Genomic DNA, 57,671 nt, shown 5'->3' on the forward strand with positions numbered 1-57,671 from the left:
CTTATGGTGATCAAGAAAAGGTAAGTCTCGAAACAAAAGAATATGTCAATGAAGCGTGGATTACGATTCAAGGTGACTTTCGCGTATACCATTCGTGGGAAGAATCCATGGATGACCATACTCAACTATTTATTCAAGGTGTTGATTGGAATCCAGCTTTGTACGAAAGAGTGATCACAGCAAACAACTACCAAGAAGCTTCACAAGCACTGCAAGATGCAGGGTATGCAACAGATCCCACATATGCACAAAAGATTATTCAAGTAATTGAAACCTATCACCTTGATCAATACGATCGTAGATAACGCGGAGAGGAAGTGGCAGAATGGCAGAATTTGTTCCTGAAATCATGACAGAATTAAGAAAAGACATTGTTCGTGTGCCAGAAGTCATTTTACAAGCAAGTGGAATTAAAGTTTTTGGTAAAAAAATTCGATCAATTATTTTTACAACGGATATTGCGATTATTAGAAATACAAATGCGAATGCAGTAATCGCCGTTTATCCTTTTACACCGCATCCAGCAATTACAAAAAGTATTATCGAAGCTGCGGACATTCCGGTATTTTCTGGTGTGGGAGGCGGTTTAACTCAGGGAGCTCGTTCTGCTTATATGAGTATGTTTGCTGAAGCGCAAGGATCTTTAGGAGTTGTCTTAAACGGACCAACACCATTAGAAACAGTTCAAGAAGTTTGTCGAATCGTTGATATTCCTGTGGTTAGCACGGTGACTTCTAAATATACAGAGCTTGATGAAAAGCTAGAAGCAGGCATTTCAATCATTAACATTAGTGCTGGTAAGGAAACTGCAGAAACTGTTCGTTATTTCCGAGAAAAGTATCCAGAACTACCAATTATTGCAACTGGTGGTCCAACCGAGGAAAGTATCTTGGAAACAATAGAAGCTGGAGCCAATGCTATCACTTATACACCACCGACTAACGGTGAATTATTCAGTGCGAAAATGGATAAGTATCGTCAACTTGAAAAAGAAAATTATCAAGATTAAAAGAGAACTTGTCTGACGCAAAGCAAACTAATTTTCTTCGCGTCAAACTGTAGACAAATCTTAGACAAAAATGTGGTTTGTCTTTTTTCAATGTAATAATCGACAGATTAGGTTGTTTTTTTAAGAAACCGATTTTTTTGTTTACAGCCTGAAACCGCCCTTATTCCAAAGGGTGGTTTTTTTATTTACTGATGCGAATGCAGTGTATGGGGGTGGTCAACTGTTTCAGTTATCACTCGCAAAAAAAAAACAGATTAAATTATTAGAATAAAATATAGTAAATTCGATATATTTTGATGAGTCGGTGGGCATTCTTGAAACGAATAGTAGTCTTTTAGCTTTAGATGTTAAGAGACTTACGGGCATTTCCAAAAAGAATGTTGAACAAGAAGCTATCATTTTTAAAGGTTACATTTCTGCTTTTGAGCAGAAATGTGATTTAACTTAATTCATATTGATAGTTTTTTTATTATTTTTAATAAAAATCAAGTTAAAAATTCAGTATGGTATAGATAACTATTAAATTACAATATCCTGTTTTATTCGATAAACTGTCTGTCTAGTAACATTGTAATCTTTCGCAATTTTTGAAATAACAATCCTTCATTTAAATCCTTAACGATGTTTTCATAAACTAAATGTCGTTGAGGATTTTTGCGTCTGTACTATAGAGTTTCAGACGTCTCTTGTAGAAACCGTTCGTTTTCACAATCTTAATTCCTTGTGCTTACCGTATTTTAGAAAATTAAGTAGTTAAATACATTTATTCCAATTCGGATGATCTTGATCAATTATTTATATTCTTATTTTAACGAATAAAAAAGACAAAATCTAAAGGATAACACTTTGTTTACAATCTGACACGAAGTAAATAAAATTGCATCTTGTTTTCCTTGTTTTTTAGATGAAAGTGACTAAAAAACCGAACAAACCATGAAAATGATGAAAAAAGATTAGATTTTAGAAAATTTTTATTGAAAGCACATTGTCAGTTTCAGTAAGTAGTGTTAGACTATTTTCAATCTTTAATCAATCAAATTTTGTTTAAATGGAAAACTTTTAGAAAAAATGGTTGATTTATTTGAGGAACCTGTTTAAAAAAACAAATCCTCTGGCTTCAAACATCTTATCAAGCTATTGTATATTACTGACTTGTCAGTTCTACATACCTACTTATATATCGTCATAATATGGATGACAGTTTCTAGCCAATACCGTAAAAATTGGACTATAAGTAAAAGAGTGGACAACACACCCTTTTTTGCTTATTTTAAAAAGTAGAAGGGTGTTTTTCTATATCAGAATTTTATGATAGAAGTGTGGATGAAGAAGCTATTAATTGAACAAAAAATTAAAGAAAAGGGGCAAAAAAAGTGAAAGAATTAGTTGAACGCATCAAAAATGATGGGCGTGTATTGGGTGAAGGTGTGTTAAAAGTTGATAGCTTTGTGACCCACCAAGTAGATCCAGTTTTGATGGAACAAATGGGTCAACGTTTTGCAGAAGTATTTAAAGACCAAGGAATTACTAAGGTGGTAACGATTGAAGCTTCTGGGATTGCTCCTGCTTTATATGCTGCAAAAGAGTTGGGTGTGCCAATGATTTTTGCCAGAAAAGCAAAAAGTTTAACAATGGACGAAGAACTCTTGACAGCTTCTGTCTATTCTTTCACCAAACAAGTAACAAGTACGATTTCAATTTCACGAAAATTTTTATCAGAAAATGATAAAGTTTTGATTATTGATGATTTCTTAGCAAATGGTCAAGCTGCTAAAGGATTGATTGAGTTGTGTCAACAAGCCGGAGCAGAAGTTGAAGGAATCGGAATTGTCATTGAAAAATCTTTCCAAGATGGACGAGAATTACTTGAACAAATGGGCTTGCGTGTGGTTTCCTTAGCGCGAATCGCTTCCTTATCAAATGGTCAAGTTGAGTTTCTTGAGGAGGACGCATAACATTGAAAAAAGAAACGCAAAATGGAAAAGCAGCAGTCTTAGGATTACAACATCTATTAGCAATGTATGCAGGTGCAGTTGCTGTACCGTTACTAATAGGAACTGGTCTTGGTTTTAATCAAGAACAAATGACTTACTTGATTTCAATTGACATTTTTATGTGTGGATTAGCTACTTTACTACAACTGACTGTCAATCGTTTCTTTGGAATTGGTCTACCCGTTGTTTTGGGTTGTGCAATTCAAGCAGTGGCTCCATTGATTTTAATTGGTACGGATAAAGGCGTTGGCGCAATTTATGGTTCGATCATCGCATCAGGAATTTTTGTGGTTTTAGCTGCAGGGTTCTTTTCTAAAATCAAAAAGTTGTTTCCACCGCTTGTAACAGGAACTGTTATTACAGTTATTGGCTTGACTTTGATTCCTGTAGCTATTGAAAAAATGGGTGGCGGTAGCGCTGCTGCCACAAATTTTGGTGATAAAACCAATTTATTGTTGGCCTTTGTGACGATTGGCTTGATCGTTGGTGTCCAAATGCTTGGTAAAGGATTTATTCGTTCTATTGCTGTATTGATTGGCTTAGTTGGCGGGAGCTTATTGGCTGGCTTGATGGGAATGATTGACTTAGATGCAATTGGGCAAGCACCGTTATTTCATGTACCACAACCATTTTATTTTGGAAAACCAACCTTTGATATCTGGTCGATTTTGCTAATGATTATTATCTCAATCGTAAGTATGGTTGAATCAACAGGTGTTTATTTTGCGCTTGGTGATATTACTGGCAAAAAAGTTGGCGAAGAAGAGCTGAAAAAAGGTTATCGTGCTGAAGGACTAGCAGTCATTTTAGGTGGGATCTTCAATACATTTCCTTATACTGGTTTTTCTCAAAATGTTGGGTTAGTTCAATTATCTGGGATCAAGACAAGAAAGCCAATTTACTTTTCAGCTGCATTCTTGATTATCTTAGGTTTGTTTCCAAAAATTGGTGCAATTGCTCAAATCATTCCTGAACCTGTACTTGGTGGTGGGATGTTAGTGATGTTTGGAATGGTAGCAGTGCAAGGAATTCGTATGTTATTAGATGTCGATTTTGCTAATGATAAGAATTTATTGATTGTTGCTGTTTCAATTGGTTTTGGATTAGGCTTCAACATTATGCCGTCTTTATTTGGACAGCTCCCTGAAACGATCCAAATGTTTACTGGTAATGGAATTGTTATGAGTAGCGTTACAGCGATTTTGTTGAATTTGGTTTTTAATGGCATCCAAAAAGATGAAGCAATTATTGAAGAGGCATTCGAAAAATAAAAATAAAAATAAAAGTAGCAAAAAAATATTTTTTGCTGCTTTTATTTTTTGTTCAAAAACAAACACGAACATTTATCCTTTATATGTATATAATATTCGATTTTTGTTTGACGTTAGAAAAGTCACTTGTTAAAATATGAATGTATTGTAGCAGAGAGGGGAAAAAGATCGTGGAAGTGTCAGTCATTATGGGAAGTATTTCAGATTGGGAAACAATGAAATTTGCTTGTGATATGTTAGATGAATTTGGTATTTCATATGAGAAAAAAGTTGTATCAGCCCACCGTACGCCAGATTTAATGTTTCAATTTGCGAAAGAAGCAAGAGGAAGAGGAATCAAAGTGATTATTGCAGGTGCAGGTGGTGCAGCTCATCTACCCGGAATGGTTGCTGCGCAGACAACGTTACCTGTGATTGGTGTTCCTGTTCAATCACGAACATTAAATGGTTTAGATTCATTATTATCTATTGTCCAAATGCCAGGTGGTGTACCAGTAGCAACAACGGCAATTGGAAAAGCTGGTGCAATTAACGCTGGACTACTTGCGATACAGATGCTTTCAATGTATGATTTAGAATTGGAAGCTAAATTGGCTGAAAAACGTTCAATGATGGCTGAAACTGTTATAGAAAGTAGTGATCAACTTGGTTAAACCATTACTGCCTGGATCAACAATTGGGATTGTCGGCGGCGGTCAATTAGGTCGAATGATGACAATTAGTGCAAAAGAAATGGGCTTTAAAGTAGGCGTATTAGATCCTGTGAGTGGTTGCCCAGCAGCTCAAGTGGCTGATTGGCATATTGAAAGTTCCTATGATGATACTTTTGCATTAGAAGAACTTGCTAGACGAACAGATGTCATTACCTATGAATTCGAGAATGTAAGTGTGGAAGCACTTAATGCTATTTTACCAAAATCATTTATTCCTCAAGGCACGGACTTGTTGGCAATTACTCAAGACCGACTATTAGAAAAATCATTTTTAGAAACAAATAATATTGTGATTGCACCTTATGCAACAATTGTGAGCCCAACGGATATCCAAGATGCAATTGATGGAATTGGTTATCCTTGTGTCTTAAAAACAACGCGCGGTGGGTATGATGGAAAAGGTCAATGTGTATTGTATAGTCGTGCTGACTTAGCACCTGCAATGGACCTATTACGTAAAGGAACGTGTGTATTAGAAGCATGGATTCCATTTGAAAAAGAAATTTCTGTCATGGTGGCTGGTAATGGTCAAGGAGAGTATACAACATTCCCTGTGGTGGAAAATGTTCACCGAAATAATATCTTGCATGAAACAATTGCACCAGCTCGTGTACCTGATGAAGTAGTTGAGGAAGCTGAGCGAATCGCAAAGGTAGTTGCAGAAGCAGTGAACTTATCAGGTGTTTTAGGTGTTGAAATGTTTTTGACTAAGACTGGTGGTTTATATGTCAATGAGCTAGCGCCAAGACCACATAATTCCGGACACTATTCAATTGAAGCTTGTTCAATGAGTCAATTTGATGCACACATTCGTGGTATTTGTGGTTGGCCATTAAGTAAGATTCGATTACTAAGCGACGCCGTTATGGTCAATGTGTTGGGCGAACAGTTGTTAGAAAGTTATCGTTTGATTGAGAAAAAACCAGATTGGCAATTTCATTTTTATGGAAAAAGTCAAGCGCAAAAAGGACGGAAAATGGGGCATATCACCATTTTGACTGAAGATACGCATGAAACGCTAGAAGAAATCTATCAAACCAACATTTGGGACTAAAGGAGAAAGTTAAATGTTAGAACGTTATACACGACCTGAGATGGGAAATATCTGGACAGAAACAAATAAATATCAAGCTTGGTTGGAGGTTGAGATTCTAGCAGATGAAGCTTGGGCTGAACTTGGGGATATTCCTAAAGAAGATGTGAAAAAAATTCGGGAACATGCTTCATTTGATATCAATCGAATTTTAGAGATTGAAAAATCAACACGTCATGATGTTGTAGCTTTCACACGAGCGGTATCTGAAACACTTGGTGAAGAACGTAAATGGGTACATTATGGATTAACAAGTACAGATGTTGTCGACACTGCTTATGGTTATTTAATCAAACAGGCAAATGATATTTTACGAGAAGACTTGAAACGTTTTACAGCGATTATTGGTGAAAAAGCAAAAGAACATAAATATACCGTTATGATGGGCCGAACACATGGTGTTCACGCTGAACCAACAACATTTGGCTTAAAACTAGCTACTTGGTATTCTGAAATGAAACGGAATATTGAACGATTTGAACATGCAGCTAAAGGTGTAGAAGCTGGTAAAATCTCTGGTGCAGTAGGAACGTTTGCGAACATCCCACCATTTATTGAAGAGTATGTTTGTGAGAACTTAGGCATTCGCCCACAAGAAATCTCAACGCAAGTTTTACCACGCGATTTACACGCTGAATACTTTGCAACAATGGCATTGATTGCGACAAGTATTGAACGTTTTGCAACAGAAATTCGCGGGTTACAAAAATCAGAAACGCGTGAAGTGGAAGAATTTTTTGCTAAAGGGCAAAAGGGATCTTCTGCCATGCCACACAAACGCAATCCAATTGGGTCAGAAAATATGTCTGGTTTGGCGAGAGTGATTCGTGGTCATATGGTTACTGCGTACGAAAATGTTTCTTTATGGCATGAAAGAGATATTTCTCATTCATCTGCTGAACGAATCATTTTACCTGATACAACGATTCTTTTAGATTACATGTTGAATCGTTTTGGAAACATCGTGAAGAATCTGACGGTCTTCCCAGAAAATATGAAACGTAATATGGATGCTACATTTGGTCTGATTTATAGTCAACGAGTATTGTTGAAATTAATTGATAAAGGAATGACTCGCGAAGAAGCGTACGATCTAGTTCAACCAAAAACTGCGCAAGCATGGGATGAACAAAGAGCATTTCGTCCTTTACTGGAAAATGATGCGAAAATCACTTCTGTTTTATCAGCGGAAGACATTGATGATGCGTTTGACTATCACTACCATTTAAAAAATGTCGACACGATTTTTGAACGTGTTGGTTTAGCGTAAGATGATGAAATGCTGTAGCAAAAAATGCTGCAGCGTTTTTTTGTGCAATAAAAAAAGAGGTTTGCCACTAGTTGGGCAAGCCTCTTTTGTTTTTTTGTTAGTAGAATATATGAAGATCACTTACGCAAGTGCCTGCGTATTTGTAAAGTGAAGTGAGTGAAGCAGGTTGAGTAAATAATCAATGAAATCATAATTGTATTCCTGTGTATTGAAAACAACTTGGATACGATATTGATTTTTGAAAACTTTTTGTTCATGTATTTGATTAATTAACAATTCATGATTGGAATTCGTTTGATAGTGTGCAGTTTTTTTACGACATTCAGCGTGACGTTTTGTTGCACGGCGAATTTTTCGGAAAGTATAAAAGCTTGTATCTTTATTACACAGATAAACGTCTTTGATACCTAATAAATCATTATATAAGCGAGCACGTTCTTCTGGTGTTAGTTCAGTTAGGAATTGTTGTGCAGTATAAGTTGAATCTTCCATATGCTAGTGCCTCCTTGAATAAACATGCGTGATAATTACACATTTACTATACCATTAAGTTTTTTTGATGTAAACGTTTCGATTAACAATGATTTCATCTAGTATTCACTTAAAAACGAACATTAGATGATTCTAATGCTTTTAATGTACAGTATTTTGTTGATTTACATAAAAAGTGTTGTTAAAATCAAAAGTGAAAAAACGAACAAAAATGACTGTTTGTTAATTAAATGTAAGGCTATGAGGAGAGAGACTTGTGAAAAAAGCGGGATTGCTATATGAAGGAAAAGCTAAAAAAATGTTTGCAACAACAGATGAACAAGTGATTTGGGTCGAATATCTTGACCAAGCAACAGCATTGAATGGGATTATGAAAGACAAAATTCAAGGAAAAGGCGAATTAAATAATCAGATCACTAGTCGAATTTTCCAATACTTAACAAGAAAAGGGATTGACAATCATTTTATTGATATTTTGTCAAAAACCGAACAATTAGTAAAAAAAGTTGAAGTAATTCCTTTAGAAGTGGTTGTTAGAAATTTTGCAGCAGGAAGCTTTTCTAAACGATTAGCGGTACCAGAAGGAACTATCTTACCTGAACCAATCATTGAATTTTATTACAAAGATGATTCGTTAGATGATCCGTTTATCAATGAAGCGCATATTGCCTTCCTACAGCTTGCAACACCAGCTGAAATTCAAGAGATCAAATCAATGGCATTACAAGTCAACGATGCTTTACAGGAATTATTTACAGGAATTCACTTGCAATTGATTGATTTTAAACTTGAGTTTGGTCGGTTAGCAGATGGACAAATCTTACTTGCTGATGAGATTTCTCCTGATACTTGTCGTTTATGGGATACCGAATCTCGTGAACACATGGATAAAGATGTGTATCGTCGAAAAATTGGCAATCTGGTTCCAGTTTATCAAGAAGTGTTAAGTCGTTTGAACAATTATTCATTCTAGTAACTATTGCTCGTAAAAAAACTTACTTTTAAAGGAGGAAATCAAATGTATTTTGTAAAAGTTTATGTGACGTATAAAGATTCTGTATTAGATCCACAAGGAGAAGCTGTAAAACATGCAGTGCATCGTATGGGCTATGAAGAAATCGAAGAAATTCGTATAGGGAAATACTTTGAAATTCAAGTTGCACCATCGCAGACACCTGTTGAAGACACGATTGAACAAATTTGTGACAAATTATTAGCAAATGTCAATATGGAAACATATCGTTACGAAATTGAGGAAATGGAGGTAGTTTAGCATGAAGTTTGCAGTGATTGTTTTTCCCGGATCAAACTGTGATGCAGATATGCTGTGGGCTGTGCAAGAAATTATAGGTGTGGAAGCAGCGTATGTTCGTTACGACGAAGACTCCCTTTCAGGATTTGATGGCGTGCTACTCCCTGGTGGTTTTTCTTACGGTGATTATCTTCGTTGTGGCGCAATTGCTCGCTTCTCGACGATTATGAAGGAAGTGATTCGCTTTGCTGAAGAGGGCAAACCAGTATTTGGAACATGTAATGGGTTTCAAATTTTAACTGAAGCTGGGTTACTCCCTGGGGTTTTACGTAGAAATGAATCTTTACAATTTATTTGTAAGACAGTTCCGTTAAGAGTTGTGAATAATCAAACTGCGTTTACCTCAGAATATCATGAGGATGAAGTGATTCAGTTGCCAGTCGCTCATGGTGAAGGAAATTATTTTTGTGATGAAGAAACATTGCGTGAGCTAAAGGAAAATCATCAAATTGTTTTTACGTATGAAGAAGAAAATATCAATGGCAGTGTGGAACGTATCGCAGGAATTACGAATCAAGCTGGAAATGTTCTGGGAATGATGCCCCATCCTGAACGTGCGATGGAACAGTTGTTAGGTTCAGAAGACGGAAAACGTTTCTTTCAATCAATGATCAAAAATTTCGGGAAGGTGACTGTTTAGATGAAAACAATGATGGAGCCAACAGCACAAGAAATCAAAGAGCAGAAAATCTACAGTGAATGGGGTCTATCTGATGAAGAATACCGCATGATTGAAGAAGATATCTTGGGTAGAATGCCTAATTATACTGAAACAGGTCTGTTTTCTGTTATGTGGAGTGAACATTGTTCTTATAAGAATTCTAAACCTGTTCTACGAAAATTCCCAATTACTGGTCCAAAAGTTTTGCAGGGGCCTGGTGAGGGAGCGGGGATTGTGGACATCGGTGATGGGCAAGCAGTTGTTTTTAAAGCAGAAAGTCATAATCATCCTTCTGCTGTCGAACCGTATGAAGGCGCAGCGACTGGAGTTGGCGGGATTATTCGTGATATTTTCAGTATGGGGGCACGACCAATTGCATTGCTGGATTCTTTACGCTTTGGTGAATTGAATAATTCTCGCACAAAATATTTACTTGATGAAGTAGTTGCTGGAATTGGGGGGTATGGTAATTGTATTGGTATCCCAACAGTTGGCGGCGAGATTGCTTTTGATGCTTGTTATGAAGGAAACCCTTTAGTAAATGCGATGTGTGTTGGATTGATTGACCATAAAGATATTCAAAAAGGTCAGGCATCGGGTGTCGGTAATTCCATTATGTATGTTGGAGCTAAAACGGGACGTGACGGTATACATGGTGCAACGTTTGCTTCGGAGGAATTTAGTCAAGAAGAAGAACAACAACGTTCTGCTGTTCAAGTTGGCGATCCTTTCATGGAAAAATTGTTGTTAGAAGCCTGCCTTGAGTTGATCTTGAATCATGCAGAAATTTTAGTAGGTATTCAAGACATGGGGGCTGCGGGATTGGTGTCATCGAGTTCAGAAATGGCTTCTAAAGCAGGATCAGGTCTGATTTTAACACTAGATGATGTGCCTCAACGAGAAACAGGTATGTCTCCTTATGAAATGATGTTATCTGAATCTCAAGAACGCATGTTAATTTGTGTCAAAGCTGGTGCAGAGGAAGAAGTAAAAGCGTTATTCAAAAAATATGATTTGGATGCTGTAACAATTGGTAAGGTAACGGATGATGGCCAATATCGTTTATATCATCATGGAAATGAAGTGGCTAACCTGCCGGTTGATGCTTTGGCAGAGGATGCACCAGTTTACGATAAGCCAAGAAAAGAACCAGCAAGAATGGCAGAGTTTCGAGAAATGCCCGCATATCTACCTGTTATTGGAGAACCAAATGAAACATTTTTAGCGTTACTAGCTCAACCAACGATTGCTTCAAAGAAATCCATTTACGAAACATACGACTCTCAAGTTCAAACAAATACTGTTGTTCGTCCAGGAAGTGATGCAGCTGTTTTACGAATCCGCGGAACGAAAAAATCTTTGGCAATGACAACTGATTGTAATGCAAGATACCTTTATTTAAATCCAGAAATCGGTGGACAGATTGCAGTTGCTGAAGCAGCGCGAAATATTGTTGCCAGCGGTGGAAAACCTTTAGCAATTACCGACTGCTTGAATTATGGTTCTCCAGATAAACCTGAAGTTTTTTGGGAACTTTGGCATTCAGCAGATGGAATAGCAGAAGCTTGTCGTACCTTTGAAACACCAGTGATTTCTGGAAATGTGTCACTTTACAATGAAACAGATGGCAAGGCAATCTATCCAACTCCGATGATTGGTATGGTAGGTTTGATTGAATCCCATGAACAAATTACTACACAGGAATTTAAGCAAGCGGGTGATCGGATATATGTCATTGGTCAAACAGGCAATGACTTTAATGGAAGTGAGCTTCAAAAGCTTTTGACAGGAACAATTCAAGGTCAGCTAACTAATTTTGATTTGGCAGTTGAAAAGAAAAATCAAGACTTAATGCTAGCTGCTATTCGACAAGGTTTGGTAGCAAGCTCTCATGATTGCTCTGAAGGTGGCTTGGCGGTTGCCATTGCAGAGGCTGCTTTTACAAATGAGTTAGGTGTCAACATTCAGACTGAGTTAACTGTTGCAGAACTTTTCTCGGAGACACAATCACGATTTGTGGTCTCAATCAACCCAGAAAAGCAGGTGGCTTTTGAACAACTGGTAGGAGAACATGCCTATTATCTTGGTGAAGTAACAGCTGATTCTCAGTTGAGAATGCAAGCAGTTGATGGCGAAATCAATCTAACAACTCAAAGGGCTAAAGCAAGCTGGGAGGAAGCTATTCCATGTCTTATGAAGTAAAAAGTTTAAATGAAGAGTGTGGAATTTTTGGTGTCTGGGGGCATCAGGATGCAGCAAGTGTTACTTACTTTGGCTTGCATAGCCTGCAACATCGTGGTCAAGAAGGCGCGGGGATTGTTTCAAATGACGAGGGTAAACTAAACGGGCATCGTGATCTTGGGTTATTATCAGAAGTATTCAAAGATCAACGAAAATTGACTCAATTAACAGGAAATGCAGCAATTGGTCATGTGCGTTACGCGACTGCAGGAAATGGAAGTGTCGATAATATTCAGCCGTTCTTATTCAAATTTTATGATGTTTCGGTTGGTTTAGCACACAATGGTAATTTAACCAATGCTCGTTCTTTACGAAGAGAATTAGAGCAAGATGGCGCAATTTTTCATTCAAATTCGGATACAGAAATTTTAATGCATTTGATACGCCGAAGCGACGAGGAAACATTTTTAGCAAAATTAAAAACATCTTTGAACAAAGTAAAAGGTGGCTTTGCTTACTTACTAATGACAGAAGACGCGATGATTGCGGCACTTGATCCGAACGGGTTCCGTCCGCTAGCGATTGGCCAGATGAAAAATGGTGCTTATGTTGTTACTTCTGAAACCTGTGCTTTAGAAGTAGTGGGTGCAGATTTTATTCGTGATGTGCACCCCGGAGAAGTAGTGATAATCAGCGATGAAGGGTTGAAAATCGAAACGTACACACAAGATACACAGCTAGCAATTTGCTCAATGGAGTATATCTACTTTGCACGACCAGACTCGAACATCAATGGGGTCAATGTCCATACTGCTCGAAAAAACATGGGGAAAAATTTAGCTAAAGAGGCGCCTATTGAAGCAGATATGGTGGTAGGAGTTCCTAATTCTTCTTTGTCAGCTGCTAGTGGGTATGCTGAAGCTAGTGGGATTCCTTATGAAATTGGTTTGGTAAAGAATCAATATATTGCGCGGACATTCATTCAACCCACACCAGAGTTACGTGAACAAGGGGTGCGTATGAAATTATCAGCTGTTCGTGGAGTAGTGGAAGGTAAAAAAATTGTGATGGTAGATGACTCCATCGTCCGAGGTACGACAAGTCGGCGAATCGTCCGATTATTAAAAGAAGCTGGTGCCAAAGAAGTACATGTACGGATCGCATCGCCACCCCTAAAATATCCTTGTTTTTACGGAATTGATATTCAAACGAGAAAAGAACTGATTGCTGCTAATCATAGTATCGAAGAAATTCGACAATGTATTGGGGCAGACTCTTTAGAATTCCTTAGTGAGGAAGGTCTGATTACTGCCATTGGATTACAAGAAGAGGCGCCTTATTCAGGACTATGTATGGCTTATTTTAATGGTGACTATCCAACTCCTTTATATGATTATGAGGAGAAATACCAAGCATCTCTAAAAGAAAAAGTTTCGTTTTTCTAATAATAAAGGAGTGAATCATCGCATGAAAAATGCATATGCAAAAGCTGGCGTGGATGTGGAAGCTGGTTATGAAGTTGTTGAACGAATCAAAAAACATGTAAATAAAACGGAACGTCTTGGTGTAATGGGTGCACTAGGAGGTTTTGGTGGTTGTTTTGATCTTTCTTTGCTTGATGTGAAAGAACCTGTTTTAGTTTCGGGAACGGATGGCGTTGGGACAAAATTAGCAGTAGCAATTGAAGCAAATCAACATGATACGATTGGGATTGATTGTGTTGCAATGTGTGTGAACGATATTTTAGCCCAAGGTGCAGAGCCTCTTTATTTCTTAGATTACTTAGCTACAGGAAAGAATGAACCGGAAAAATTGGAACAAGTAGTTGCAGGCGTAGCAAATGGGTGCGTTCAAGCAAATATGGCGCTAATTGGTGGAGAAACTGCTGAAATGCCAGGGATGTATCAAGGTGAGGACTATGACTTAGCCGGATTTGCCGTTGGAATTGCCGAAAAGTCACAACTGATTACTGGAGAGTCGATTGAACCAGGTGATATTTTATTAGGACTACCTTCAAGTGGGATTCATTCAAATGGGTATTCACTAGTAAGAAAAATTTTCTTTGAAGAACATCAACTGACAACGGATAGTCTTTTGCCAGAATTAAATGAAACATTAGCTGATAGTCTATTAGTTCCAACGAGAATTTATGTTGCAAGTCTTTTACCATTGATCAAAAAAAATCAATTGAAAGGCTGTGCACATATCACCGGTGGTGGTTTTGTAGAGAACATTCCTCGCATGCTACCAGCTGGGGTCAGTGCAAATATCCAATTAGGAAGCTGGCCGATTTTACCAATTTTTGATTGTCTACAAAGCTATGGGAAGCTCTCTTTGGCAGAAATGTATGAAATTTTTAATATGGGTATTGGAATGGTCGTTGCTGTTTCACCAGAACAAGTAGCTGAAGTCACGGCTAATTTTGCAGAGCAAGGAGATGCCGTTTACCAAATCGGTGAAATCGTAGCAGAAGACACACAGAAAATTATTTTTACTGGAGAAATGGCATGAGACTAGCTATTTTTGCTTCGGGTAATGGAAGTAACTTCCAAGCTTTGGTAACGAATTTAAGAGAAAAAAAGCTAGCTGTCACAGTTGACTGGCTATTCTGTGACCAGCCAGACGCATACGTGCTACAAAGAGCAGAAACGTTGAAAGTGCCTGCTAGCCAATTTTCACCAAAAGATTTTGCAAATAAAGTAGCGTACGAGCAGGAGATACTCCGACAGTTGCATGAACGGAAAATTGATTTGGTTATTTTGGCAGGCTACATGCGAATTGTAGGACCCACTTTGCTCACCGCATTTGAAAATAAAATAGTGAACATCCATCCATCGTTATTGCCGGATTTTCCGGGATTGCACGGAATTCGTGATGCATATGAAGCAGGAGTAGCAACTACAGGTGTGACTGTTCATTTGATTGATGCAGGTGTCGATACAGGACCAATCATTCGTCAAGAAAAAGTCGAGATTGAACCAACAGATACATTGGAAATTCTTGAACAAAAAATCCATGCAGTTGAGCATCGAATTTATCCAGAAATCGTCGAAGAAATGATCAAAAATGGAGGCTATTTAAAATGACAAGAGCGTTGATTAGTGTATCAGACAAAACAGGAATCGTTGACTTTGCTAAAGGTTTGATTGCTAATAATATCGAAATTATTTCAACAGGTGGAACAAAAAAAGCATTGGATCAAGCAGGTATTAAAACGATTTCTATTGATGAGGTCACTGGTTTTCCAGAAATGATGGATGGCAGAGTGAAAACTTTGCATCCGAAGATTCACGGAGGACTTTTAGGGCGTCGAGATGTCGTTGAACATATGGAAGATATGAAACGCGGTGAGATTTTACCAATCGATTTTGTTTGTGTAAATCTTTATCCATTTAAGGAAACCATTTTAAAACCAGAAGTAACGGAGCAAGAAGCAATTGAAAATATTGATATTGGTGGTCCAAGTATGTTGCGAAGTGGTGCTAAAAATCATGAATTTGTCACAGTGATCGTTGATCCGTCAGATTATTCATTCGTTCTCCAAGAGTTAGAAGCCCATGGAGAAACACAGTTAGCAACTCGGAAACGTCTAGCTGCAAAAGTCTTTCGTCATACGGCTGCTTATGATGCGTTAATTGCTCAATATTTGACAGAGATGGTGGACGAAAAAGAACCAGAAAAATTAACGTTGACTTATGAGCGAAAACAAGATTTACGTTACGGCGAAAATAGCCATCAGGAAGCAGCTTTTTATCAATCTGCTTTGCCGGCAGACTATTCGATTGCTGCGGCAAAACAACTACATGGAAAAGAACTTTCATTCAACAATATTCGTGATGCAGATGCAGCGCTAAGAATTGCCCGTGAGTATGAGGAGCCAACAGTCGTCGCGTTGAAACATATGAATCCATGTGGTATTGGAACGGCACCAACGATTTTTGAAGCTTGGAATTATGCGTTTGAAGCAGATCCAGTTTCAATTTTTGGTGGAATTATCGTTTTGAATCGTGAAGTAGATGTGGCTACTGCTGAAAAAATGCATGAACTATTTTTAGAAATCATTATTGCTCCAGGATTCACTGAAGCTGCATTAGAAGTTTTGAAGAAAAAGAAAAATCTGCGTATTTTAACGATCAGTTTTGAACAAAAAACAGCTAGCATATCGGATGAAACAGTATCTGTTTTAGGTGGGTTATTAGTTCAAAGTCAAGATCTTGCAATGGAACACGAAGAAGACTGGACTGTAGTAACAGAACAGCAACCAACTGCAGAACAAACAGCGGCGTTGGCATTTGCTTGGAAAGCCGTGAAGCATGTTAAATCTAATGCTATTGTTGTTGCGAATGAACACCAAACTGTCGGTGTAGGGGCTGGGCAAATGAATCGTGTGGGATCCGTCAAGATAGCGATTGAACAAGCTGTCGAAAAACTAAAAGGTGCAGTACTGGCAAGTGACGCGTTTTTCCCAATGGATGATTCAGTTGAATACGCTGCTACGCATGGAATCAAGGCAATCATTCAGCCGGGTGGCAGTATCAAAGACCAAGCTTCCATTGATATGGCTAATCGTCATGGTATTGCGATGGTCTTTACGAATGTACGTCATTTTAGACATTAATCTTCAGTGGAAAAGGAGTAACGCATGAAAATTTTGATTATTGGTGCAGGCGGTCGTGAACATGCAATTGGGAAAAAACTGGTGGACAGTCCGTTAGTTGAAACAGTCTACTGCGCACCGGGGAACCCTGGAATGAAAAAAGATGATATTCAACCAGTCGCAATTGCAGAAACAGATCATGATGCGCTCATCTCATTTGCAAAAGAGCAGTGTGTTTCTTGGACATTCGTTGGACCAGAAGTTCCTTTGTTAAATGGAATTGTCGATGATTTTATAGCAGCAGATTTGAAAATTTTTGGACCAACAAAGCGCGCAGCGTTGATTGAGGGATCCAAAAGTTTTGCTAAACAATTGATGAAAGAGTGTCAGATTCCGACAGCTGAATCGCAAACATTTAATGATTATGAAATGGCTATAGCTTATATCAACGAAAAAGGTGCACCAATCGTTGTGAAAGCAGATGGGTTAGCTGCTGGTAAAGGTGTTGTTGTTGCAATGACCATTGAAGAAGCAATACAAGCTGCTAAAGATATGCTAAAGAGTCATCGATTTGGTGAAAGTGGAAATCAAATTGTAGTTGAAGAGTTTTTGGCTGGCGAAGAATTTTCGCTTTTAGCGTTTGTTCGTGGTACAGAAGTTTATCCCATGGTAATTTCGCAAGACCATAAACGAGCATACGACTTGGATAAAGGGCCGAATACCGGGGGAATGGGTGCGTACTCACCAGTTCCACAAATTTCACAAAAGATGGTTGATGAAGCTATTGAAACGATTTTGAAACCAGCGGCGCAAGGGATGGTTGAACAAGACCGTTCCTTCACGGGGATCTTGTATGCTGGGTTGATTGCAACTGTTGACGGCCCAAAAGTGATTGAATTCAATGCTCGATTTGGTGACCCAGAAACACAAGTTGTTTTACCAAGATTGGTGAATGATTTTGCACAAGTGATAGATGATTTACTAGAAAATCGCTCAATCGAATTAGAATGGTCACAAGATGAGTTTCATGTGGGTGTTGTTGTCGCTGCTGAAGGTTACCCAGCAACGTATGAAACAGAGATGAGTTTGCCAGATTTTTCTGATGAATCACATGTTCAGGTGTATTATGCAGGTGTGGCAGAAAAAGAAGGATGTTTAGTTGGAAATGGTGGACGGATCTATTTAGTTGAAGCCAAAGCGAAAACGTTAGAGCAAGCACAAAAAATGATTTATGAAGTTCTTGAAAGAAAAGACACGACTGAAACGTTCTATCGTCATGATATTGGAAACAAGGCGTTGGAAGTAGTCGAAGGAAAATCATTGACTAAAAGATAAAAATATTTTTGATTTGATAAAGCCTTTTCATAAAAGTTGTGCTACACTTTTATTGTGTAAAGAAGGAGGAGTTTTTTAATGAAACAGGTTCAATTTGGAACAGTAAATCACGCAGTTTCCGCAGTCATTCTTGGCTGTATGCGCATCAATAGTGCGAAAGATCCAGTTAAGGCAATCGAAACTGCTTATGACAATGGAATCAATTTCTTTGATCATGCAGATATCTATGGAAATGGTGAGTGCGAATCAATTTTTGCAGATGCTTTGGCAAAGACCTCTTTAAAGCGTGAAGATTTATTTATTCAAACAAAATGTGGAATCGTTCCAGGAGTGATGTTTGATTTTTCAAAAGAACACATCATCGCATCTGTTGAGGGCAGCTTGAAACGTTTAAAAATGGATTATGTAGATGCTTTATTGCTACATCGACCAGATACATTAGTCGAACCTGACGAGGTTGCTGCAGCTTTTGACGAATTAGAAAAAGCGGGGAAAGTCCGCTATTTTGGTGTAAGCAATCAAAAACCGATGCAAATTGAACTATTGAAAAAATCAGTACGTCAACCTTTAGTGGCTAACCAATTGCAGTTTGGCTTAAAGCATTCAGAAATGGTTGATCAAGGAATTCATATAAACATGACAGACCCTGCAAGTATCGATCATGATGGCAGTGTACTAGATTATTCACGAGTGCATGACATGACAATTCAAGCATGGTCTCCTTATCAATATGGATTCTTTGAAGGTGTCTTTATCGGCAATGAAAAATTCCCAGAATTAAATCAAAAACTGAGCGAAATGGCTGAAAAATATAACACGACGCCAACTGGTTTAGCTTCAGCCTGGATCTTACGTCATCCAGCAAATATGCAAGTGATTGCTGGTACCATGAATGTTAGCCGTATTGAAGAAATTGCAAAAGCTTCTGATGTTGTGTTGACAAGAGAAGATTGGTACGATTTGTACATGGCTGCAGGAAATATTTTGCCATAGAATTTGGCGAACGGTATCAGTTATTCGATAGGAAACAAAAAAGGATTGCTACAAAAGTAGCAATCCCTTTTTTTGCTTTTTTCCGAACATTTCTCTTTTTAACGGACTCGTTTATTGAAAAAAGACTAAAAAAACGAATTATTCGTAAAATGTTCATGGTTTTGGCTTGATTTTTTTATTTAGTTGAGTTAAATTACATAGGGCGCTGAAAAAAGCCCGAATAAAACGAAGAATGTTCGTGTTTTACTGAACTGAACATTAGGAGGACAATTTGATGAAAGTATTTGACTACGAAGATATCCAACTAATTCCGAATAAATGTATCGTAAATAGCCGATCAGAGTGTGACACAACAGTGACTTTAGGTAAGCACTCATTTAAAATGCCAGTAGTACCTGCGAACATGCAAACAATTATCGATGAATCAATCGCAGAATTTTTAGCAAAAAATGGTTATTTTTATATTATGCATCGTTTCGATGAAGAAGCACGTATCCCGTTTATTAAAAAGATGAAACAAGAAGGATATATCTCATCAATCAGCGTAGGCGTAAAAGAAAACGAATATGCTTTCGTTGAAGAATTAGCACAAAAAAATCTAGTACCAGATTACATCACAATTGATATTGCTCACGGGCATTCCAATTCAGTAATTAACATGATTCAACATATAAAAAAACATCTTCCCGAAACATTTGTGATTGCAGGAAATGTGGGAACGCCTGAAGCTGTTCGTGAATTAGAAAATGCTGGGGCTGATGCAACCAAAGTTGGCATCGGACCAGGAAAAGTTTGTATCACGAAAATCAAAACAGGTTTCGGAACAGGTGGCTGGCAGTTAGCCGCATTAAGATGGTGTGCAAAAGCTGCTCGTAAACCAATTATCGCAGATGGAGGGATTCGGACACACGGCGATGTGGCAAAATCAGTTCGTTTTGGTGCAACGATGGTTATGATTGGTTCATTATTTGCTGGACATGAAGAATCACCAGGCGAAACGAAAGTCGAAAACGGAGTTGTTTATAAAGAATATTTTGGCTCCGCTTCGGAATTCCAAAAAGGTGAAAAGAAAAATGTTGAAGGAAAGAAAATCTGGATTCAACATAAAGGTTCACTAAAAGATACATTAGTTGAAATGCAACAGGATTTACAATCTTCAATTTCTTATGCAGGCGGTCGTGACTTAGAAGCGATTCGTAAAGTCGATTATGTAATTGTGAAAAACTCTATTTTTAATGGAGATACAATTTAAAGTAGCAAAGTGTTTTTAATCTCAAATAATAGTAGGAAGAGTGTCAGATGAATCTTTGTCTGGCGCTCTTTTTTATTGGTTAGAAAAGAGGCTACGAAAAAATTCGTTATTTTTATTTCTTTTTTGTCAAAAATTCAGCTACAATAGAAGATGGAATGAAAAGGAGACTTGAAATTATGAAAAAAATAAAAGTATTATCTGTTTTTGGTACTAGACCAGAAGCAATTAAAATGGCACCGTTAGTTAAAGCTCTTGCGAAAGATGAACGCTTTATAGGAAAAGTTGCTGTTACGGCACAACATCGTGAAATGCTTGACCAGGTATTAGAAGTATTTGAGATTGATCCTGATTATGATTTGAATTTGATGAAAGGTGGACAAACATTAGCTGGGATTACTTCGAGAATTCTTGATGACTTAACACCTGTTTTATTGGAAGAACAACCTGACATTGTTTTGGTGCATGGAGATACTACAACGACTTATGCGAGTGCAACCGCAGCTTTCTATCAACAAATCAAAGTCGGTCACGTGGAAGCAGGTTTGCGAACTTGGAATAAGTGGTCACCATTTCCTGAAGAGATGAATCGTCAATTGACAGATGTCTTAAGTGATATTTATTTTGCACCAACAAGTCAAAGTAAAGAAAACTTAGAAAAAGAAAATCATCCAACAGACGCTATTTTTGTAACTGGGAATACTGCAATTGATGCAATGAAATACACGGTTGATGAAGAGTATCAGAGCGAACATCTATCGGTATCCAAAGAGGACAAACAAGTCTTAGTGACGATGCACCGCCGCGAAAATATTGGACAACCAATGCGTCAAGTGTTCCAAGCGATTGCCCGCGTTGCCAATGAACATCCAGAAGTGAAGTTTATTTTTCCAATGCATCGTAATCCGAAAGTACGTGAAGAAGCAATGGATATTCTAGGGGCTTTGGGTAATGTATCATTGATTGAGCCTTTAGATGTTGTCGATTTTCATAATTTCGCAGCTCGAAGTTATTTGATTTTGACGGATTCTGGTGGTGTCCAAGAAGAAGCGCCGTCACTTGGAGTACCGGTACTTGTCTTGCGTGATACAACAGAACGTCCAGAAGGTGTTAAGGCGGGGACTTTGAAAATGGTTGGAACAGATGAAACAACTGTTTACGAAGAAACAACTCGTTTACTTGAAAACAAAGAAGCCCATCAAGAAATGGCACATGCTTCAAATCCGTATGGTGATGGTCAAGCCAGCCAACGTATTTTAGACGCAATGGCGTATTACTTTAATACAGAAGAAAACCGACCAACTGATTTTGAATAAAGTTTATTTTTTCGTAAATTTATCTATTTTTTTAAGATAAAAAGTAAGTGAGGAAATCTCATGTGGCAAAAAATTGATAAGGCACAAGGACCTGCATATCGACAAATGATGGATCAAATCATGCAGAAAATCGAGCAAGGAGAATTAAATCCAGGGGAGCGACTAGCCTCGGAACGGAAGTTAGCAGAGGCTTTTGGGGTGAATCGTTCCACCGTAGTTCACGCGTTGGAAGAGTTACGCGCGCTTGGAATCCTAACAAGCAAACAAGGCAGTGGTCGCTATGTCAATCAAATGGAATGGGGCAAGTTTTCTATTCCAAGAATTGATTGGCGTCAATTGATTGCTCATCGATATGAGCAATCAATCAATCATTATGAAGAAAAAATCAATCGTGGTAAGAGACAAACGAGTACATTTCTTGATTTATATTCGAGTGAAATGCCGAATGAGCTATTACCTGATTTTCAATTTCCTGCTTATTCATTAGAAGATATCTTAATGGAAGAAAAAAGGATGAATCGCTATGGCTACTTGCCTTTGAAAGAAAAAATCACGGGATACTTAAAAGAAGAACTTCAGTTGAACTTTTCTGCGGACCAGCTTTTAGTCACTGGTGGTGGTCAGCAAGCTATTTTTTTGATTTTGCAAACCATTTTGTCATCAGGAGATGCAATCGCGGTTGAATCCCCTTCTTTTTTCTATCGTCTTCCTTTGTTTAAAGCAGCGGGAATTCGCCTTTTTGGAGTGACGATGGATGAGGAAGGGATTGAGTTAAAACAGCTAGAATCATCGATTTTAAAAAATCAGGTGAAAGCCGTCTTAGTCAATCCTAATTTTCAGAATCCAACAGGAAAAGTCATGAGCCAAAAAAGACGTGAGGCGCTTGTGCAATTGTGTCGTCGCTACCAATTACCAATCATTGAAGATGATGTTTTTACGGACTTTTCTTTTTCAGAGATGAATGAGACCCAACCGCTTCGCTTGCTTGATCCAGATAATGTCTTATATATTGGTTCCTTGTCACGTGTTTTAGGTCGAACGACGAAAATCGGTTGGGTATTAGGTCCAGAAACATTAATAGCTCGATTGGCCAATGCTCAAGAAATGATGGAATTTTCGTTAAGTATTGTTTCGCAAATGTTCGCAACAAGTGTGTTTGATGAAGCGTTTCTTTCAAAAATGTCGTTGGTGCGAAAACAGCTAGCTAAGCGAAGTCGACAATTAATTGATTGGTCGAAGCAACAATCTTTTTTTAAATTGCATCCAATCAGAGGTGGCTACTATGCTTGGTTGACTTGGGAAGGCAAGCAATTATCAACAGAAATAGCAGATGAATTAATTGCGCGAGGATTGGGAATTGCTCCGGCACAACTATTTGGAGAAGAAGTAAATGGGCTACGTTTGAATTTTAGTCGGTTATCCGAAGAAGAATTACCCAAATTTAGTGAATTGATGAACCAAGCAGCGGAGATGTTAAAAAAATAAAGAAAATTGTAACAGCATAGAAATTTTTCTATGCTGTTTTTTTGTTGATGAAATTTTTTACAGAGGTAAGGTATAACAGCTTCATTAGTTGTTTGTAAAATCATGCACGAGTCTAGAAATTTTCAAGAATAAACTTATATAAAAGTTGTAACAATAAGGTTTATAAATAGAAACAGCTCGATGTTTTGCTATTAAAATACGGAGGATTTTTTTAGGTAAAATGTAAACCGCTTTCTTGTTTGTGATTCAATTCACTATCGTTGATGTAGCAAGGATTATTTTTACAAAAAATTATCGTGAATTTATGGGCTTATAACTTGTGTTTCTCCATGATACATGATAATTTATGTATGAAGCCGGTTAAATAGTGATACAGATTATATTACTGTTTCAATCGTAGCTAGAAGAGAATTTCTTATAGACGAGAGAGGAATGTGTGACAAATGGCAAACAAAAAAGCACCAATCGACTTCCAGGCTTTACTTGATGAAGTCAATTCAGATTTTCCAGTTTATCAAGCGCTTGATCAAGATGGAAAAGTTGTAAATGAAGATTTGATCCCTGATTTATCAGATGATGAATTAGTTGAATTAATGACAAAAATGGTTTGGTCACGTGTCTTGGATCAACGTTCAACAGCATTGAACCGTCAAGGACGTCTTGGATTCTTTGCGCCTACAGCTGGGCAAGAAGCAAGCCAACTTGCAAGTGCATTTGCTTTTGATAAAGAAGATGTTTTATTACCTGGTTATCGTGATGTTCCCCAACTTGTTCAACACGGCTTACCATTAACGCAAGCGTTTTTATGGTCTCGTGGGCATGTTGCTGGTAATTTATATCCAGAAGAATTGAAAGCTCTACCACCACAAATTATTATTGGTGCACAATACGTTCAAGCTGCTGGTGTAGCACTAGGCTTGAAAAAACGTAACAAGAAAAATGTTGTCTTCACTTACACTGGTGATGGCGGTTCTTCACAAGGTGATTTCTACGAAGCAATTAACTTTGCAGGTGCTTATCATGCAAATGCTGTTTTCTATATTCAAAATAACGGTTTTGCAATTTCCACACCTCGTGAAAAACAAACCGCTGCTAAAACATTAGCACAAAAAGCTGTTGCGGCTGGAATTCCTGGTATTCAAGTTGACGGAATGGACCCATTAGCTGTCTACACTGTTTCAAAAATGGCTCGAGATTGGGCAATTAGCGGAAAAGGTCCTGTGTTGATTGAAACATTGACGTATCGTTATGGTCCACATACGTTATCAGGAGATGATCCAACACGTTACCGTTCAAAAGAGATGGATGGCGAGTGGCAAAAGAAAGATCCGTTGATTCGTTTCCGCAACTATCTAGTTGAAAAAGGATTATGGTCTGAAGAAAAAGAAGAACAAGTTATTGAACAAACAAAAGAAGAAATCAAAGCAGCGATTGCAGAAGCGGATAAAGTACCAAAACAAAAAGTTTCAGATTTCTTGAAGAATATGTTTGAAGAAGCACCACAAACAATCAAAGAACAAATTGCAATCTATGAAGCGAAGGAGTCGAAATAATCATGGCACAAAAAACAATGATTCAAGCAATCACTGATGCTTTAGCACTTGAACTAGAACATGATGAAAATGTCGTCATTTTTGGTGAAGATGTTGGTAAAAACGGAGGGGTCTTCCGTGCAACAGAAGGATTGCAAGAAAAATTTGGTGAAGATCGTGTGTTCGATACACCTTTAGCAGAATCAGGGATTGCAGGTCTTGGATTTGGTTTAGCTTTAGAAGGTTTCCGTCCAGTTCCTGAAATTCAATTTTTTGGTTTCATTTTTGAAGCAATGGACGAAGTTGTTGCACAAATGGCACGTACTCGTTACCGTATGGGTGGAACAAGAAACTTACCAATCACAATTCGTTCACCATTTGGTGGCGGTGTGCATACACCAGAATTACACTCAGATAATTTGGAAGGATTGATTGCACAATCACCTGGTATTCGTGTAGTAATTCCATCAAATCCTTATGATGCAAAAGGTTTATTGATTTCTTCCATCAGAAGTAACGATCCAGTTGTTTTCTTAGAACATATGAAACTTTATCGTTCTTTCCGTGAGGAAGTGCCAGATGAAGCGTATGAAGTACCTTTGGATAAAGCGGCAGTAACTCGTGAAGGATCAGATATTTCAATCATCACTTATGGTGCAATGGTTCGTGAAGCAATCAAAGCTGCAGATAAATTAGCACAAGAAAATATCTCGGTTGAAATTATCGATTTACGAACAGTTGCTCCTCTTGACATTGAAACAATTATTCAATCTGTCGAAAAAACAGGTCGTGTAGTTGTTGTTCAAGAAGCACAAAGACAAGCAGGCGTTGCTGCACAAGTGATTTCTGAAATTTCAGAACGCGCGATTCTTTCTTTAGAAGCACCAATCGGACGTGTTTCTGCACCTGATACTGTCTTCCCATTTGGTCAAGCAGAAAATGCTTGGTTACCAAACGCTTCTGACATTGAAGCAAAAGTCAAAGAAATCGCAGAATTCTAAGAAAAGAAGGGGAAAATTCATGGCTTATCAATTTAAATTACCGGATATCGGTGAAGGAATTGCAGAAGGCGAAATCGTAAAATGGTTCGTTAAAGCAGGCGACACGATCAATGAAGACGATACACTATTAGAAGTTCAAAATGACAAATCAGTTGAAGAGATTCCATCTCCTATCACGGGGACGGTTAAAAATGTATTAGTTCCAGAAGGTACTGTAGCAAATGTTGGTGATGTGTTGGTAGAAATCGACGCACCTGGTTATGAAGATGACGCACCAGCTGCACCAGCTAAAGAACAAACGCCTGAATCTCCTGCTGCAATTCCAACAGCAGAAGGTTCTGGTGAAGGTATTTTTGAATTTAAATTACCAGATATCGGTGAAGGGATCGCGGAAGGCGAAATCGTAAAATGGTTCGTTAAAGCAGGCGATACAATCAACGAAGATGATACATTACTGGAAGTTCAAAATGACAAATCAGTTGAAGAAATTCCGTCACCTGTTACTGGAACAGTCAAAAACGTATTAGTTCCAGAAGGTACTGTAGCAAATGTTGGTGATGTATTGGTAGAAATCGATGCACCAGGACATAACACAAGTCAATCTTCAGCACCAAGTGCACAAACACCAGTTGCGGCAGCTCCTCAAGAAACGAAAACGGCTACGTCAACGGTTGTTGCGACAGCAGATGAATCAAAACGCATTCTTGCAATGCCTTCTGTTCGTCAATATGCTCGCGAAAAAGATGTAGATATCTCACAAGTAACTGCTACTGGCAAAGGTGGCCGTATCACGAAAGAAGATATCGATCAATTTGCTTCAGGTGACGCGTCTGTTCAAGCAACTGCACCAGAAGCAGCACCAACAGCTGCAAAAGCAACGCCAGAGGCACCAGCTGCAGCACCAAAAACAGAACCAACTGCGTTCAAGTCTGGTCAAACAGAACGTGAAACTCGTGAAGCATTAACACCAACACGTAAAGCAATTGCTAAAGCGATGGTTAATAGTAAACATACAGCACCGCATGTCACTTTACATGATGATGTTGAGGTTTCAAAACTTTGGGATCATCGTAAGAAATTTAAAGATGTTGCTGCTGAAAACGGCACGAAATTAACTTTCTTACCATATGTTGTCAAAGCATTGACAGCAACTGCGAAGAAATTCCCAGTATTGAATGCGTCAATCGATGACAAAACACAAGAAATCGTGTACAAACATTACTACAATATCGGTATTGCAACTGATACGGATCACGGATTGTATGTACCAAACATCAAAGATGCAAACATGAAGAGTATGTTTGCAATTGCTGATGAAATCAATGAAAAAGCAGCATTAGCGCATGATGGTAAACTTTCTGCCCAAGATATGCGTGACGGCTCCATTACAATCAGTAATATTGGTTCTGTTGGCGGTGGTTGGTTCACACCAGTTATCAATTATCCTGAAGTAGCTATTTTAGGTGTTGGGACAATTGCACAACAACCAGTTGTGAATAGCGAAGGGGAAATCGTTGTTGGACGCGTGATGAAGTTATCATTAAGCTTTGATCATCGAATCGTTGACGGTGCAACTGCACAGAAAGCAATGAATAACATCAAACGTTTATTAGCAGATCCAGAATTATTATTGATGGAAGGATGAGTGGAAAATGGTAGTAGGAGATTTTGCCATTGAGTTAGATACAGTTGTAATCGGTGCTGGACCTGGCGGCTATGTAGCTGCCATCCGTGCCGCAGAAATGGGACAAAAAGTTGCCATTATTGAACGTGAGTATATCGGTGGAGTGTGTTTGAATGTAGGGTGCATTCCTTCTAAAGCCTTGATTTCTGCCGGACATCATTATCAAGAGTCATTAGATTCATCTTTATTTGGTGTGACAAGTAAAGATGTGGAGTTAGACTTTACAAAGACACAAGATTGGAAAGACAATCAAGTTGTCAAAAGTCTGACAAGTGGTGTAGGTATGTTGCTTAAAAAACATAAAGTAGAAATCATCGAAGGAGAAGCTTTCTTTGTAGATGACCACACCTTGCGTGTTATTCATCCCGATTCTGCACAAACATACTCATTTAACAATGCCATCGTTGCAACTGGTTCTCGTCCAATCGAAATTCCAGGATTTAAGTTTGGTGGGCGTGTGTTAGATTCGACAGGTGGGTTAAACTTGAAAGAAGTTCCTAAGAAATTTGTGATTATCGGTGGCGGTGTCATCGGTGCTGAACTAGGTGGGGCGTATGCAAACCTCGGATCAGAAGTCACAATTTTGGAAGGATCACCTTCAATTTTACCAACGTATGAAAAAGACATGGTTAAATTAGTTACCGATGATTTCAAAAAGAAAAATGTTACAGTAGTCACTTCAGCAATGGCGAAAGAAGCAATTGATAACGGTGACAGTGTGACAGTGAAATATGAAGTAGATGGTAAAGAACAATTAGTTGAAGCGGACTTTGTTATGGTTACAGTTGGTCGTCGTCCAAATACGGATGATCTTGGATTGGAACAAGCTGGTGTTGAAATTGGTGAACGCGGCTTGATCCCAGTTGACAAACAAGGTCGAACAAATGTTGCAAATATTTTTGCAATTGGGGATATTGTTCCTGGTGCAGCACTTGCTCACAAAGCAAGTTATGAAGCAAAAATTGCAGCGGAAGCTATTTCTGGTAAAAAAGTAGCTGTTGATTACAAAGCAATGCCTGCTGTTGCATTTACTGATCCTGAACTTGCAAGTGTTGGAATGACAATCGCAGAAGCGAAAGAGGCTGGTATTGAAGCTAAATCATTCAAATTCCCATTTGCAGGTAATGGACGTGCTATTTCATTAGGCAAAACAGAAGGATTCTTACGATTGGTAACAACAATCGAAGATCACGTGATTATTGGGGCACAAATTGGTGGTGTAGGAGCAAGTGACATGGTTTCTGAACTTGCTTTAGCAATTGAATCAGGCATGAATGCTGAAGATATTGCCTTAACGATCCATCCACATCCATCTCTTGGTGAAATTACAATGGATACAGCGGAATTAGCTTTAGGGTTACCAATTCATATCTAAAAAATTGGTTCATGAATTTTAAGATGTACGACAACAACTGTCGTACATCTTTTTTTATTACAGAAGGAAATTAGAGAGTTTTGTTATACATAACACTTTTTTTATCGTAGAATGAAGAAAGATTATAGTAAACGGAGCGATTGAAATGTTGAAAGAAGAACGTTGGAATGCGATTGTAGCTTTAGTAGATCAAAAGGGCACGATTAAAGTGAGTGAGATTGTCGAACGTCTCTCGGTTTCTGACATGACTGTCCGCCGAGATTTAACAGAATTGGAAGAAGCCGGACGTCTCAAACGTGTTCATGGTGGCGCGCGGAGTCTAAATGTTTACCAGCATGCGGAGCTTTCACATCGTGACAAACAAATTATTAATAGTGAAGAGAAAAAGGAAATCGCGCAAAAGGCTGTACAACTAATTAAAGAAGAGGAAACGATTTTTCTGGGACCTGGGACGACTATTGAATTATTGGCAGAAATTATGGAATTTGAACGTTTACGCGTGGTAACGAATTGTTTGCCGGTATTCAATACGTTGAGTAAAAAAGAAGGAAATTTAAAAGTATACTTAGTTGGTGGAGAAATGCGGGAGTTGACCAAATCATTTTTTGGCGAAATTTCCAACAAAACGTTACAAGATATGCATTTTCATAAGGCATTCTTTAGTAGCAATGCAGTGAAAGATGATGAAGTGATGACTGCGACAATCGAAGAAGGACAAACCCAAGCCATCGCTCTAGATAATTCGATCGAGCGCTACTTATTGATTGATTCATCCAAGGTGGGCAAACAAGATTTTTATTCTTACTATCGATTAAAAGATATTACAGCAGTTGTGATGAATAAGGATGATTATGATACGTATCAAAAACTGGAAAAAGAAGTTCAGGTGATTATTTAACTTTTTTTGCAAATCTTTTTTACTAGATGAAAGATAAAAAGGCGGTTGTTAAGTTGCTAAACATCATAAAAGGAGAAGAACTCAAGATTGAGTTCTTCTCCTTTTTTATAGTATCTGTCTTTTACATAGCAGCTTTTTCGGCAGCGTAAACAGCATTTCTCTTTTTCATTTGACGTGCATACCAAACAAAAATCAATAGATAAGCGACAAGTGCTAGAATCGCATAGAGAATAAATTCGATTTGACCTTGAGAAGCATTACCAACTAGATAGCCTAAGAATTTTTCTACAGGGCCTTCCATCGTAGTGTGGGAAATCAATGAATCAGCGCTTAGGCCAGCGGGGAATGCGCCAACCTTTTTGGCAGTTTCGGTAACAAATGGAGCAATCAACGTACCTGACCATAGGAATAGAGGTAATTCGATTGCACCAATGACGATCATACGAATCAATTTCCCGCGTGTCACAACTAATAAGGCTGGGGTAACTCCCATAGCGATAATACCACCTAAAGGTAATAATTTATTTCCTGGTAAGACAATTGCTTCAAGCAACATGATTGGTGCTAATACATTTGCAGCTGCCCAAATTTCTGCGCGACCAGCAATAAAGGGCCAATCTAAACCAATATTGATGGTGCGACCTTTTAATTTGTTAGAAGCAAAGTCGGTTATTCCTTGTGATAAAGGTTCAACAGCAGCAATGAACCATGCGCCAATCAATGAAAATAGTTCTAAACAGACTGCAGCAGTGAATGCTAGTGAGAAGATTTCAGTTGGTGTTTGCCCAGCTAGTAAGCCAACGAAGATACCTAAGTAAATCCCGATAGCGAATTTTGATCCCCAGAAACCGATTTTACTATTTAATTTAGCAGCGTCAAAATCGTATTTATCTAACCATGGGAAGACTTTATCAAAAATCTTATCGAAAACCATGATGATTGGATTCATCATATAATTCATATGTGTAGTTGTCATTGGGTTTGTATCCGGTGCATTCAACAAATCATTGAAGGTTGGTTTCATCAAATCAGAATTGATGATTTTTAAGACGCCAATAAAAATAACTAATAATGTAGCAATCAATAGATTTGCTCCACAGAAAATTGCGAATAGACCAACAATTGACAAGTGCCAAATATCAAAAATATCAACATCTAATGTATTTGTTTTATTTAAAAATAACATAACGACATTGACAATAACCATAATCAATAAGAAATACAAAGTATAAGGGGAACCCCAAGTAATAGTTGCTAGAGGCGCCCAACCTACATCTGTGATATTCAATGAAATGCCGGTACGTTCAACAAAATCAGCCATCGCACCTGAAAACGCGGTGGTTAAAATGCCAATGATTGCACCGATCCCTGTTAAGGCAATCCCTAATTTCAACCCACCTTCAAGTGCGCGAGTGGGCTTGACTTTAAAGCATAGCGCAATCAGTGTCAAAACAATGGTCATCAAAGGTGCAGCCCCTAAATTGATTAGAGGCTGGAAAATCGTATTTGCGATATCAATAATTGCATTCATTCTCTTTTCTCCTTTATATCAAGTTGAAACTCTTTTTTAGGTATCATTTTTGGATAGATTGGATTGCTTGTTCCATTTGTGAATAAACAGGTTCAGCCATTGCAGGAATGCGATATAAAATTGCGCCTGCATCGACAACGGGGATGTTGATTGGGAAGCCAAGATCGGTATTTGCGATTTGTGCAAAAATATCATAATGAGACAACATTTCTTGATTGATATCTTTGATCATGACAGCGTCACAAGAAACTTGATATCCGCGTTTGCTTAGTTCATTTTCTAAAGCAGATTTGATTTGATGACTTGAGTTAACCCCAGCGCCACAAGCAGCTAAAATCTTAATCATTTGAAATTCCTCTTTTCTTATTTTTGGATAGATTGGATTGCTTGTTCCATTTGTGAATAAACAGGTTCAGCCATTGCAGGAATGCGATATAAAATTGCGCCTGCATCGACAACGGGGATGTTGACTGGGAAGCCAAGATCGGTATTTGCGATTTGTGCAAAAATATCATAATGAGACAACATTTCTTGATTGATATCTTTGATCATGACAGCGTCACAAGAAACTTGATACCCACGTTTACTTAGTTCATTTTCTAAAGCAGATTTGATTTGATGACTTGAATTAACCCCAGCACCACAAGCAGCTAAAATTTTTACCATTTTAAAACACTCCTCTAATTAAAATTCTTTTCTAAAAAAGTATAGATTTCTTTTGGTTCCTCGCATGAGAAAAATTTCGTCAACTCTTTTTTGTCAACAGAGTTGATGAAGTCCATGATGTCCGCTAACATCCCTGCTTGTTCAGCACCATTTTCATTTAAAATCATAAATAAAAAGGAAGCATCCAAAGTGTCTGATGGACGAATCATATGATGAAATAAAATTGGATGCGTTAATTTAATTGGGACGATTCGAGTTGTTTTGACGAATTCACTCTCGGTATGGGGGATTGCGATATCCGGCAAAGATGAATCGATGAGTGATAAGTCTAATCCCGTTGGATAATTGGCCTCTCTTTCTACTAAATTATCGAAAAAGTCTTCAGTAACTAATCCCTTTTCTACTAAATCTAGATAAACTTCCTCGAACACTTCTGTTTGAGTTTGTTTATTTGAAACATAAGTTGTTTCGGGGAAAAAGAATGTAGTGGTTGTTGACATATTTCCTCCTCCTTTGTTTAAAAATGTTTGGATAACTCAATTACACCTAAAGTATAACCGCTTACATAAGAAAGTCAAGCGTATTTTTAAAAGAAAATAAACATTTTTTTGCTTTTTTGTGTTGATATTTGTTTGTAAATGTTTTATTATGTCGTTGGAAAGGTGGTGCCTATGTTGAAAAGTGAACGGCAACGTTCCATTTTAGAATTGTGTGAGCAGTTTGGTGTCATTACGGTGAAAATGATCCAAAAAAATTTACCAGTATCAGAGATGACAATTCGTCGTGATTTAGATGAGCTTGCCCAACAAGGAAAAATCGAACGTGTGCATGGTGGTGCACAGAGTAAGGGATATGCCGAATCTGCGATAACGATAAAAGAACAGCCACTGACAGGGATCGAGCTATCTCATACTGAGAAAAAAGCAATCAGTATAGAAGAAAAAAAGTATATAGCTAAAAATGCTGCCAAAAAAATTTCGGCAGGGGACACGATTTTTTTAGGATCTGGAACAACAATCGAATTGATGACCCGATTTATTCAAGAAGGACCATTACGAATCGTTACCAACAGCTTGCCAGTTTTTAATTTGTTAGAGAAAAAAGACGACCTCGAGTTGTATTTAGTAGGTGGTTCTTTTCGAAAGAAAACAGGTGCATTTGTTGGTTCCATGGCAAATGAGACGATTCAAAAATTGAGTATTGAAAAAGCATTTGTCGGCGTGAATGGGATTTTGAACGAGCATGTCTATACTTTCAGTATTGAGGAAGGAAAATTCCAGCAGTTAGTCTTGGAAAAAGCGCACAAAAAATATTTAGTAGGAGATGCACATAAATTTGGTCATAGCGACTTTTATAATTTTTATTCACTAAATGAAGTCGATGGTTTTTTTACGGATCACACAATCTCAGAGACAATAAAAACGCAATATGAGCAGTATACTCAAATTTTTAATTGATTAGAGGAGGAGTAAAAATGAAGATCATTATTGGATCAGATAAACAAGGAATGAAATTGAAAGAACCCATCAAAGAATACTTGCTTAAAGAAGGTTTTGAAGTAGTTGATAAAAGTGAAACCGCTTCGAGTGATTTTATCGAATCAACATTAGCTGTAGCAATGGAGGTTTTAGCTGAAGAAGGAAGTCTTGGGATTGCGTTTGATGGCTATGGCGCAGGGAGCTTTATGACGGCGACAAAAGTCAAAGGCATGGTAGCAGCGGAAGTATCCGATGAACGTTCAGCTTACATGACACGCGAACATAATAATGCGCGAATGATTACGATTGGCTCTGAGATCGTTGGTGAAGGATTAGCCAAAAATATTGTCAAAGAATTTTTAGCAGCTGATTATGATGGTGGACGCCACCAAATCCGCGTAGACATGTTAAATAAAATGGCTTAAAAAGAAAAGGATGGTAAGTACTCATGAAAATAGCTATTGGTTGTGACCACATTGTTACGGATGTAAAAATTGCCGTTTCAGATTTTTTAAAAGGAAAAGGACACGAAGTCATTGATATGGGCACCTATGATTTCACACGGACACATTACCCGATTTATGGCAAAAAAGTTGGTGAAGCAGTTGTCAGTCATGAAGCAGATTTAGGCGTATGTATATGTGGGACGGGTGTAGGGATTAATAATGCTGTCAATAAAGTTCCGGGCGTTCGTTCCGCTTTAGTTCGTGATATGACAAGTGCGATTTATGCGAAGGAAGAATTGAATGCGAATGTGATTGGTTTTGGAGGGAAAATTACCGGAGAATTTTTGATTTGTGATATCATTGAAGCTTTTATTCAAGCAGAATACCAAGAAACACCTGAGAACAAACGCTTAATTGCAAAAATCGATCATGTTGAAAAAAATCACCCAGAGCAAGCAGATGAACATTTCTTTGATGAGTTTTTAGAAAAATGGGATCGTGGTGAGTATCACGATTAATGTGGAGGTAAGAAAATGATTGTCACGATCACGATGAATCCCTCGATTGATATCTCTTATCCATTGGAACACTTCCAATTAGATACAGTCAATCGTGTCTCGAAAGTGCGAAAGACAGCTGGTGGAAAAGGATTGAATGTCACGCGAGTTTTAGAACAATTAGGCGCTGATGTCTTAGCAAGTGGTTTATTGGGTGGAGAACTAGGCGAGGCCATCCAACATGAGTTGACTGACGCAGGAATCAAACACGCGTTTTCATCGATTAGTGGAAAGACGCGCAATTGTATTGCCATTTTGCATGAAGGAAAACAAACAGAAATTTTAGAACAAGGACCGGTCATCTCGGCTGCAGAAGCAGAAGACTTTTTAGTTCATTTTGAACAGCTAGTAGATGATGCGACTATTCTGAGTTTCTCCGGAAGTTTACCAGCAGGATTACCTGTTGATTTTTATCGTGAAATGTTGTCGATTTGTCAGCAAAAGAAGAAACCAGTCGTATTAGATTGCTCAGGACAAGCTTTGCAAGCTGTTTTGGAAAGCGAGTCAAAACCAACAGTGATCAAACCGAATCTGGAAGAGCTATCAGAACTATTAGCGTTGGACGTGACCAATGAGCCAATGATTTTAAAAGAAGCATTGAGGAATGAACGCTTTGCTGGAATCGAATGGATCATTGTTTCACTGGGCGCGCAAGGCGCTTTTGCCAAGCATGGAAATACTTTTTATCAGGTGAGTATTCCCAAAATCGATGTTGTGAATCCAGTTGGTTCGGGAGATGCGACCGTTGCTGGTATCACTTATGCGTTACAACAGGGGAAAAATGCAGAAGAATTATTAAAAATAGCTAACGTTTTAGGGATGTTAAATGCCCAAGAAGCAGTAACTGGTCAAGTGAACTTGGTGAATTTTCCTCATTTATATAATCAAATCAAAGTCTCGAAAGTCTAATTACTTATTTTGGTAAAACACAGTAGTCGTAAAAGTGGCTGCTGATGAAACTTAACAAGGATGGTGCAAAATCAATGATCGAAACTAAAGGAAAACAAGGATATCTCGCACAACTAACGGACGAACATAAAATTATTAGTGCATTAGCCATTGACCAACGTGGTGCGTTGAAAAAAATGATTGCCAAATATCAAGAAACACCTGCAACAGATGAGCAAATCGAAGACTTTAAAAAAATCGTTTCGGAAGAATTGACTCCGTACGCTTCTGCTATTTTGCTGGATCCTGAATATGGCTTGCCAGCGGCTCAAGCACGTGCAGAAAGTGCTGGGTTACTCTTGGCTTATGAAAAAACAGGCTATGATGCTTCGACTCCAGGACGATTACCAGATCTCTTAGCAGATTGGTCAGTCAAACGGTTAAAAGAACAAGGTGCGGATGCATGTAAATTTTTATTATATTACGACGTGGATGAAGCTACCGAGATCAATCAACGAAAACAAGCATTTATTGAACGAATCGGATCAGAATGCGAAGCAGAAGAACTGCCATTTTTCTTGGAATTAGTTTCTTATGATGCAGAGAATGCAGATAGTACATCTTTGGAGTATGCCAAGGTCAAACCACATAAAGTGATTGAGATGATGAAGGAATTTTCTCGTGAACGTTATCAAGTGGATGTCTTGAAAGTAGAAGTTCCAGTTAATATGAATTACGTGGAAGGATATGCAGCTGGGGAAGTCGTTTATACACAGACAGAAGCAGCAACTTATTTCAAAGAACAGACAGAAGCAACTTCGTTACCTTTTATCTTTTTGAGTGCAGGAGTCTCTGCCGAGTTGTTCCAAGAAACATTACGCTTTGCCAAAACGGCAGGATCAACATTTAATGGTGTCCTATGTGGTCGAGCAACTTGGGCAAATGGTGTGGAACCTTTCATCACTGAGGGGGAAGCGGCTGCACGTAAATGGTTAAAACAAACAGGTCGAGAAAATATCGAAGCATTGAATACTGTCTTAAAAGAAACAGCTACACCAGTTTCATTATAGGCAGCGTTTGACGATCAAAGTATTTGTAAAATTTTATCAAAAAACTGTAGGGATGACGATTAAGTGATCTGCTACAGTTTTTTTATTTTTTGAGTAACTTCTTTATGACAAAAATTTCCGTTATTTCGGAATCAATTTGTCCTTAATAAAAAGAAACCGTTTTTATATACTAAGTGAGTAGAAAGAAAGGTGGAAGAAAGATGAAAAAAATTGTTGCAATCACATCTTGTCCAGTTGGAATTGCCCATACATATATGGCTGCTGAAAATTTAGAAAAAGCTGGGAAAGAACTTGGTGTTGAAGTAAAAGTCGAAACACACGGATCGATTGGTGTGGAGAATGAACTTACAGCAAGTGACATCAAAGAAGCAGCGGGCGTCATTATTGCTGCAGATACAAAAGTGGACAAATCACGTTTTGGAGGCAAACCACTAATCAATGTCGGCGTTCAAGATGGTATCCATCATGCGAATACATTGGTTGAAGATATCTTAGCAGGAAAAGCGCCTGTTTTTGAAAGCGCTCTGACAGATGCTTCTGCTGAAAACACTGGCGAAACAGAAGGATTAGGGAAAAAAGTATATAAAAGTTTGATGAATGGTGTTTCTTATATGGTACCGTTCGTGGTGACTGGTGGGCTGTTGATTGCAATTTCATTGACTTTAGGTGGAACAGCAACGCCAGAAGGAATCAAAATTCCAGAAGGTACGATCTGGGCGACAATGAATAGTATTGGCGGTATCGCTATGGGCTTGATGGTTCCCATTTTATCAGCGTTTATTGCTCAAAGTATCGCGGATCGTCCGGGCTTAGTCCCAGGGTTTGTTGGCGGAATGTTGGCAGCTAATGGTGCACTATATGGAAGTGATGCAAACGCTGGTTTCTTAGGCGGAATCATCACAGGGTTTTTAGCTGGATTTATTGCTTTAGGAATCAAAAAAATTCCTGTACCAAAAGCATTACAATCTATTATGCCGATTATCGTCATTCCTATTTTAGGTTCGTTGGCAGTTGGCTTTGTCTTCATCTATGTTATTGGTGAACCAGTTGCACTTTTATTTAATTCATTGACACAATTCTTAGCAGGTATGCAAGGTGGCAGTGAAGTTGTTTTAGCAATGATTCTTGGTGCGATGATTGCCTTTGACATGGGCGGACCATTTAACAAAGTTGCGTTCTTATTCGGCTCAGGCTTGATTGCTGAAGGAAACTATTCCATCATGGGACCAATTGCAGTTGCGATTTGTATTCCTCCTTTAGCGTTAGGTTTAGCTTCATTGATCTTGAAAACGAAATTTACAAAAACTGAACGTGAAGCAGGAAAAGCTTCGCTAGCAATGGGATTATTTGGTATCACGGAAGGAGCGATTCCATTTGCTTCAACTGATCCACTACGTGTTATTCCAAGTATTGTAATCGGTGCAATGACTGGTAGTGTAATTGCAATGCTTTCAGGTGTAACTGACCATGTTGCACATGGTGGACCAATCGTGGCTGTGTTGGGTGCAGTGGATCATGTGGCAATGTTCTTTGTGGCAGTGATTGCTGGTATCGCAGTAACAGTTTTAATGTTAAGAATCTTGAAACCAACTTTACAAGCAACACCAGTTGTTGCGACATCAAATGGCGCAATGCGTCTGGACGAAGTAGAAGGCGAAGAAATGAAAACGCCAGTTGCTTCAACAAACTTTGATTCAATTACAGAAATCATGACAGATGATACGATTGTTCTAGACACAACTGAAACGACAAAAGACACCGTTATTGAAGATCTAGTCCAACGTTTAGGGAAAACAGGTCACATTACAGATGCAGCTGGGTTTAAACAAGCAATCTATACTCGGGAAAATGAAAGTACAACTGGTATTGGAATGGGCATCGCAATCCCTCATGGTAAATCAACCTATGTGACAAAACCAACACTTGCTTTTGCGAGAAGTCAGCAAGGAATCGATTGGCAATCGCTTGATGGGGAACCGGCACATTTGATTTTCATGATCGCTGTTCCGGAAAATAGCCAAGGAGATATGCACTTAAAAATTCTCCAACGTCTTTCACGTAAACTAATGGATGACGACTTTCGTCAAGCGTTGATGGAAGCACCAAATAAAGCGGCTGTTAATCAATTATTAAGCGAAATGTAACATAAGATGAAAAATCGACTGTGATGAGACATAATAGATGTGTTATCATAGTCGATTTTTTATTCAGGAAGGAGCTTCTTTTCTTAATGAATCAACGCCAACAATCTTTAATTTACCAATTAATAAAAAGTAATAGTTATTTAACAACCAAAGAATTAGCAACGTGCTTTCAAGTTTCTGAGCGCACGATCCATAGTGATTTAAATAAAATCGAAGACTGGTTGAAGGCGCATCAGTTACCTTTGATTATTGAAAGAAAAAAAGGAACAGGTATCCTACTGGTTGGCTTACCCCATGAAAAAGATCAAGTCAAACGTCTGTTGAACGAAAATGATGAAACTGAGTTGGAAAGAAGTCAGTTACGCCAATTATTGATTTTTCATTTGTTAGTTGCAAAAGATGGCCTAAGTCTTGAAGAATTAGCGGAAAAATTATTCGTTGGTCGCCGTACAATTAGAAAAGAATTAACAGATTTGCAAAGTTTTTTTCAACAACATCATTTGGCGTTAGTGTCAAAAACTAAACTGGGGACATTTATCACGGGTGATGAGCAAGAAAAAAGACAATTATTGGTGAAGACCTTGCGTAATATGCAAAAGACAGATCCACAAAGTCCATCCTTGAAGGAATTTTTTGCGAAAGATACGCTAAAAGTAATCCAACACACCTTGCGAGATGTTTTTTATGAAAATCAGTTAGAGGAACCTGCAGGCTTGTCTACGGTTGAGATCCATATTTACTTTATGTTGGAACGCATGAAGCAACTACAAAAAGTCAAATTAAGTGAAGATGAAAATGAAGCAGTCAATCATACACAAGCGCAAAAAATCAGTAGCCAAGTCTTAGCCAAGTTAGCAAACGTGTATCCCATTGAATTTTCACCGGATGAAATCAACTATTTAGCGTTAAGAATTGCTAACTTATTTTCTAAGTCGCAGTCTGCTGCGCGTTTTCAAGGTGAAGCAGATGAACTAGCTATTCACTTGATTGATCAAGTTGAACAATTTTTAGATTATTCATTGAAGGAAGATCAACTTTTAGTCCAAAATTTGAGTTCTCACTTATCTTCTACTTATTTTCGTTTGAATTATGGATTAACAATCTCAAATCCTTTAACGAAAAATGTGTTTAGCACGTATACGCAATTATTCTTAGTTCTTCAATTGATTTTGGAAGATTATTTTGAGAAAGAACCCTTTTATGTGCCACAAGATGAAATTGCTTATTTGACGATCCATTTCCAAGCAGCAATTGAGCGTCACCAACATCAAAAAAGTCGGAGATATCAAACGATTTTAGTTAGTGAATATTCAAAAGCAATGGCAACTTTTCTTGAGGCAAGGCTGAATCGTGAACTTCCTGAATTGACGATTCTGGATTTAATTGAATATAGTCCTGAGCTGAAGCTCGAAGCATTTCCACCGGTTGATTTTATTTTGACAACATTACCCTTTCAACATGAAAGCATTCCTGTAATTGAGATTTCACCGATGATTACAGAAACAGATTTATCGAGGTTAACGAAATACATGTTAGAACATGTACCAAACAAACGAACAAAAACATTTGATTTGGCAAGTTTTACGAATCCGTTTTTGATTTTCTCACATTTAGATTTGACAGATCCAACGGAAATCTTGTCTTTTATGGGTGATGTTCTAGTTGAAAATCAATATGTATACCCGGAATTCATTGAATCCGTTCTAGAACGAGATCGTCATTCAAGCACACGGGTTGCTTCGCTGGTAACACTTCCTCACGGCAATCCATTTTATGTCAAGCATTCAACGATTTCGATTGCGACGATGAAGCAGCCAATTACTTGGCATGGCGAACAAATTTGTGTTGTTCTGTTGCTGGCAGTCAAAAAAAATGATTTGAAACATCCAGAATTCAAAAAGTTGTTCTCTGTCATCCATTATTTGGAAAAACAACCTGAACGTATGAATCAACTACTGCAAACGGACCATCCGTTAGAAATCTTAACATTGCTGTCTAGCTACGAGTAAAAGATAAGTAAAGTTAAGAATGAGTGAATATATTTTTTGGGATAGTAGATGTTTTTTTATCATTGAATTCATTTCATCTCTTTCTTTAAGAAATATTTTGCTACTTCATTAGCAAAATATTTGTATTATAAAATAAGTGTGGTATTATTAAACTAGTTCGAATTATTAGATTTTCTTAAAGTGACACTGCCCGTTAGTGAAGTTTCAGGCAGTGTTACTTTTTTTGTTTATTTATGAAATAAAATTAGTTAAAATGTTATTATAATGATAATATTGTGTTTTTTTAGTAAAGAGTTTTTTCTTTGTTGTGGCAATCAACAAAAGAAATAGGATAAGCAATCAAAACAGAGCTGGATGTTATTGTATACATAAACAAGAAATAGGTTTAGAAAAGTTAAGGAATATGGGTGAACAGAATGAACCATTTAGTTGACGGGATGTTTGAGACCTTGTTTTTTGAATCAAATAGTCGAAATAAACTTCATTTATTTAAGTACTTGGTCATGCAAGAACAAAAAATTTCATTAAAAGATATAGCAAAACAATTTAATCTTTCTTACCAAGGAATTCAAACGCTAGCAAAAGAAATAATTCAAGACGAAATGCAAGAATACGGCGATTCTCAATTTATTTTAAAAACAGGGAAAGTGTTTCGCAAAGAAGAAGGACATTTGTTCACGATTGATAGCTATCGTTTATTTTTGTTAAAAAAAGAAAGTGTTACATTCACTTATTTAGTCTACAAAATGCGCCACCCAAATAAAAATGAATTAAACTATGTACAAAAACATTTGATTAGTATCTCAACTTTTCATCGGAAAATTCAGTTGTTAAAAAGTTTGTTAGCTGTTTATCAAATGAACTTAACTTTCAAAGTAACCAATGACAGTCAAGAAATCACTTACCGGACATTTCTCTATTTTTCATTGTGGTGGGGGTACCGGGGGCAAGAAAACTTATTTAACTATCTTGACAATGAGAAGAGATACCAAGCGATTGTGAATCAAGAACTCTCATTTATTACAAAACAGCAACTGATTTTATTATTAAATGTGTTGGAAAGTCGCTATGTATCGAAGAAATATTTGACAGACTTTGTATTGAGTCAAGATGTACAAACACTTTTTCGTGAGCAAAGTCATCCCTATACGGAATTGTGGCACCATTTACCCAAGAAGGTTAGAAGTGCAGAGAAAAAATTTTTGAGTACGTTTCTCAATTTATTTATTTTAAATGAACAGATTACATCGGACCAGAAAAGAGAATTTGCCAAACAACGAGTGAGTGAGAATAAAAAAGTAGCATTATTTATAAAAACATATCTTCATTTACTTGAAAAAAATCAATTTGAACTCATTAGCAAGAGTGAATTTGTGTATGATGTGTTGCTTTTTTCAGAAGTTGCGAATAAGTTGGTCGGGAATAACACCAAAGAATTCGTCCAGCTGATTCGATTATTATTGCCAGCGAGCTACCAGAAATACTTATTTACGCTGAGAGAAAAGGTGATTAATGAAGGCGAGCTTCAGACTGTCAAGGAAAACAAATCATTACTATTACTCTGTGTGTTATTGACCCTTCATTACCGTAAGTATCGTGCACCAGTTATTACAGTTGGTTTATCAAAAGAGTTAGGAAATACGTGTATCAAAGATCTTAAATCTTTTTTGGGAAATTTTGGCTTTGTCACGGTCTTGATCGTTGAGGAAATTTCCACTGCAGAATGTGATTTACTGTTAATCAACTATTCACTTATGAAACAAAAAATGCCAAAAGAACAACGATATTATTATTGGGATCAAAGCAATTTTCCGGAGAACTACAACTTACTGGAAAGAAAAATTTTTGAAGAAAAAAATAGAAGAACTACTGAAAATAATTGAGTTTTCAGTAGTTCTTCTATTTGATTTTAGGAATGGTTGTGGAACTTATTCCATAAAACTGAAATAATCCCTGTTTATTTTTTGAATTTTAAAGAGGAAAGGAAAAATCTCACTTGCTATACTAAATTTCGTGAAATGATCTCTCAATATTATAGAAAAAATTTTTCAAATAATGAGAAGTCGTCTCTTCGAGAGGGTGCTACTATTTAATAGAAGGACAAGGAGGAATTTTAGTTGTTTACATTACCAAATTATTTGTTTGAACCGTTATCTTGGGTTTGCACAGCATTGATTGTGCTCGTTTTTGCAAATTTATTATTTTTTACGGCATTATCTGTTTTTGGTTTGGTCACGCCAAAAAGAGATTATGAAATAGTTGATCCACAAAAGAAGTTTTTATTTTTGATTCCTGCACATAATGAAGCAGCGGTAATCAAGGAAACCGTCGAAGCGTTGGTTCGGCAAGAATATGATCCAAACTTGTTTGATATTGTTGTGATTGCTGATAATTGTACGGATAATACAGCGGAAATCGTTAGAAGTATCGGCAAGGCAAAAGTATTTGAAAATACGTCGAAACCGGATGAGCCAAGAGGGAAACCTCATGCGATTGCAAGTTTTATCAACAATGAAAGCTGGCAAGAATATGATTATATTGCGTTTATCGATGCAGATAACATCGTAGAACCAAATTATTTGACGGAAATGAATTCACAAAGTCTAGCACATCCAGAATTTGTGGTGATCCAAGGCTATTTGGGTATGAAAAATGTTTTCACGTCAATTACTGCCTCTGGTTATTCCGCTGTTTACTTTATTACAAATCGTGCTGTTCAATTTGCAAACTATGTTTTGGGTTGGAATGCAGCGATTGGTGGAACAGGATTTATTTTGGATACAACTTATTTGCTGGAACGCGGGTGGAATCCAAGAAGTTATACAGAAGATTTCGAATTGCAAGTGGAGTTGTCAATGAATGGGTTAAGAAGTGGTTGGAATCAATTTGCAGTTGTCCATGATGAAAAACCAAATAGTTTTTTGGCGAGTCATCATCAACGAACACGTTGGGCACAAGGTCACTGGTATGTAGCATTTTCAACAACATTTAAACAATTCATTTCTTTATTTAAATCAAAGCACTTCAATGAATTGATGAGTAAGATTGAAACCTTGTTTTATTCTTATTCAATGGTACGCCCAGTAGCTTACTTAATTATTTTAGCGTTAGGAATCATTGATATTCGTTTGTTGAAATATTTACCTAATTTGTTTTCTGTTATCACATTCTGGTTAACAATGGAAGCTTTCAACTTTTTGATCATACCAACCGTTTACTTTATTGAAGAAGGTAAGGAGTATTTCCAACTGAAAAATACTTGGTGGAAAAAAATTCTGTTTTTTATTCGCTTGGTTTACTGCTTTATTTATAATTCATTAACGTATATGATTGCGCAAATCGTAGGTTTCTTCACGTGGTTCAAGCCACAAAATAAATGGAATAAAACAGTACATTCTGTACAATACAAAGATTTGGAAGGTGAACAATATGCAAGTACAAAATAATTTGAGCCTAAATAAAAAAACAAGTCGTCAACAGACGAATAAAGAGCGAGGGATTAGTTACTTTGGTAAAAATTTGACTTATTTAGTTGTGATTGCTGGTATTTTAGCATTCTTCTTTATGGGTGCATAAGTTAAGAGATTCACTGGTAGGAAGCCCATAATTATGTTAGGTGTCTGAGTTATTCTTTGAAATTAAAAAAAATTTTCAACTATTAAAGAGGAAAATTTTTTTGAAGATTAGTACAATGTGTTTGTAAGTAAATAACAACCATATGTTATTTAAGTGCAATACAATTGAAGGGAGGTGTGAAAAGTGAAAAGTTCAACATATAAGAAGTTTGTTTTATTAAGTAGCGTGTTTCTAACTTTATCAGTAGCAAATAATCTTGTAACAATTGTTCACGCAGAAACAACCGATCAAACAACTCTTTCATCGAAAGCAACCAAAACAAAGACCACTCAAACCTCTGAAAATTCAAGTGATCAGACGAGTACTTCCGTAAAAGAGTCGAAAGAAAAAAATATTTCAAGTTCTATTATAGCGGAAACAGCGACGAGTGCAACGGAAAATGAAACAAAAGCAGATGATGCAATCAAAAAAGATGTTCTCCCCAGAATAACTCCAAAAATTGCTACAGGCTCTGTTTCTTATAAAGCGAATTCTAGTGTTTATACGTTAAATACAACTTATACTGGAACGGTTACTTTGACTAACAAAGATGGTGATTCGATTCCTGCAGGTACAACAATAGTTATTTCTATTCCGACAGAAGCAATTGATTATAGCGCAATTGACTTAACAGATGAAAATATTTCAAGCTATTTTGATGTAACCATTGACAAAAATGCTGGAACGATCACATTTGTTGTTAAAAATGACATTGTTGGTGATACGACGATTTCAGCTGATTTCCATACCAAAGTAATTGGAAATACTGGGACAACATATAATGTCTCAGCAACGACGACATCAAACGGACAAGACATTCCGACAATTGTTGGAACACCTAAGTTAACTGTGGATACGAATACACCACCGATTTACGATTATGTTAACTCTTACTGGGGAATTTCAGATGGAACTCCTGGGAATTTTGTTGGCAAAGATGGTTCTAATGTAGGTGGACTACCAACTGGTAATTTTACCCGTACGTCAGATGTGATTCAAAATTTTATTCAGGTCAACTATTCTGGTGAAAACATTTTACCCGCTGATTGTTTTTATCGTTTTGCTTGGTACATCGAACCAATAGGAAACGGAAAAGTTACTATTACAGATGAAGATATAGCAAACATTGTTGTTCGAGATACAATAACACAAGCGGTGATTCCTAAGCAATATTATAAAGTGTATCGAGATGCTACCAAACCAGACAACAATGAAATTTGGATTGATTTACAGTCAGAAAAAACTTCTGGAGGCTACATCAAACGTGATGGTAGTTACGAAGCTAGTGTCAGTGCTCATGCCAATAATGATAGCATCACGTACCCAAGCCAATCTTATATCTATATGGCTACAGCCAACGGAGGAAATATCGCTGGTGGTAAACATTTTGATTTGAATAACCAGTTCTTAACAACAGGCGACAGTACTGTTTTTGCTAACTTGAGTGTTGAAGACAAAACATTTTATGTTGGAGACTTGACAGCTGCGAATATCAAAGAAAAATTATTAAAAAATATTGTTGCTAAAGATACGAATGACGGCGATATCAGTAGCCAAGTAACGGTCGATGATAGCCAAGTCCAAGCGGATACACCCGGAAAATACAAAGTAACATACTCTGTTACGAATTCTACTGGACATATTTCAACTAAGACAGCAACGGTGACAATCTTAGAAAGAAAAGATGGTGCACCTGTCACTGTTGAATATGTGGATGAAGATGGGAATGACATCGCTGAAAAAGATGTTTTGAACGGTAAGGTTGATGATCCGTATACGTCTCAAGCAAAAACAATCGATAATTATACTTTACTCAAAGAACCAGATAATAAAGAAGGCAAATTTACTGATAAAGCTCAAACAGTCACATATATTTATCAAGGCAAACTTCTCTTTGTTGATGCGCCAACAAAACTGCAATTTGGTGAGCACACTATTTCAGCAAAAGACGAAACTTATTCGTTAAAATCTTTGGATAAGAACTTACTCATCAAAGATTTACGTAAAAATGGTTCTACTTGGAGTTTAACTGCAAAATTAAATCAAGCATTTATTGGCACAACAACAAGTAAAAAACTTGGTGCTACACTCTATTACATGAATCCAAGTCAAGGAAAACAAGCAATCACAACAGATGAAAGTGTTGTGATTCATAATCAAACAACAAGCGACCATGAGGAACAGAATGTGTCTCAAGACTGGCAGTCAAAAGCAGATACTCTTCAATTATTTGTTCCCGGTGGAAAAGCTGTTGTCGATACGTATGATGCGACCATCGAATGGGATTTAAACGATGTGGTACCAAATGAATAAGGGGATAGAAAGCTATGAAAAAAAGAAACAAATGCTTCGCCGCGTTACTATCCTTCATCTTATTCTTTGGCTTTGCTACTCGGATTGAGGCGGAACAAGTTGCTGATTCGAGTACAACGAAAGCAGCCGTTGGTTTCTATGAAACAGGGGATAGTAATATAAGTGATTCAGGCGAAGATTCAAGCAATCAAATAAATAATCATAACGATCAAACAACAAATAACACAGTTAATAATGAAACAAGACAACTTGTTCCTGACACTACACAATCAGGTTCATATCATGTTACATCAGGCGTACTTCCAAAAACTGGAGCTGTTGATTCAGCACCTATCACGATGAGCGGATATTTCCTGCTAATGGTGGGGGTCATTTATTTATTCAAAAAACGAAAAGAGGAATTTTAAAATGAAAAAAGTAATTATGGGATTAGTATTATCAGCAACGTTATTATCAGCAACAGCGGGTGCAACTGTTTATGCTGCTGAAGTCGACCAAAAAAATACAACAGGTGAAGTTGGGTTCAAAACACCTGATAGTGGCGCGTTGACATTAGTGAGTGCCGCGGATCTTGACTTCGGTATGCATGCAATTTCAGCAGCTGATGAAGTTTACACTTCTGAAACAGATACTGTCAGCACTGTTCAAGACATACGTGGGACAGAAGCAGGTTGGGCATTACAAGTTTCAGAAAATGGTCAATTCAAAAATGGTACACATGAATTAACAAATGCAGAAATTACATTAGTTTCACCTTCGATTGATGCAAACTCAACAGCAATTGCACATGAAAAAACAGGTGTTGCTTTGAAAACAACCAATGAAGCTGCAGTCATCATGGATGCTCAAACAGGTGAAGGGAATGGTTTAGCAATTGAAGATTTTGCTAAAGGAACAGCGTCTCTAAGCGTTCCTGGTGCAACAGTCAAAGTGGCTGGTCAATATACAACTACACTTAATTGGGTATTAACAGATGGCGTTGCAAACAACTAGTCATTCGTAAAGATGTAGGAATAGACAGTCATCAGGCTATCTATTCCTATTTTTTTAAAGGAGAAAAAAATGAAAAATAAAATCCAAGCTTTTTTATTCGTTGCTATTTCAGTCTGCTCTTTCTACTCATTCCAATTTGTATCAGCTGCCTCTGTTGATTTCCAAGTAAATCCATTACCTTCAGAGAAACAAGTAAATCAAACATTGTCTTATTACGACTTACAACTGGAACCAAAAGAAACAACCGAGTTAGTTGTTCAAGTTACGAATAATGCCGACCATCCAATTGTGATTGATACGAACGTTGATCATGCGTCAACAAATAGTAACGGCGTTGTAGAGTACAAAAATAGCCAGCAATTTGAATCAGTTAACTTAACCAATGATATGAAACAGTTGGTAAAAGTCCAGACAGAAAAACTTGCTTTAAAAGCAAAAGAAACCAAGGAATTAACGTATACGATTACTGCGCCGGAAAAAAATTTTGATGGTGTTGTAGCGGGTGGAATTAACATTGTCGAAGAACTTGAAAAAGAAAATGAAGACAGTGGAAAGAATAAAAGCAGTATGGCAGTTCAAAATCAATATGGTTATACGATCGCATTGATTTTACACGGTGAAAAAGAAGTAACGAAACCTATTATTGAACCCGGAAAAATCAAAGTAGAACAAGTGAATGGACGAAACAGTATCAAATTCCCTTTGAAAAATACCAGTGGGATGTTTATCAATAAATTGAACGTCAATGGTAGCATTCGCAAAATGAATGAGAAAGAAGTATTATACACCACTAAAATTGAAAATGGACAGCAAGCACCTAACTCCGTTTATAATTTCGATATTCGCACGGACGGGAAAAATTTAAGTCCTGGGAAATATACAGCAACTTTGACTGCGGAATCAAAGGGCAACAAATGGAAATTCACACAAAATTTTACTATTTCGGAAAAAACTGCCACTGATTTGAATCGAACAGCAGTTGCTGAGAAAAAGGATCATACGACGCTTTATCTGATTCTTTTGATTTGTGGCATTTTATTGCTTCTTTTTATTATTATCTTTATTTACATTCACAAGAAAAATCAGAAAATCAAAAAATTAATGAATGAACTACAGAAAGAAGATAGCGCCAGCTAAGTAGTAGCTATTTTAATGAGGAATCATATGAAGGAACTATTTGAAAAAGAGACGTTGGCCAAGCTGATGTTATTCTCTTATATTGATAATTTAGATACGGATGCTTTTGCAGTCAAAGATATTGAAAAACAATTTGACTTAACTTATTTTCGGGCAAATAAACTTTTAGGCTTATTGATCGAAGACTTTAAAACAATGGAGTTAGATGACTACTTCTTTATCTCCAAAAATAAAAGTAAATATATTTATAAGAAAAACTGTTTAGATTCAATCAATCGTTTGATTTGGAAATATGGTAGAGAATCTTATTTATTTAGCCTTTTAGATTACTTCTTAAAAAATGGTATGAACACCAAAGAAATTATGGAAAACTACAGTTACTATCATTATGTTAGTGTTTCTTATTCTTATGTCATCAAAAATAAACTGGAATCTTTTTTAGATATGCATCAAATGAATTTTTTGGTTGGACAGGTCAATGAAAGTAAGTTGCGCATTTTTTTAGCACAGATTTACTTTTATATTTTTAAAAATTACGAGAATCCTTTTTCTGCGCAGGAGTGGGAAAAGGCATCAGCTTTTATTGATGAATTACAAAAATTAAGAATCATCGAACCATTGGGAAGATTAAAAAAAACGAAACTTTTGTATTATTGTTTGGTTTCTTTTTTTCGAGTGGAGAACGGACAAAACAGTGTAACTGACAGGTTGCTTGTTTCAACAGATGAATGTTACGTGGAGCCAATCACTAAGAGCTATCACCACTTTACTGAAAAAAAGGACAAGACCCAAACAACCGATGTGGTTACCTTGATCAATTATCTCCGAATCAATCAGTATCTTTGCCAAGAAAAAGAACGTAACGTAGGGAAAGAAAATAAATTGGCAGATTTGACGCAAGAATTATTGAGCACAGTGGGGATCAAGTCCTCAGATGAATGTTTGAATCATCAGTTATCTGAATTATTGTTCAAGTTTTTTTATTACAAAGATAGTCTACTAGATGGGCATTTTTATGTTATTTTAGATTTCTTCTTTGATAGTTTTACTCAAGAAATGGGACAAATTTTACACTTTTTGGGTAAGAAAGAAACAATCTCGCTAATTGGTGATCAAACTGAAAATCAGCAAGTATTATTAGAAATACTTTTGATTCTTGTCAATAGTCAAGCCTATCAAAATCAAAAAAAAGCAATCACGATCACGATTGATTTTACTTTAGGGGAACAATACAACAACTATATTGCCAATAACATTGTTCATTTACCGTTCGTTACCCTCAAAGTTGACAATCAGTACTCACCTCAAACAGATATTTATTTATCTGATGTATTGCCTGAAATAGTCGAAAGTGACTACTTGATTTGGAACAGCCCACCAAGTTCAAAAGATTGGAAAGTCTTCGGGAATTTGGTATCAAAAATTTATGGAATGAGAAATAGCCTATGAAAAAATATTTAATCGTTTTTTTGTTTAGCTCGGTTATGCTGATGAATGGAGAAAAGCCCAGTGTTCCAAAATTGTATCATGCAGAAAAAGAAATTATACGTGAGGAAGACCATGCGAAAGAAACGAGTATTGGTTTTTATGAAAAAAATATCAAAAAGAAGAAAGCCACGCAACCGGTGACTAGTTTTGCACCAACGAATGGGATCAGTAAAAAGAAAATTGCTAATTTTGGAAGCGGCGCATTATCGTCAACTAAGCTAGGAAATCTTTTTGAAAGCTTATCAGGTACGCTCATTTTTGGAGGTAAATCAGATGAGAGGGAATAAAAAGAGTTATTTTTTGCTTTTTTTTTATGTGGGATTAGCGTTAATTAGCTATCAGTACGTTGAAAATTCGATTTTTACCCAACACATCGTAACGGCTAAGTATCAGATGGTCGATAATCTTGAAAATGGCAAGACGATTCCATTTGAAGAAGTAAAGTCAGCAACGGTTAGTGATGTATTTACAGCAAAAAGTGAAGAACTAGAGGCGATTGGTGTATTATCAATTCCTCAGTTGGCATTAGCTGTCCCGGTTTTTCCTGGAATTAGTCAAAATGCTATGCTAATTGGTGCGGCAACAATGTATCCTAGGCGAGACCCGTTGAAAGACAATATGATTTTTTTGGGACATCATTTAAGTGAAAAAGGATTGTTGTTTGGCAAATTAGCAAATGCAAAAAAGGGTCAGAAAATTGATTTGGACTACTTAGGGAAGAGCTATCATTATGTGATTACTGAGAAAAAAATAATTGATGAACAAGAAGTGAACTATATCGAAGAAAATCCAGCAAAAACTTTGACATTGCTGACATGCGACAAAGCATCAGAGACAACGAAACGGATTTTAGTCAAAGCAAAAATAGTAGAAATGTCTCAAAAATCAACAGCTAACAAACAATTTTCATCAAAGAACTCGATTGAAAAAATCCAGCAAGTAAGTAAAAAAATAATCCGAAAAGTCTATTTACAATTGTTTTTCTTTGGTTTGATCGCAATCGTGGGTACGAGTGTCATTTTATTTAGTAATAAGATTTGAGGTGTTATTATGAACTATTATGGAAAGGTATCAAGCTATAAACAAAGATATTATTTAGAAAGAATCTCTAGTTTGAATAAAAAATTGCCACGTATGGGTGCATACAATTACCAGATAGAAACAGTTTTTTTAGAAAATCGTTGTCCAGTGACTTCCATTTCACTATATGAAGCAAAAAAATTGGTCAAAACTTGGCGAATTAGCGTTCAAGATGATGCTAATATCATTAGTAAGACAAGTGATGATTTCGTTATTGGGATTGATGGGCAATGGACAAATGCTAAAAATAAGGTTTTAAATGATGCAAAAGCAATTATTCTACACTTGTAAATCACTACTATTCTTGAGATAAAATGCCCGATATAAATTGTGTATCAGGTATTTTTTTTATTGCTAAATGGATCAATTTGATAAATAAAACAGCAACTATTTGATTATTAGGTTATTTTAATGGACGTTATATTTATTTTTTTATTTTAAATTTCATATAAAATAACTTATATATTTTAAAATTTTGTTATCTTTTAATGTTGACGTTGTAATTTAAGGGTGTTATACTAGTTTTTGTAAGCGGTAATAATTATTTTATTTTTTTAAAAGTATTATTGTTATAACCGTTTTTTTAAAAAATAAATGTATAGGGGTTTTGTTATGAAAAAGTCGTCGATTATTTTATCTTTATCAGGTGTTTTATTTTCAGTAGCGTTATTAGGTCATGCGGATTCGGTCAAAGCTGAGACAAGCCAGCCAGCTATCGAAGTCAAACAAGTAAAAAGCAGTGTAGACGTTGGAACATGGGAAGAATTCAAAACAGCGATTAAAGATGTAAATGTAACAGATATTAATTTAACAGCTGATATCACATTAGAAGCAACTGAATCAATTACCAATTTGACAAAAAATATTCACGGGAATGGACATACAATTGATGCTGATTTACACCAACTTTATTTTACAAAAGCAGATACAGTTGGCTTAATGGAAGATGTAAAAATTATCAATACGGACATATACGGGTTACTTTGGAGTTCACACACAGCAAATATTACATATAAAAATGTCGACCATTCAGGAAGACAAATGATTTACTTACCAGAAGGAAAACTGACTTTAGAGGGTAAAGTATCAAGTGTTTCTACGACAGAGGAAGTTTTCCAAGGAAAAGAGTTGGAAGTATTACCAGGAGCGACTGTTAACTTAGAAGATACATCAGGATTATCTGCTTTGAGCATGGGCTATGCTGAAGGTACATTAACAGTTGGAAAAGATGCGAGCGTGACGATCAAAGCGGAAAAAACTTCGATTTTAGGCGGATCAAAATTTGCTATGGTCAATGAAGGTACAATGGAAATCAATTCTGCTGATCAACGAGGAATCAATTTAGCTTCCGGAAGTACGCTAGAATTGAAAGATGGTAGTCACTTGAAAATTCATACAGAGGATACTGTTTATGAAAGTATCCTTGTTACTTCAGGTAACTTCTTTGTTCGAAGCGGAGCAACGATTGAAGCAGAATCAAATGGGAATCATAGTACGATTATTGCTGGAAAAGAAATTACGTTTGAAAATGGTTCAAATTATTCAATTACGAATCATCACGCTGAAGGTCCAGTTTTGGGAGGTTATGCAACTACTGCACATGTTACCTTAGACTCACCAACCGGCTATAATTTGTGGTGGGTAGATCGCGTAGAGGAAGCTGATCCTCAAGAAGTTATTGCGGGTCCAGTAAAATCCTCTTTCAATATTTTAGGCTATACTCACGCAGGAATACACACAACGAACTATTCATCAACTGATCCACATTTTGAATCATCACCATTTACAAATTATGGGAAAATTCAAGGTGGTTCATTTGTAGATGATGGGATTGTTGTTGATGCACCAGTCTTTAATCCAGTTACCGATCAAGATAAAACATTATCTGGAACAGGAACACCAGGAGCAACAGTGAATGCCTATGTAGACGGTACGCTGATTGGTACGGGGACAGTAGATTCAACAGGAAAGTGGACAATCACAGTGAAACCACAAAATGAAGGTACAAAAATTGATGTGAACCAAGTAATCGATGGGAAAGAAAGTGACAAAGTCTCACAAGTAGTTACGCATGAAGAAAAAATCGACGCACCTGTTTTCAATGTTGTGAATGACAAGGATAAACAGTTAACCGGAATTGGGACACCAGGAGCAACAATTAATGCCTATGTAGATGGCGTGTTACTTGGAACAGGCACCGTTGGAGATGACGGTCGTTGGACAATCACGATTGAACCACAAGCAGAAGGTACTAAGATCGACGTGAACCAAGTAATTAATGGCAAGGAAAGTGAGTATGTTTCGCAAATCGTTAGTCATTTAGATCAAACAATCAATTTCTTCAAACTAGGCTACTGGCAAAATTATGGATTGGTTTTAGAAGGATCAATCGATAATGGTAGTTTGGACTTAACGAATAAAGATGCTGTGAAGAAGACACTTCATCTAACAGCGGCCGATGGGACAGAGGTAGGAACATTTGCCTGTGCAAACCATGATTGGTACAATAACGGTGTTTTCAATGGATATCAGGCAATTGTTGAAGATACTGTGCTAGCTGGGTTAGAACCAGGAGAATATAAATTAAGTGTCACACTTGAAGTAGGCGACTTTAACGAAACACAAGACTTAAATGTCGGAAGTGCTGTCCGTGATAATTATGCCCATATTTTTACTGAAATTCCAGAAACAACCGTTGGTAGCCATACGATTGCACCATTAGAAAAAGATGGTATTGGTTATTTAGTGGTGAAGTAATTAGTTGAATATGTATTTAGAAAACCACACACTCTTTTGTTAAAAGAGATGTGTGGTTTTCTTTTTTTGATTGGCAGGATTCTGTTGAAAATACATGAGCTGTGATAAACTAAGGTGGAGTAGAAAATGGAGGAATGAGTGCATGCAAGATTACCAATATCCAATTGATTTAGATTGGACAACGGATGAAATGGTGACCGTGATGAATATGTGGGAAGCCTTAGAAAAAGCGAATGAAGTTGGGATTAATAATGAAAATTTTTTAGCTGCTTATCAGCAGTTTAAAACAGTAGTGAAATCCATTGGGGAAGAAAAACGATTAGGTCGAGAGTTTGAAAAAGTGTCGGGTTATTCGCTTTATCGAACAGTCCAAATGGCGAAAAAAAATCAGAAAAAAACTCTGAAGATGAATGGGTGAACTAAATGGAACCAATAATTCACGAAATCAAAAGTTGGTTGCTTGAAGCAGGCGAAAAAGTCAAAGCGAGTGAACGGCAACAACTAACAGTCTTTGAAAAAACAAATCGAAAAGACTTAGTCACGAATATGGATCGAAAAGTTCAACAATTTCTAGTTCAAAAGATCATGGCATTTGATCCAGAAGCAAAAATACTGGCTGAAGAAGATGGCTACAATGAACTAACCGATTTAACTGGACGGGTATTTATTATTGACCCCATTGACGGAACACTTAATTTTGTGATGGAAGGCGAAAATTTTTGCATCATGCTGGCTATGTATGAAAATGGCGTAGGGCAATTAGGCTTTATTTATGACGTGATGAAAGATGAATTGTACTGGGGCGGACAAGGGATAGGCATCTATCAAAATGATTTGCAACTTCCAAAGCCTGAAGATAAGGCGTTAGAGGCTGGATTACTAGGAATGAATGGCTATTTATTTGCCCATAATAAATTTAATATTCGAACGATTGGCGAAGAAAGTATGGGTGTCAGAATCACTGGGTGTGCGGGGTTGGAAATGATTGCGATGCTCAAAGGAAATCATATTGGTTATTTGTCAAACTTGAGTCCATGGGATTATGCAGCTGGCTGTGTTTTGCTAAAGGAATTCGATTTCTTCTATAGTAATATGAACGGAGATCAGTTAGCTTTTCATGGACGCGAATTGTTTGTCGCTGCAACATCAAAAGCGTTCAAGCAAATCCATTCATTATTAGAGATGTGAAGAGATGTGATCGGAGGCAAATGAAGCTTAAAAAACTGGAAAGTGGGATTTTTCGTGATGAAAATGAAAAAAAGTTGACAGTTTATTAAGTTTCGCGAAAAAATGAAAACATTTCACTATATTTCATGAAAAAAGTTTGCTATAATAAGCAGTCGAGTAAATTGCCCTGTCAGAAATAAACTGATAAAAGAAGGAGTTAGTTACATTGAATTATAGAAACGATATCCGTAACGTAGCAATTATTGCCCACGTCGATCACGGAAAAACAACATTAGTTGATGAGTTATTGAAACAATCAGATACATTAGACGCACATACACAATTACAAGAACGTGCGATGGATTCAAATGCTTTAGAAAAAGAACGTGGGATTACAATCTTAGCTAAAAATACAGCTGTTGATTATAAAGGTATTCGCGTAAACATCATGGATACACCTGGACACGCGGACTTCGGTGGTGAAGTTGAACGTATCATGAAAATGGTTGATGGTGTAGTTTTAGTTGTTGATGCTTACGAAGGGACAATGCCTCAAACACGTTTTGTTTTGAAAAAAGCTTTAGAACAACACATTACACCAATCGTTGTTGTGAACAAAATTGACAAACCATCTGCTCGCCCTGAACACGTTGTTGATGAAGTACTTGAACTTTTCATCGAATTAGGTGCGGATGACGATCAATTAGATTTCCCAGTTATTTATGCCTCTGCATTAAACGGAACTTCAAGCTTGTCTGATGATCCTGCAGATCAAGAAGAAACAATGGCGCCAATTTTTGATACAATTATTGAAAAAATTCCTGCACCAGTTGATAATAGCGACGAACCTTTACAATTCCAAGTCTCATTGCTTGATTACAATGATTATGTTGGACGTATCGGTATTGGTCGTGTATTCCGTGGAACAATCAAGGTTGGTGACCAAGTAGCTTTGATGAAACTTGATGGAACAGTTAAAAAATTCCGCGTAACAAAATTATTTGGTTTCTTTGGACTAAAACGTCTAGAAATCGAAGAAGCAAAAGCTGGAGATTTGATTGCTGTATCTGGTATGGAAGATATCTTCGTTGGAGAAACTGTTACACCAGTTGACCATCAAGATGCTTTACCAATTTTACACATTGATGAACCAACTTTACAAATGACATTCTTAGTTAATAATTCACCATTCGCAGGTCGCGAAGGTAAATATGTAACAGCTAGAAAAATCGAAGAACGCCTAATGGCTGAATTGCAAACAGACGTGTCTCTACGTGTTGAACCAACAAATTCACCTGACGCTTGGACTGTTTCAGGACGTGGGGAATTACATTTGTCAATCTTGATTGAAACCATGCGTCGTGAAGGCTATGAATTACAAGTATCACGTCCAGAAGTTATCGAAAAAGAAATTGATGGTGTGAAATGTGAACCTTTTGAACGTGTACAAATCGACACACCAGAAGAATACATGGGTAGCGTGATTGAATCATTAAGCTTGCGTAAAGGTGAAATGCAAGACATGGTTCATACTGGAAATGGTCAAATTCGTTTGACTTTCTTAACACCAGCTCGTGGCTTGATTGGTTATTCAACCGAGTTCCTTTCAATGACTCGTGGATATGGTATCATGAACCATACATTCGATCAATATTTACCAATGTTAGCTGGTCAAATTGGTGGACGTCACCAAGGTGCATTAGTTTCTATTGATACTGGTAAAGCAACTACTTACTCAATCATGAGTATTGAAGAACGCGGAACAGTCTTTGTAGAACCAGGTACAGATGTTTATGAAGGTATGATTATTGGCGAAAACAGTCGTGATAATGACTTAACAGTCAACATTACTAAAGCAAAGCAAATGACTAATGTTCGTTCTGCTAATAAGGATCAAACTTCTGTCATCAAAAAGCCTAAGCAATTAACACTTGAAGAATCACTTGAATTCTTGAATGATGATGAGTACTGCGAAGTAACGCCAGAATCAATTCGTTTGAGAAAACATATCTTAAACAAAAATGCTCGTGAAAAAGCATCTAAAAAGAAAAAATAATTCATTGATGAATGAATAATCTTAAGGCCAGCTCGTTCAAAATGAGCTGGTCTTTTTTCATCTGTGGAGAAGTGAAAAAGAAAAAGAAGAAAAGTCTCGTCAAAACAGATAAAAACTTTTAAAAGTTTTTTAAAAACCTTGAAATCTCTCCGTAAATGTTTCATATTTTCTCTTTGTTCCACAAGGGGTGCTTGTACTGTGCTGTATCTCGAAGTAAACTAAAAAAGAAAGGAGTCACAATATGTATGAAATATTAAAAAAATATTTTGGTTATGAACAATTTCGTCCTGGTCAGCAAGAAATCATTCAAAAAATTTTTGACCAACAAGATGTCTTAGGCATTATGCCAACTGGTAGTGGGAAATCAATTTGTTATCAGCTACCAGCAATTATGATGGATGGACTAACAATCGTTGTGTCGCCCTTGATTTCTTTGATGAAAGATCAGGTCGATGCAGCGAACCAGCTAGGGATTCCTGCGACATTTATCAACAGTTCTTTAACAGGAAAAGAGACAGCTGAAAGATTTTATTTATTGAATCGCAATCAGTGTAAATTACTCTATGTTGCGCCGGAACGTTTTATTATGCCTGATTTTCAGCAGGCAATGAGCGATTGGAAAGTTGAACTGATTGCAATCGATGAAGCCCATTGTATTTCACAATGGGGACACGATTTTCGTCCAAGCTATTTGCAAATGGCTGAGGTTTTGGCCCAGTTACCGAGTCGTCCAGCAATCGTAGCCTTAACAGCTACAGCAACTACTCAAGTGGCTACAGATATCAAAAGACTTTTAAAAATCCCTGACAACAATC

Annotated in this window: 53 protein-coding genes, 1 pseudogene and 1 riboswitch (2 of these 55 running past the window's edge); of the genes and pseudogenes, 48 read left to right on the forward strand and 6 right to left on the reverse strand. The window is 37.1% G+C overall.

Going from position 1 to position 57,671, the window contains the following annotated elements; translation table 11 throughout:
• Together DOK81_RS05655 and DOK81_RS05660 are read left to right on the forward strand one after the other, a co-directional pair.
• Positions 1-305: the 3' end of a glycoside hydrolase family 73 protein gene (locus tag DOK81_RS05655; protein WP_206909210.1), read on the forward strand. It extends 313 nt beyond the left edge of the window; 305 of the gene's 618 nt are visible here — the last part of the coding sequence; its start codon lies off the left edge, out of view; it ends in the stop codon at positions 303-305.
• 20 nt (positions 306-325) lie between these two features.
• A complete protein-coding gene (locus DOK81_RS05660) occupies positions 326-1,009 on the forward strand; it encodes a hydrolase (protein WP_206909212.1) in 684 nt (227 codons plus the stop codon).
• 519 nt (positions 1,010-1,528) lie between these two features.
• Here DOK81_RS05660 and DOK81_RS05665 read toward each other — a convergent pair.
• Positions 1,529-1,751: pseudogene (locus DOK81_RS05665) on the reverse strand (helix-turn-helix domain-containing protein); the annotation flags it as partial.
• A 411-nt stretch (positions 1,752-2,162) separates the two neighbouring features.
• Positions 2,163-2,260, forward strand: a riboswitch (purine riboswitch).
• A gap of 122 nt (positions 2,261-2,382) precedes the next feature.
• Between DOK81_RS05665 and DOK81_RS05670 the strand changes: the two are divergent.
• From DOK81_RS05670 to purB, 5 genes are all read left to right on the forward strand, one after another.
• A complete protein-coding gene (locus tag DOK81_RS05670; protein ID WP_206909213.1) occupies positions 2,383-2,964 on the forward strand; it encodes a xanthine phosphoribosyltransferase in 582 nt (193 codons plus the stop codon).
• Positions 2,965-2,966: 2 nt separating this feature from the next.
• Complete coding sequence (locus DOK81_RS05675) at positions 2,967-4,274, forward strand: nucleobase:cation symporter-2 family protein (protein ID WP_206909214.1); 1,308 nt, start codon at positions 2,967-2,969, stop codon at positions 4,272-4,274.
• Positions 4,275-4,462: 188 nt separating this feature from the next.
• Complete coding sequence (gene purE, locus DOK81_RS05680) at positions 4,463-4,927, forward strand: 5-(carboxyamino)imidazole ribonucleotide mutase (protein WP_242589919.1); 465 nt, start codon at positions 4,463-4,465, stop codon at positions 4,925-4,927.
• A complete protein-coding gene (purK, locus tag DOK81_RS05685) occupies positions 4,920-6,041 on the forward strand; it encodes a 5-(carboxyamino)imidazole ribonucleotide synthase (RefSeq protein ID WP_206909216.1) in 1,122 nt (373 codons plus the stop codon). The genes purE and purK overlap by 8 nt, the downstream gene beginning before the upstream one ends.
• A 13-nt stretch (positions 6,042-6,054) precedes the next feature.
• Positions 6,055-7,350: an adenylosuccinate lyase gene (gene purB / locus DOK81_RS05690; protein WP_206909218.1), complete on the forward strand. Its 1,296-nt coding sequence runs from the start codon at positions 6,055-6,057 to the stop codon at positions 7,348-7,350.
• A gap of 120 nt (positions 7,351-7,470) precedes the next feature.
• Here purB and DOK81_RS05695 read toward each other — a convergent pair whose 3' ends face one another.
• Positions 7,471-7,842 carry a hypothetical protein gene (locus DOK81_RS05695; RefSeq protein WP_206909220.1) on the reverse strand — a complete coding sequence of 124 codons (372 nt, stop codon included), beginning with the start codon at positions 7,840-7,842 and terminating at the stop codon, positions 7,471-7,473.
• Between the two features lie 256 nt (positions 7,843-8,098).
• Between DOK81_RS05695 and purC the strand changes: the two genes are divergently transcribed.
• The 18 genes from purC to DOK81_RS05785 all read left to right on the forward strand — a co-directional run bounded on the left by purC (position 8,099) and on the right by DOK81_RS05785 (position 29,461).
• Positions 8,099-8,815, forward strand: a complete 717-nt coding sequence (gene purC / locus DOK81_RS05700) for a phosphoribosylaminoimidazolesuccinocarboxamide synthase (RefSeq protein ID WP_206909221.1) — start codon at positions 8,099-8,101, stop codon at positions 8,813-8,815.
• Positions 8,816-8,860: 45 nt separating this feature from the next.
• Positions 8,861-9,115: a phosphoribosylformylglycinamidine synthase subunit PurS gene (purS, locus tag DOK81_RS05705; RefSeq protein ID WP_206909222.1), complete on the forward strand. Its 255-nt coding sequence runs from the start codon at positions 8,861-8,863 to the stop codon at positions 9,113-9,115.
• 1 nt (position 9,116) lies between these two features.
• Positions 9,117-9,794 (forward strand): phosphoribosylformylglycinamidine synthase subunit PurQ, encoded by a 678-nt coding sequence (gene purQ, locus DOK81_RS05710; protein WP_206909223.1) that lies wholly within the window; start codon positions 9,117-9,119, stop codon positions 9,792-9,794.
• Positions 9,795-12,017, forward strand: coding sequence for a phosphoribosylformylglycinamidine synthase subunit PurL (purL, locus tag DOK81_RS05715; RefSeq protein ID WP_206909224.1), 2,223 nt, complete (start codon positions 9,795-9,797; stop codon positions 12,015-12,017).
• Positions 12,002-13,441, forward strand: a complete 1,440-nt coding sequence (gene purF / locus DOK81_RS05720; protein ID WP_206909225.1) for an amidophosphoribosyltransferase — start codon at positions 12,002-12,004, stop codon at positions 13,439-13,441. The genes purL and purF overlap by 16 nt, the downstream gene beginning before the upstream one ends.
• Before the next feature lie 22 nt (positions 13,442-13,463).
• Entirely contained in the window at positions 13,464-14,507 is a 1,044-nt protein-coding gene (purM, locus tag DOK81_RS05725; RefSeq protein ID WP_206909226.1) for a phosphoribosylformylglycinamidine cyclo-ligase, read from the forward strand.
• Positions 14,504-15,082: a phosphoribosylglycinamide formyltransferase gene (purN, locus tag DOK81_RS05730; protein ID WP_206909227.1), complete on the forward strand. Its 579-nt coding sequence runs from the start codon at positions 14,504-14,506 to the stop codon at positions 15,080-15,082. The genes purM and purN overlap by 4 nt, the downstream gene beginning before the upstream one ends.
• Complete coding sequence (purH, locus tag DOK81_RS05735; RefSeq protein ID WP_206909228.1) at positions 15,079-16,614, forward strand: bifunctional phosphoribosylaminoimidazolecarboxamide formyltransferase/IMP cyclohydrolase; 1,536 nt, start codon at positions 15,079-15,081, stop codon at positions 16,612-16,614. Before purN ends, purH begins: the two co-directional genes overlap by 4 nt.
• A gap of 24 nt (positions 16,615-16,638) precedes the next feature.
• Positions 16,639-17,928 (forward strand): phosphoribosylamine--glycine ligase, encoded by a 1,290-nt coding sequence (gene purD, locus DOK81_RS05740; RefSeq protein ID WP_206909231.1) that lies wholly within the window; start codon positions 16,639-16,641, stop codon positions 17,926-17,928.
• A gap of 78 nt (positions 17,929-18,006) precedes the next feature.
• A complete protein-coding gene (locus DOK81_RS05745) occupies positions 18,007-18,921 on the forward strand; it encodes an aldo/keto reductase (RefSeq protein ID WP_206909233.1) in 915 nt (304 codons plus the stop codon).
• A 274-nt stretch (positions 18,922-19,195) separates the two neighbouring features.
• A complete protein-coding gene (gene guaC / locus DOK81_RS05750; RefSeq protein WP_067481199.1) occupies positions 19,196-20,173 on the forward strand; it encodes a GMP reductase in 978 nt (325 codons plus the stop codon).
• Positions 20,174-20,349: 176 nt separating this feature from the next.
• Complete coding sequence (wecB, locus tag DOK81_RS05755) at positions 20,350-21,486, forward strand: UDP-N-acetylglucosamine 2-epimerase (non-hydrolyzing) (RefSeq protein WP_206909235.1); 1,137 nt, start codon at positions 20,350-20,352, stop codon at positions 21,484-21,486.
• Between the two features lie 60 nt (positions 21,487-21,546).
• On the forward strand, positions 21,547-22,971 hold the full coding sequence (locus DOK81_RS05760; RefSeq protein WP_206909237.1) for a PLP-dependent aminotransferase family protein: 1,425 nt from the start codon (positions 21,547-21,549) through the stop codon (positions 22,969-22,971).
• 443 nt (positions 22,972-23,414) lie between these two features.
• Entirely contained in the window at positions 23,415-24,524 is a 1,110-nt protein-coding gene (pdhA, locus tag DOK81_RS05765) for a pyruvate dehydrogenase (acetyl-transferring) E1 component subunit alpha (protein WP_206899257.1), read from the forward strand.
• Between the two features lie 2 nt (positions 24,525-24,526).
• Positions 24,527-25,504: an alpha-ketoacid dehydrogenase subunit beta gene (locus DOK81_RS05770; protein ID WP_206909239.1), complete on the forward strand. Its 978-nt coding sequence runs from the start codon at positions 24,527-24,529 to the stop codon at positions 25,502-25,504.
• A gap of 19 nt (positions 25,505-25,523) precedes the next feature.
• A complete protein-coding gene (locus DOK81_RS05775) occupies positions 25,524-27,149 on the forward strand; it encodes a dihydrolipoyllysine-residue acetyltransferase (protein ID WP_206909241.1) in 1,626 nt (541 codons plus the stop codon).
• Positions 27,150-27,156: 7 nt separating this feature from the next.
• Positions 27,157-28,563: a dihydrolipoyl dehydrogenase gene (lpdA, locus tag DOK81_RS05780; protein ID WP_206909243.1), complete on the forward strand. Its 1,407-nt coding sequence runs from the start codon at positions 27,157-27,159 to the stop codon at positions 28,561-28,563.
• A gap of 145 nt (positions 28,564-28,708) precedes the next feature.
• A complete protein-coding gene (locus DOK81_RS05785; RefSeq protein WP_206909245.1) occupies positions 28,709-29,461 on the forward strand; it encodes a DeoR/GlpR family DNA-binding transcription regulator in 753 nt (250 codons plus the stop codon).
• A 121-nt stretch (positions 29,462-29,582) separates the two neighbouring features.
• On the opposite strand, the gene DOK81_RS05790 is transcribed toward DOK81_RS05785, so the two are convergent.
• Genes DOK81_RS05790 through DOK81_RS05805 form a run of 4 tightly spaced genes read right to left on the reverse strand, consistent with a single transcriptional unit; the run spans position 29,583 to position 32,158 of the window.
• On the reverse strand, positions 29,583-30,992 hold the full coding sequence (locus DOK81_RS05790; RefSeq protein WP_206909247.1) for a PTS transporter subunit IIC: 1,410 nt from the start codon (positions 30,990-30,992) through the stop codon (positions 29,583-29,585).
• A gap of 43 nt (positions 30,993-31,035) precedes the next feature.
• Positions 31,036-31,338: a PTS fructose transporter subunit IIB gene (locus tag DOK81_RS05795; RefSeq protein WP_206909249.1), complete on the reverse strand. Its 303-nt coding sequence runs from the start codon at positions 31,336-31,338 to the stop codon at positions 31,036-31,038.
• A 17-nt stretch (positions 31,339-31,355) separates the two neighbouring features.
• Positions 31,356-31,658 (reverse strand): PTS fructose transporter subunit IIB, encoded by a 303-nt coding sequence (locus DOK81_RS05800; protein WP_206909252.1) that lies wholly within the window; start codon positions 31,656-31,658, stop codon positions 31,356-31,358.
• Positions 31,659-31,672: 14 nt separating this feature from the next.
• Positions 31,673-32,158 (reverse strand): PTS sugar transporter subunit IIA, encoded by a 486-nt coding sequence (locus DOK81_RS05805; protein WP_206909254.1) that lies wholly within the window; start codon positions 32,156-32,158, stop codon positions 31,673-31,675.
• Between the two features lie 171 nt (positions 32,159-32,329).
• Here DOK81_RS05805 and DOK81_RS05810 point away from each other — a divergent pair, with 171 nt between their 5' ends.
• From DOK81_RS05810 to recQ, 23 genes are all read left to right on the forward strand, one after another.
• A complete protein-coding gene (locus DOK81_RS05810; protein WP_206909256.1) occupies positions 32,330-33,115 on the forward strand; it encodes a DeoR/GlpR family DNA-binding transcription regulator in 786 nt (261 codons plus the stop codon).
• A 17-nt stretch (positions 33,116-33,132) separates the two neighbouring features.
• Complete coding sequence (gene lacA / locus DOK81_RS05815) at positions 33,133-33,561, forward strand: galactose-6-phosphate isomerase subunit LacA (RefSeq protein ID WP_206909258.1); 429 nt, start codon at positions 33,133-33,135, stop codon at positions 33,559-33,561.
• Between the two features lie 23 nt (positions 33,562-33,584).
• Positions 33,585-34,100, forward strand: a complete 516-nt coding sequence (gene lacB, locus DOK81_RS05820; protein WP_206909260.1) for a galactose-6-phosphate isomerase subunit LacB — start codon at positions 33,585-33,587, stop codon at positions 34,098-34,100.
• A 15-nt stretch (positions 34,101-34,115) separates the two neighbouring features.
• Positions 34,116-35,048, forward strand: a complete 933-nt coding sequence (gene lacC / locus DOK81_RS05825; protein ID WP_206909261.1) for a tagatose-6-phosphate kinase — start codon at positions 34,116-34,118, stop codon at positions 35,046-35,048.
• Positions 35,049-35,122: 74 nt separating this feature from the next.
• A complete protein-coding gene (lacD, locus tag DOK81_RS05830; protein WP_206909305.1) occupies positions 35,123-36,097 on the forward strand; it encodes a tagatose-bisphosphate aldolase in 975 nt (324 codons plus the stop codon).
• Positions 36,098-36,297: 200 nt separating this feature from the next.
• Entirely contained in the window at positions 36,298-38,241 is a 1,944-nt protein-coding gene (locus tag DOK81_RS05835; RefSeq protein WP_206909262.1) for a PTS fructose transporter subunit IIABC, read from the forward strand.
• Positions 38,242-38,327: 86 nt separating this feature from the next.
• Positions 38,328-40,250: a BglG family transcription antiterminator gene (locus DOK81_RS05840; protein WP_206909263.1), complete on the forward strand. Its 1,923-nt coding sequence runs from the start codon at positions 38,328-38,330 to the stop codon at positions 40,248-40,250.
• 416 nt (positions 40,251-40,666) lie between these two features.
• A complete protein-coding gene (locus DOK81_RS05845; protein WP_206909264.1) occupies positions 40,667-42,133 on the forward strand; it encodes a hypothetical protein in 1,467 nt (488 codons plus the stop codon).
• Positions 42,134-42,367: 234 nt separating this feature from the next.
• Positions 42,368-43,696, forward strand: coding sequence for a glycosyltransferase family 2 protein (locus DOK81_RS05850; protein WP_206909265.1), 1,329 nt, complete (start codon positions 42,368-42,370; stop codon positions 43,694-43,696).
• Positions 43,680-43,826: a hypothetical protein gene (locus DOK81_RS05855; protein ID WP_206909266.1), complete on the forward strand. Its 147-nt coding sequence runs from the start codon at positions 43,680-43,682 to the stop codon at positions 43,824-43,826. The genes DOK81_RS05850 and DOK81_RS05855 overlap by 17 nt, the downstream gene beginning before the upstream one ends.
• A gap of 183 nt (positions 43,827-44,009) precedes the next feature.
• On the forward strand, positions 44,010-46,178 hold the full coding sequence (locus DOK81_RS12440; RefSeq protein ID WP_206909267.1) for a MucBP domain-containing protein: 2,169 nt from the start codon (positions 44,010-44,012) through the stop codon (positions 46,176-46,178).
• Positions 46,179-46,192: 14 nt separating this feature from the next.
• Positions 46,193-46,585, forward strand: a complete 393-nt coding sequence (locus tag DOK81_RS05865) for an LPXTG cell wall anchor domain-containing protein (protein ID WP_206909269.1) — start codon at positions 46,193-46,195, stop codon at positions 46,583-46,585.
• A gap of 1 nt (position 46,586) precedes the next feature.
• A complete protein-coding gene (locus tag DOK81_RS05870) occupies positions 46,587-47,171 on the forward strand; it encodes a WxL domain-containing protein (RefSeq protein ID WP_206909271.1) in 585 nt (194 codons plus the stop codon).
• Positions 47,172-47,240: 69 nt separating this feature from the next.
• Complete coding sequence (locus DOK81_RS05875; RefSeq protein ID WP_206909272.1) at positions 47,241-48,308, forward strand: DUF916 and DUF3324 domain-containing protein; 1,068 nt, start codon at positions 47,241-47,243, stop codon at positions 48,306-48,308.
• A gap of 27 nt (positions 48,309-48,335) precedes the next feature.
• Positions 48,336-49,757, forward strand: coding sequence for a hypothetical protein (locus DOK81_RS05880; RefSeq protein ID WP_206909274.1), 1,422 nt, complete (start codon positions 48,336-48,338; stop codon positions 49,755-49,757).
• The gene (locus DOK81_RS05885) at positions 49,754-50,083 is read left to right on the forward strand and encodes a hypothetical protein (RefSeq protein WP_206909275.1); all 330 of its coding nucleotides are present in this window, start codon (positions 49,754-49,756) and stop codon (positions 50,081-50,083) included. Before DOK81_RS05880 ends, DOK81_RS05885 begins: the two co-directional genes overlap by 4 nt.
• Positions 50,070-50,837: a class A sortase gene (locus DOK81_RS05890; protein ID WP_206909277.1), complete on the forward strand. Its 768-nt coding sequence runs from the start codon at positions 50,070-50,072 to the stop codon at positions 50,835-50,837. The genes DOK81_RS05885 and DOK81_RS05890 overlap by 14 nt, the downstream gene beginning before the upstream one ends.
• 9 nt (positions 50,838-50,846) lie before the next feature.
• Complete coding sequence (locus DOK81_RS05895) at positions 50,847-51,167, forward strand: hypothetical protein (protein ID WP_206909279.1); 321 nt, start codon at positions 50,847-50,849, stop codon at positions 51,165-51,167.
• A 321-nt stretch (positions 51,168-51,488) separates the two neighbouring features.
• Positions 51,489-53,633, forward strand: a complete 2,145-nt coding sequence (locus tag DOK81_RS05900) for a pectate lyase-like adhesive domain-containing protein (protein ID WP_206909281.1) — start codon at positions 51,489-51,491, stop codon at positions 53,631-53,633.
• A gap of 142 nt (positions 53,634-53,775) precedes the next feature.
• Positions 53,776-54,051, forward strand: coding sequence for a UPF0223 family protein (locus DOK81_RS05905; RefSeq protein WP_206909282.1), 276 nt, complete (start codon positions 53,776-53,778; stop codon positions 54,049-54,051).
• 5 nt (positions 54,052-54,056) lie between these two features.
• Complete coding sequence (locus DOK81_RS05910) at positions 54,057-54,821, forward strand: inositol monophosphatase family protein (protein WP_206909284.1); 765 nt, start codon at positions 54,057-54,059, stop codon at positions 54,819-54,821.
• Between the two features lie 205 nt (positions 54,822-55,026).
• Complete coding sequence (gene typA / locus DOK81_RS05915) at positions 55,027-56,856, forward strand: translational GTPase TypA (RefSeq protein ID WP_206909286.1); 1,830 nt, start codon at positions 55,027-55,029, stop codon at positions 56,854-56,856.
• 241 nt (positions 56,857-57,097) lie between these two features.
• Positions 57,098-57,671: the start of a DNA helicase RecQ gene (gene recQ, locus DOK81_RS05920; protein ID WP_206909287.1), read on the forward strand. 1,175 nt of this gene lie beyond the right edge of the window; only the first 574 of its 1,749 coding nucleotides appear in the window; the start codon lies at positions 57,098-57,100; the stop codon falls past the right edge of the window.

This window comes from Enterococcus sp. DIV0660C (assembly GCF_017316125.1).
In the GTDB taxonomy this organism is placed as follows: Bacteria; Bacillota; Bacilli; order Lactobacillales; family Enterococcaceae; genus Enterococcus_B.

Excerpts from the sequence above, each read along its gene's own strand:
- purE (WP_242589919.1), top strand. The coding sequence starts at position 4,463 with ATGGGAAGTATTTCAGATTGGGAAACAATGAAATTTGCTTGTGATATG.
- guaC (WP_067481199.1), top strand. The coding sequence starts at position 19,196 with ATGAAAGTATTTGACTACGAAGATATCCAACTAATTCCGAATAAATGT.
- DOK81_RS05880 (WP_206909274.1), top strand. The coding sequence starts at position 48,336 with ATGAAGGAACTATTTGAAAAAGAGACGTTGGCCAAGCTGATGTTATTC.
- purQ (WP_206909223.1), top strand. The coding sequence starts at position 9,117 with ATGAAGTTTGCAGTGATTGTTTTTCCCGGATCAAACTGTGATGCAGAT.
- purS (WP_206909222.1), top strand. The coding sequence starts at position 8,861 with ATGTATTTTGTAAAAGTTTATGTGACGTATAAAGATTCTGTATTAGAT.
- DOK81_RS05910 (WP_206909284.1), top strand. The coding sequence starts at position 54,057 with ATGGAACCAATAATTCACGAAATCAAAAGTTGGTTGCTTGAAGCAGGC.
- DOK81_RS05875 (WP_206909272.1), top strand. The coding sequence starts at position 47,241 with ATGAAAAATAAAATCCAAGCTTTTTTATTCGTTGCTATTTCAGTCTGC.
- DOK81_RS05845 (WP_206909264.1), top strand. The coding sequence starts at position 40,667 with ATGAACCATTTAGTTGACGGGATGTTTGAGACCTTGTTTTTTGAATCA.
- DOK81_RS05810 (WP_206909256.1), top strand. The coding sequence starts at position 32,330 with ATGTTGAAAAGTGAACGGCAACGTTCCATTTTAGAATTGTGTGAGCAG.
- DOK81_RS05800 (WP_206909252.1), bottom strand. The coding sequence starts at position 31,658 with ATGGTAAAAATTTTAGCTGCTTGTGGTGCTGGGGTTAATTCAAGTCAT.
- lacB (WP_206909260.1), top strand. The coding sequence starts at position 33,585 with ATGAAAATAGCTATTGGTTGTGACCACATTGTTACGGATGTAAAAATT.
- purF (WP_206909225.1), top strand. The coding sequence starts at position 12,002 with ATGTCTTATGAAGTAAAAAGTTTAAATGAAGAGTGTGGAATTTTTGGT.
- DOK81_RS05895 (WP_206909279.1), top strand. The coding sequence starts at position 50,847 with ATGAACTATTATGGAAAGGTATCAAGCTATAAACAAAGATATTATTTA.
- DOK81_RS05900 (WP_206909281.1), top strand. The coding sequence starts at position 51,489 with ATGAAAAAGTCGTCGATTATTTTATCTTTATCAGGTGTTTTATTTTCA.
- DOK81_RS05770 (WP_206909239.1), top strand. The coding sequence starts at position 24,527 with ATGGCACAAAAAACAATGATTCAAGCAATCACTGATGCTTTAGCACTT.
- lacC (WP_206909261.1), top strand. The coding sequence starts at position 34,116 with ATGATTGTCACGATCACGATGAATCCCTCGATTGATATCTCTTATCCA.
- purN (WP_206909227.1), top strand. The coding sequence starts at position 14,504 with ATGAGACTAGCTATTTTTGCTTCGGGTAATGGAAGTAACTTCCAAGCT.
- DOK81_RS05890 (WP_206909277.1), top strand. The coding sequence starts at position 50,070 with ATGAGAGGGAATAAAAAGAGTTATTTTTTGCTTTTTTTTTATGTGGGA.
- wecB (WP_206909235.1), top strand. The coding sequence starts at position 20,350 with ATGAAAAAAATAAAAGTATTATCTGTTTTTGGTACTAGACCAGAAGCA.
- DOK81_RS05905 (WP_206909282.1), top strand. The coding sequence starts at position 53,776 with ATGCAAGATTACCAATATCCAATTGATTTAGATTGGACAACGGATGAA.
- DOK81_RS05835 (WP_206909262.1), top strand. The coding sequence starts at position 36,298 with ATGAAAAAAATTGTTGCAATCACATCTTGTCCAGTTGGAATTGCCCAT.
- DOK81_RS05805 (WP_206909254.1), bottom strand. The coding sequence starts at position 32,158 with ATGTCAACAACCACTACATTCTTTTTCCCCGAAACAACTTATGTTTCA.
- purL (WP_206909224.1), top strand. The coding sequence starts at position 9,795 with ATGAAAACAATGATGGAGCCAACAGCACAAGAAATCAAAGAGCAGAAA.
- DOK81_RS05660 (WP_206909212.1), top strand. The coding sequence starts at position 326 with ATGGCAGAATTTGTTCCTGAAATCATGACAGAATTAAGAAAAGACATT.
- DOK81_RS05855 (WP_206909266.1), top strand. The coding sequence starts at position 43,680 with ATGCAAGTACAAAATAATTTGAGCCTAAATAAAAAAACAAGTCGTCAA.
- DOK81_RS05760 (WP_206909237.1), top strand. The coding sequence starts at position 21,547 with ATGTGGCAAAAAATTGATAAGGCACAAGGACCTGCATATCGACAAATG.
- DOK81_RS05840 (WP_206909263.1), top strand. The coding sequence starts at position 38,328 with ATGAATCAACGCCAACAATCTTTAATTTACCAATTAATAAAAAGTAAT.
- DOK81_RS05695 (WP_206909220.1), bottom strand. The coding sequence starts at position 7,842 with ATGGAAGATTCAACTTATACTGCACAACAATTCCTAACTGAACTAACA.
- purH (WP_206909228.1), top strand. The coding sequence starts at position 15,079 with ATGACAAGAGCGTTGATTAGTGTATCAGACAAAACAGGAATCGTTGAC.
- DOK81_RS05775 (WP_206909241.1), top strand. The coding sequence starts at position 25,524 with ATGGCTTATCAATTTAAATTACCGGATATCGGTGAAGGAATTGCAGAA.
- DOK81_RS05745 (WP_206909233.1), top strand. The coding sequence starts at position 18,007 with ATGAAACAGGTTCAATTTGGAACAGTAAATCACGCAGTTTCCGCAGTC.
- DOK81_RS05865 (WP_206909269.1), top strand. The coding sequence starts at position 46,193 with ATGAAAAAAAGAAACAAATGCTTCGCCGCGTTACTATCCTTCATCTTA.
- DOK81_RS05790 (WP_206909247.1), bottom strand. The coding sequence starts at position 30,992 with ATGAATGCAATTATTGATATCGCAAATACGATTTTCCAGCCTCTAATC.
- purM (WP_206909226.1), top strand. The coding sequence starts at position 13,464 with ATGAAAAATGCATATGCAAAAGCTGGCGTGGATGTGGAAGCTGGTTAT.
- purB (WP_206909218.1), top strand. The coding sequence starts at position 6,055 with ATGTTAGAACGTTATACACGACCTGAGATGGGAAATATCTGGACAGAA.
- DOK81_RS05885 (WP_206909275.1), top strand. The coding sequence starts at position 49,754 with ATGAAAAAATATTTAATCGTTTTTTTGTTTAGCTCGGTTATGCTGATG.
- lpdA (WP_206909243.1), top strand. The coding sequence starts at position 27,157 with ATGGTAGTAGGAGATTTTGCCATTGAGTTAGATACAGTTGTAATCGGT.
- lacA (WP_206909258.1), top strand. The coding sequence starts at position 33,133 with ATGAAGATCATTATTGGATCAGATAAACAAGGAATGAAATTGAAAGAA.
- purD (WP_206909231.1), top strand. The coding sequence starts at position 16,639 with ATGAAAATTTTGATTATTGGTGCAGGCGGTCGTGAACATGCAATTGGG.
- pdhA (WP_206899257.1), top strand. The coding sequence starts at position 23,415 with ATGGCAAACAAAAAAGCACCAATCGACTTCCAGGCTTTACTTGATGAA.
- DOK81_RS05785 (WP_206909245.1), top strand. The coding sequence starts at position 28,709 with ATGTTGAAAGAAGAACGTTGGAATGCGATTGTAGCTTTAGTAGATCAA.
- DOK81_RS05870 (WP_206909271.1), top strand. The coding sequence starts at position 46,587 with ATGAAAAAAGTAATTATGGGATTAGTATTATCAGCAACGTTATTATCA.
- lacD (WP_206909305.1), top strand. The coding sequence starts at position 35,123 with ATGATCGAAACTAAAGGAAAACAAGGATATCTCGCACAACTAACGGAC.
- DOK81_RS05795 (WP_206909249.1), bottom strand. The coding sequence starts at position 31,338 with ATGATTAAGATTTTAGCTGCTTGTGGCGCTGGGGTTAACTCAAGTCAT.